The following is a 56,448-nucleotide window of genomic DNA, read 5'->3' on the forward strand; positions in this document are numbered from 1 at the left end:
GGTGCGCAGCGATTTTTTCTTTTAAGGATAAAAAGTGTTGGAGCTCCTGAAGGGAAAAGCCAAGCACTTCGCGAGCGGCGATAATTTGTTTCAGCTGTTCGATCTCCTCCTCGGTATAAAGGCGCGTACCGCCGTCGCTCCGCGCTGGCGGTTTGATCAAACCAATTTCTTCGTAATAGCGAATCGTGCGTTTCGTCAAGCCGGTTGCTTTGGCGACGTCGTCAATTTTCAATCGTTTCATGATGGGGCCCTCGCTTTCGTTGCATCATGACCAACCGCGTTTTTCACAAATATAACATTAACGTGAACGTTATATTTTTGTCAATAGGACTTTGGAATGGGAGGGAAAAACCGTGGTTTTCGCGGCTGTACAAATCAATAAGAGGGTGTCGCCGAAAGAACGGGACACCCTCTTTTAACCGATATGCGATGATTGTACACGGAATGTATGAGGTTGGAGATTGACTCGGGCAACCGCTTCCCGGAATCATTTCTCAAGTAGAAAAACTTGTTGCATCGGACTCTATAAGGTTGGTGATTTCGTGCAAAATACTGCTCATTCCATTCGTTTCTCAATTTGAGAAACCTTGCAGAACCAGTTTTCTTTTCTGAATGAACATGCCGCTGATTCGTGTGTGACAGCGGTTTTTCACCGGCCTTTATGTTCGCGCGTTCCATCGGTAAACAGCGATTTTTTACCGGCCTTCTATCAAGGCAAACGACTTTCGGGGCCAGCCTCCGCCGATAACCGCTTCTACGATGGCTGAGCGTTCTTGGCCGACTCTTTGTGCCGCCGGCTGCTTGGGGCGATGTCAGCTGGAAATGGCGCTAGCGCGTCACGCTCGTTTTGCTGGCTTTGAGCACTTCTTTGACCGCCGCTTCAATTTCTTGATAGCTCGTGCAGCGGCAAATGTTCGACTCGAGCCATTCTTGAATCATCGCGTCATCGGCGTCCGGATGCCGGTCGATGAGCGCTTGAGCGTTCATGATGAAACCCGGCGTGCAGTAGCCGCACTGAAAAGCGAAGTGGCGGACGAAAGCGTGCTGTATAGGAGCATCATCGAGCCCTTCGATCGTCGTGATCGGTTTGCCGACCGTTTCGATCGCCAGCATCATGCATGATTTGATCGGCGTGCCGTTGACGAGGACGGTGCAGGCGCCGCAGTCCCCGTTTAGACACCCCGGTTTGGCGCCGGTCAGCCCGAGGTGATCGCGCAAAACAAACAGCAGCGTCTCCGCTTGGCGGACGACGACGGTTCGTTGCTCGCCGTTAATGTGCAACACAAGCTCCCGTTTTGTCAGTTCTTCCATCGTGCATGTGCACCTCCCGCCTAAGAGGCTGGTGATTTCATCGGAAATACGGCTTTAGACTGTCATTTTTCAATGAGAAACCCCTTGTTGCATCGCCTCTGCTTTTCGCCCCCGCATTGAGCAAGGGAATCAGCCGTTTTTCACCGCCCTCCTAGGGGGCCGGTGATTTACTCGCACAAACGCTTCTCAGAATCCAAGTAGAAAAACTGGTTGCATCAGATTCTATGTTCAAGCATTCCATCATCGATCAAGGCAAACAACGATTTTTCACCGCTCTCCTCGGAGACCGGTGATTATATCGTGTATACCGCTTCCTGGCATCGTTTCTCAAATAGAAAAGCCTTGCAACACTGCACACTTTTATTCATCGACCAAAGGAAACCAATGTTTTTCACCGCCCTCCTAGATGGATTTCCCTAACTCGCGAAGCGCATCTTCCAACAGTTGGGCGGCGACAAACAGACGGTAGTCTGCCGATCCTTCAATATCATGCAAAATCGGGCGCGGGAAGGCGGCGATTGCCGCTTGGATCCGTTCGCCAATCGGGCGGTTCCGGTCGTTGAGGTGCGCCTCGACGTCAGCCGAGCGAAACGGAAACGGGCAGATGCCGCTCAAAGCGACACGAACGGCCTCGTCTTGTTTCAGCGCTGCAATCGTCACCAGCGGGTAGCCGACTTCACCTTGTTTGCGGCGCTTGCGATGGAAATGGGGCAGGGTGGCGGTGGCGCGGTCAACCTTGAACTGGACGACAAACTCACCGCGGCCCAGCTGCAGCTGTTGATGAAATAAATCATTGATGCGGGCTTGACGGACGCCGGCTGGCCCGGCGATGACGATGTCTGCTTCTGCAACGAGCAGCGCAGTCGCTGCTTCACGATAAAAAATTTGCCCACATAAGTTGCCGCCGAGTGTAATTTGGTTGCGCGCCGTCCGATCGGCGATTTCTTTGGCCACCTTTGTCAACAAAGGGAACGGATTCGTTTCTTCGAGCACGGTGAGCGCCAGCGCCGCCCCGAGCACGAGAGGATCCCCGTCGGCGTCAAGCACCCGGCATTCGGGAATCTCCTTAATATCAATGACAGCGGCGGTAGAAACGAAGCCGAGGCGCGATAGGGTGAGGATCTCGGTGCCCCCGCTGTAATAGAGCGGCTGTTTTCCTTGTTGTTCCAGTTCGAGAAACAGCGCCGTCGCTTCAGCGATCGACTGTGGCCGATAGTAGGCAAAATCAAAGGGAACCATAGCCGTCTCCTTTCTGTTTCCGCCAAATGAGTTCGGGAACGAGCGGCAGTTCGTTAAGCGGCACACCAGCGGCAAGCGATAAGGCGTTTGCCAAAGCGGCGGGCATGCCGATCAAGCCGTGTTCGCCGATGCCGCGCGCACCGTACGGAGCATCGATTTGCGGCGTTTCGACAAACTCAACGATGTATTCTGGATGTTCGCCAAAGCGGATCAGCCGGTACGTGCGCAGCTGCGGGTTTAAGACACGTTGGGCTTGATCAAAAAGAAACCCTTCACGGCTGGCCAAACTCAGCCCCATGCTCATCGCCCCCATCGCCTGGCCAAGCGCCGCTTTCGGGTTGAGCACCTTGCCGGCATCGATGACCGCGTACGCTTTTACAACGCGGTACGTGTAGTCGCGGCGGTTGAACTCCACTTCGACTCCTTCGGCGCATACACCCCATTCCGGCCCCGGTTTTCCGGCGCCAGTTTCCGGATCAAGCGGGGTCAAGTGGCGCAAAATATAGTGGCCGCGCCCGATCACTTGTCCGCCGATGGCGTTGCCGTTGGGAAATTTGTAGCCGTAGGCAATGTCTTTTACTGGGATGAAAATGGCCGGGTCGTCGCGCAAAAAGACGCGCCCGAAGCCGACTTCCAAATCGGCGGGTGAGGCTCGCAGTACGCAGGCGGCGATCTCTTTCAGCTGGCGGATGGCGTCATCGGCGGCGGCCAAAGCCGCGCGCCCGGCCATAAACGTTCCGCGGCTGGCGACCGTTTTCCAATGTTCCGGCGTCGTTTGCGTATCGATGTCCATTTTGACATGAACATCGTCCACGTTCATGTTCAGCCGTTCGGCGACGATTTGCGCGAGCACCGTTTTCGTGCCTGTGCCGATTTCGACGACGCCGGAAATGAGGTTGACGCTGCCGTCTGAATTGAACGTTAAAATGACGCCGGAACTCGCGTCAGTGTCAATCGTGGACGTTTTCCAACCGCCGCTGATGCCTTTGGCCCGCACAGTATAGGCGTCAAGCTCGACGCGTTGCCACTCGTCCCAGCGCATCAGTTCGCGCAATCGGTCAAGGCAGGCCGCCATATCCCCGACATTGCTTTTCGTGAGCCGCACTTGCGTCGGGGTCGTATGCCCCGGGCGGATGACGTTTTTGCGCCGCACGTCCCACGGGTCAAGCCGCAGCGCTTTTGCCAATTCGTCAATAGCACGCTCCACAGCAAACGACTGCTCGCAATGGCCGAAACTGCGGAACGGCGTCGCATACGGCCGGTTCGTATAGACGCAGAGCGAGTCGCACCAGACGTGTTCGACATGGTACGGGCCGGTGCAATCGACGGCCGCGGCGCGGCTGACGTCAATTGCCTTATCGGAATAAGCGCCGCCGTCAAACAAAAAGAGAATTTCCATCGCTTTGAAAACGCCGTCGTTTGTCGCGCCGATTTTGACCGTTGCCTCCAATCCGATATGGACGGGCGAGGTGACCATGTCATGTTCGCGGCTGTTCCAAACGCTCACTTTCCGGCCGCCGACCGCCTTCGCGGCGAGGTAGGCGAGCAGTTCGAGCTGCACCGGAGCTTTGCCTCCGTAAGCGCCGCCGACAAGCGGCGTGTGGACGATGATCTTGCCTGTGTCTTCTCCAAAATAGGTGTGGAGCAGCTTTTTGATCATAAAGGGCGACTGTGACGAGGCGGTGATACGGATCGTGCCGTCCGGTCCAATTTCCGCTGTAGCGCAGCGCGTCTCCATCGCTACGTGGTCGGACGGGTTGAAAGAGACGCTCGTTTCGATGATGACATCGCTTTCGGCAAAGCCTTGTTCGATGTTGCCTTTTCGGATTTTCGTCCGGTGGGCGATGTTAGTTCCTGGTTCAGGATGAGTCGTTTTGTTTTTTTCGTAGCGGTCGAGATGTTCATGCAATAGCGGAGCCCCTTCTTTCAGCGCCTCGCGCGGCGAGCCGACCGCTGGCAGTGGTTCGTAAGCGACGCGGACGAGGCGGGCGGCTTGTTCGGCCTGGGCGAGCGTATCGGCGACGACGACGGCGACGACCTCGCCAAAGTAGCGCACTTTATCAGCAGCGATCGGCGGGCGGTCGCGCATGTCTTCACCGGTGAGCGGCAGCCCTTCGCCGGTCAGGACGGCGCGGACGCCGGGGGCGGCAAGCGCGGCGCTTGTCGCGATGGAGGTGATGCGCGCGTGGGCGTATGGGCTTGTCACCAAGGCGGCGTGCAGCATTCCCGGCTGTTTGAAATCGTTTGTGTACTTGGCGCGCCCGGTCACCTTATCCTGCGCCTCTTTACGGATCACACTTTTCCCAACAGCCATGGAAGGACTCCTCCTTTCGTTTTTGTTCCATGACCGCGCGTTCATAGTCGCTATAGGTGTCGATGTCCATGCCGATCCACTTGTCTCCTTCGCAGAAGAGACCGCGCCAATGCGGATCGTGAAACAGCTGCCGTCCGCCTGCATCCCCTTCAAGCGCCAGCAGGGAAGGAAACGTCCGTTTTCCCCAGATGACCGGGGGCATCGGCGTGCCCGAGCGGGAAAAGGCGAGGTAATCCGGGCGATGGCGACGATAAAGAGCGGCGAGAGCATCGATCGTTTCCGCTGTTACGAACGGCTGATCGGCCAATAATACGGCGGCGGCGTCCGCCTCTTCTGCCATCGCTGCTCGCAAGCCGCAGGCGAGAGAGTGCGCCTGTCCGCGGTGACAGGCGGCGCAGCAGACAAGGCGGCATTTGTCATGGCGAAGTAGCGCGTCAGGAAGCCAGGCGAGCGCGTCATTGGGCGGCACGACCACGATGACGGGCGAGAGGGAGGAACGAAGCGCCGCCTTGAGCCCGGCTGCCCCGAGCGTCCCGTCTCCCCAAGGTAAGGCGCGTTTATCGGTCCCCATCCGCCGGCTTTGCCCGGCCGCTAAATAAACGGCGGCGATGGCGCCCTTGTTCATCGGGAGGCCTCCAGCGGCGTCCGCCCGCGAAGAACGCTGATCAGCTCGGCAACTATGCTAATGGCGATTTCCTGTGAGCTGCGCGCACCGATCGGCAGTCCGACCGGTGAACGGACAAACGGCGGAGCCGAGCCGGAAGGAAAAAGGCGATCCGTGCGCCGCCGCGGTCCAAGCACGCCAAGATAAGCGAGCGGCTTGTCGGCTAACAAGGAAACGAGTTCCCGGTCGCGCTCGAACTGGTGGGTCATCATAATGACAAAGTCGCGTTCAGTAAGGTGCAGCATCGGCACCGTTTCATGCGGAAAGCCGAGAACCCAAGCATCGGCGTCCGGGATGTGCGATGGCTGACAAAACGCCGGGCGCCAGTCGCTGACGGTGACGGAAAACCCGGCGGCTTTGGCCGCCGACACGAGCGGCGGGGCGTCCGGGCCGGCACCGAAAATGACGAGGCGCGGTTTCGGCCAAAAATGTTGGATGTAAAACGCGCCGTCATCCGTTTCCTGCACCCCGTTTCGGCCGCGGAAAAACGGGGTGCTATGCAGCGTGTTGAGCCATTCCGGCCTCGGCGGCGACGCATAGCCGCCGAAGCGCTCCCCTGTTTCGCTTTGGAAAAACGGCGGTTCCTTAGGATGAGCGATGCTTCGCGCCATCAGCACATGTTCGCCGCGGTCAAGGCAGCGTTTGAGCGCCAGCCAGACCGATTTTGTGTCCTCTGTCACCGGCTCAAGCCAAACGCGGATGAGTCCGTTGCAGCCAGCGCCTTGCCCCCAAGACCAATCGTCCTCGGTCCGCAAATCGAACGAAACAGCAGCTGCTTGGCGGCTCGCCAATACGTCACGGGCGTGGGCCGCCACCGCTTCTTCAAGGCATCCGCCGCTCAGCAGCCCAACCGTTTCTCCATTTGCGTCAATCCACATGCACGTCCCTTCTTTTTGATAGGCCGAGCCTTCAACGTCCATGATGATGGCTACCACGCCATCGCTTGGAGCGCCGGCGATCGCTTCGAGCACAGTATAGTAGCTTTCCATGCTTATCCTCCTTCCGCGTGGCGAAAAAGGTGGCTCCGCTGTTGCAAGCGCGGCGGGACGATCAATAAACTTTCATAATGGCCGTAAGCGGCGGCAGCGGGTGCGGCATCGGGTCGTCCCTTTTTTTAAAAAGAGCTCTGCTATCATTATATTTCTGTAACAAATGCCCATGACTGAAAAACAAAGAAGCCAGCTGTTGCCAGCTAGCTTCTTTTTTGATCCGTTTTTCCTTTTCCGAGTCGTCCGGCCCGCTTGGCGGCTTCCCGCAGCAAATACTCGATATGGCTGTTGACGCTGCGGAATTCCTCTTGCGCCCACTGTTCCAAGACGGCATACAACTCATAGTCAATGCGCAAAGGGAATGGTTTTTTCTTTGTCATCGCACTCCACAACCGTTAATATAGACTGCCCGTGTTGATCACTGGCTGGGTGGCTCGTTCGGAGACGATCGCCACCATCAAGTTGTTGACCATCGCCGCTTTCCGTTCATCATCTAACTCTAAAATGTTTTCTTTGTCAAGCTGTTCAATTGCCATTTGCGCCATGGAAACCGCTCCTTGGACGATCTTTTTCCGCGCCGCCAAAATGGCGGCCGCTTGTTGGCGTTGGAGCATGGCGCCCGCAATTTCCGGCGAGTACGCCAAATGGGTGAGGCGCGCTTCGATCACTTCGACCCCGGCGACGCGCAGCCGCTCTTGCAGTTCCGCAGCAAGCACATCGGAAATAATATCGGCGTTGCCGCGCAACGTAATTTCGTTGTCGTCTTCAAACGTGTCGTATGGATATTTGGTCGCGACATGGCGGATCGCCGCTTCACTTTGAATCTCGACAAACTGTTCGTAATCATCGACGTCAAATACCGCTTTCGCGGAGTCAATCACCCGGAAGACAACTACAGCGGCGATTTCGATCGGGTTGCCTTGAGTGTCATTGACCTTTAGTTTGTTGCTCGTGAAGTTGCGCACGCGCAGTGACACGTTCGTCCGCAGTGTGAGCGGTACAGTGAGAAACAACCCGCTGTCGCGGATCGTACCGAAATAGCGGCCGAAAAAGGTGAGCACTTTTGCTTGATTCGGCTGGACGATCGTGATGCCGGTCGCGAGCAGCACAGCCATGACGAAAAACAAAAGGGCGGGCAAAAACAATTGCTGGGCGAGGAGGAGAACCCCGGCGATGAGAAGCATAGCGATGCCGCCGATACCGATGAATCCATCGAGATACCAAGCGTTCTGTTCCCTCATTGATTGTCCCCCTAATTCATATTAATTTGATATTCTTATGATATCATACATTCAATAAAATGTAAATCGAGTCTTATTGTGGTTTTCAGCCATTCGCTGCTTTCCTATGATCGGTTAGGAAACATCCATCAACCACCGGGGGGGGGGAAACAACCTCACTTGCCATCCCTTCTGATCATAGGCCTTTATTCCGATAACAAGTCATCGTGCTAAAATATGGAAGAAGTGGTTGACTCCATATTTCCCACTGTCATACAATAGAAAAAAAGACAAACGGGAGCATCGAGCATGGGAAACGAAAAATCGGCGCGCATCGGCCGCTTGGCGCTTTTGTTGGCGATGCTTGACGAAGGGGAGGAAGGCCCGGTCCTTCATCAGCTTGAGTCGCTCGCCTGGCGCTATTGCCAAGGGCGCGTCGGGGCGATGGAGCCGCAAAAAATCGTCGCGGCGATCGAGACGGCGGCGAAACGGCATGGAGTGGTTGACGGCGGCTTGTACCGCGATATGCACGCCTTGTATCATGCGATTTTAGAGGCGGTGCACGGTGTGACGAGGGGGCAGATGGAGCTAGGAGATTTGTTAAGAACGGCCGGCCTTCGTTTCGCCGTCGTGCGCGGCACACCGTATGAAGGGCCAAAAGAAGGAGAGTGGATCGCCGTCGCCTTGTACGGGACGATCGGGGCCCCGGTGCGCGGGCTCGAGCACGAGGCGGTTGGGCTCGGCATCAATCATATATAGGAACGATCAATGCCTAGAGCGATGAGTCATGAGGAGGCGAATCTTGCTGGAAACGGCAGGGGCGCCTCTTTTTGTGTTTGGACATGAACGAAAGGGGATGAAATGATGATCGTGTTGAACGGGCATTCGTTAACGCTTGACGAGGCAAGACGCGTCGTTTATGGGAGGGAACGAGTGGAGGCCGCTTTAGAGAGCATGGAAGCGGTTCGAAAAAGCCGCGCGGCAGTGGAACAAGCGATTGCGAGCGGACGAACGATCTATGGGGTGAATACGGGCTTTGGCAAACTCGCTGATGTGCGCATTGAAGGAAGCGACCTTGAGCAGCTGCAAATCAATCTTCTCCGCTCACACGCCTGTGCGGTCGGCGAGCCGTTTGCCGAGGAAGTGGTGCGGGCGCTGCTTCTGTTGCGGGCGAATGCTTTGTTAAAAGGGTATTCCGGCGTGCGGCCGGCGGTCATTGAGCAGCTGCTTACGTTTTTGAACGCCGGCATTCATCCGATCGTGCCCCAGCAAGGTTCCCTCGGCGCGAGCGGCGATTTGGCGCCGCTGGCTCACGTGGCGCTGGCGCTTGTCGGCGAAGGGGAAGTGATGTATCAAGGCCGGCGGATGCCTGCCGCCCAAGCGCTTTCGCAAGCCGGAATTCCGCCGCTCTCCCTGAAAGAGAAGGAAGGGTTGGCGCTCATTAACGGGACGCAGGCGATGACGGCCGTCGGAATTTTGGCTTGCTTAGCCGCGGAACAGCTCGCTTACGACAGCGAGCGGATCGCCGCATTGACGGTCGAGGCGCTTTATGGCGTGACCGATGCCTTTGACGCCCGCATCCACGAAGCCCGCGGATTTCCGGAACAGGCGGAGGTGGCGGAACGAATGCGCCGTTACCTCGCTGGAAGCCAGCTGACCACAAGGCAAGGGGAGCGGCGCGTGCAAGATGCGTACTCGATCCGCTGCATTCCGCAAGTGCACGGGGCGTCGCTCAGGGCGCTCCGCTATGTGAAAGAAACGCTCGAAATCGAAATGAACGCCGCCACCGACAATCCGCTCATCTTTGCGAACGGGGACGTTCTTTCCGGCGGCAACTTTCACGGCCAGCCGGTAGCGATCGCCATGGATTTGTTGAAAATCGCGGTGGCGGAGCTGGCCAACATGAGCGAGCGCCGCATCGAGCGGCTCGTCAACCCGCAGCTTAATGAAGGCTTGCCACCGTTTTTAAGCCCGCAGCCCGGTTTGCAGTCGGGGGCGATGATTATGCAATACGTCGCGGCTTCGCTCGTATCGGAAAACAAGACGCTCGCTCATCCCGCCAGCGTCGATTCCATTCCGTCATCGGCCAACCAAGAAGATCATGTCAGCATGGGGACGACCGCCGCCCGCCATGCGTACATGATCGTGCAAAACGCAAGAAAGGTGTTGGCGATTGAGCTCATTTGCGCGTTGCAGGCTGTCGAAGCGCGCGGCATCGAGCGACTGGCTGCGTCAACGAGGCAGTTTTACCACGAGGCGCGCCGCATCGTTCCTTCCATTGTGGCGGACCGCGTGTTTTCCCGCGATATTGAGGCCATGGATGCTTGGCTGAAGCGGCGGGCGGTCAGCAGCTGTTCGAACAGTGGAGCGAACGTGTGAACTACCTCCACTTCGCTTTGCTTGAAGTGGGAGACTTCTTTCGAAATTATGTTAAAAAATCATAGATAACATGTAACACTCGGTCAAACGCATCTATAAAGAATTTCCGCTCTCCATGTCCCATCTTTATCACTTGACAAGCTGGCAAGGTGACAAGAAGAGCGAGCAATGCCATGGAAAACAAAATTGCCACTTATATAGATCGATTTTGAACCGCCTTGTTCCGATAGAGATCGGGAAGAGGCCCTCGGTGAATATAGCTTGTCCCTTCATTCTTTTTGCAAAATTTGCCCGTCTTTCCTTTCAGTTGTTTTCTCGTTAGGCCGAGGGCATTGGTGAGCGGGTCGAAGAATGTCATGAAAAAGCGGTGAAAAGCGCCCCTTCTCAAGCTGAGAAACTTTGGCGCATCAGCGTCTCTTTTGTCAACTGAACGCATTCGGCGAGATCAGTCATTTTTCACCAGTCTCCCAAAGTTGTTCCCCTTGCAGATTTGCGGTAAGATGAGAAAGAGAGAAAAAGGGGAAAGGGTGGCTTCTGTTGACGATTTCGGCCGCGGCGTTGTTGGCCTTATGGAAAATTATCGCGATTGATATCATTTTGTCGGGGGATAATGCGGTCGTCATTGCGATGGCGACGCGGCGGCTGCCGAAAGACCAGCAAAACAAGGCGATTTTTTGGGGGACGGCCGGGGCGGTGTTGCTTCGCATCTTGTTTGCGGCCATCATCGTCTTTTTGCTGAACATTCCGTTCGTTCACTTTGTTGGCGGATTGCTGCTCGTATGGATCGCCTATAAAGTGCTTGTTGAACGGGAAGAGGAAGCGAACGTACAATCATCAGACCGGTTGCTGAAGGCGATTATGACGATTATCATTGCTGATGCGGTGATGAGCCTTGATAACGTTGTTGCTGTCGCTGGGGCGGCCGAAGGGCATCTTGGCATGCTGGCGCTCGGGGTAGCCATCAGCATCCCGATTATGATTTTCGGCTCCAAAGCGATCGTCCGGGTGATGGAACAACACCGATGGGTCGCGTACGTTGGGTCGGGCATTTTAGCGTGGACGGCCGGGAAGATGATCGTTGGCGATGAAGGGGTGCTCCATTTGCTTCATCTTTCGCGCGGCCCGTTCGTCTATGCCGTCGCGGCCGGTGTGACGATTTTTGTTTTGGCTGCCGGCTACATCACGAATAAAAAAGCAGAGCGTGAAGAAGGGACGTTGATTTGAGCGGCTGGAGGTGGTGTGCGTCCATGAACATTCAACGCATTCTCGTAACGGGAAGGCTTTATGCCGAGCTTGCCGCTCTTCTTCCGGACAAGCGGCCCGATAAAGCGTTTCGCTTTGTCGCTGAAGACGAATTGCAGGAGGCGGATTTTGCTTGGGCGGATGCGTACATCGGCTTTCGGCCGGCTGGGCCGTTTTCGCTTGCCCATTTGCGCTGGGTGCATTCGCTCGGAGCGGGGGTCGACGCGTTTTTGTGGAAGCGGAAATGGAAGCTGGACGTGCTGCTGACGCGGACGATCGGGTCATTTGGCGAGCAGATCGCTGAATATTGCCTCAGCTACTTGCTGCGCGACGCCCAATGCCATGACGTGTATGCTTGGTATCAAGAACAGCGGCAGTGGAAGCCGGTCGCTCCGAAGCGACTTAGCGAACAGCGGATGGTCATTTACGGGATGGGCGAGATCGGCCGGCGCATTGCCGAAACGCTTCGTCTGTTTGGGGTTTCTCCAGTCGGCGTCTCGCGAAGCGGCCGAGACACGCCGCCGTTTTCGGCTGTTTACCGCCATGACGAGGCGGGGGAGGCACTTGCTCGCGCCGATTGGGTGATCGCCGCGCTTCCGCTGACAGAAGAAACGCATCATCTCTTTGATGAGACGTTTTTTTCCTGCCTGCACAATGCGGGCTTTATCAATGTCGGCCGCGGCGCCACGGTCGAGGAGGCGGCGCTTGTCGGGGCGCTGGAAAACCGAAACGTGCGCCTCGCCGTGCTCGATGTGTTTGAAGAAGAACCGCTGCCGCCGCACTCGCCGCTATGGGGTCATCCGCATGTCATCATCACTCCGCATATCGCGGCGCTCACCGCGGCCGAGGACGCCGCCCGCTCTATATTGGACACGCTTGACCGCATCGAAGCCGGGGAGCCGCTTGCCAATGCGGTTGATGTGAGCCGGCAATATTGAACGGCATCCTACCTATTTCACAAAGGCTTTTTGAGTAACTTTTTGACCGGCACCACGAGCGACGGCCGCCTTTTTGGCCATCGCTCGTCCCTCTTTGAGACATTTGTTTTCATCCATGTCCAAACCTTTCACAATCCTTGGCTGATTAGGGCAGTGGGCGGTCCAATGCGTCCCGCGTATAGTTGGCTGCGATGGGGATTTGTCTCATAAAACAAGCCAATCGCTTGGCGGACGTTGGCGAAAGGGGAACGGTGAAAAAATTTGTCCAATCGTGGAAAATACCGTTGATTTGGTAAATTCAGTTTTGCTATGATAAAAATAGGTTCATCACCACAACGTGTACTTGACAATTGAGACTTCTTTTTGTGTCAATATGTATGAAAATTGTTAATTTTCTGTTTTTGTTTACAGGAGGAAGTATAGCATGTTTTTTGAAACAGTCAAGCACAACTTTTGGTGAAGAGCAATAGTGAAAGACCCCATGGGTTGGAAAGCGGAAAGACGAGAGCAAGGACGAGTGTCTAGCGTTGGCAATGTCCGCCTTTGCCAGTTCGAGTGTTTCCTTCTTCTTTGCAATCTGTCCAAGACCGGTGATCCACGGGGAACTACCGCTGTCCAACATTACTTCTCAAATTGAAAAACTTTGCAACGATGTCATTTCATTCCTTGGCACTTCTCATCAATCGAGCAAATCTGCGGTTTTTATCAGCCTTCTAAAAGGCCGTTCTAGGGCATACAAGTTTCCCTGTATCGCGTCTTTATGGCATCAGCCCTTCTTTTCACACGTATTCACCGTCGGAGGAACATTCCTGTTTTTCACCCTCTTTCTTTCGAAAGGGAGTTCACGACTGTATATTGCGTTGGAGTTCAATGTTCCCGTAATCATAATCAATTTTGATAATCTGCTAAAAACGCGACTCGTTTCCACATCGCTTTGTGACTCCACAATGACCACGGAATTCAACTTTCTGAACTAAGAATCCAGCCGGTTTGCCTCACTAGCTATACAACTGTCATGAAAAAAGGGGAGATCTACGAGATTAAAATGGCTTCGCGTTGTGTTTCTCAACTGCATTGGTGTTGATATGATTGATGGAAAAAGGGGAATAGCAAAGGAGAGTGAATGTTATGTTTCGCCCATTACAGTGGAAGCGATTGATCGCCTCGCTGATTGTCTTTGTGACAGGACTAGCGAGCCTATTTGTCTCAGGGGGGAGCACGGCTATAGCTTTCAGCTTAGTAGCAAGCCCTGCAAGTGACCGTGATCTTGTCGCTGTACAGCAGACCATTGTTCAAGCTTTAGAGGCACGATGGCGTCTAATGATCGATCCACAGGTGAACATAAAATCGTTTTATGATCCGGACACTTCCGAACAAGAGGAAAGCCGCGAGCGTGCCTATGTGAGAAGACATTACTTGGAACCGGCTGCTCGTGCTGGGTTTCGATATACGAGTGTAAATGTTCATCCTGTCTTCGAAAATGTTGAGATTAGCGGCAAAACAGCCAAGGTTCAGGTCTTCGTTTCAGTTGAGTACGAATCTATGTTTCCGGGATCAAATGAAGCCGTGATGACCAAGGAAGCGAACATTCCTTATTCCGCTACCTTGGCCAAACGGGATGGTCATTGGCTGATTGTCAAGGTGAGCGGTCAAGATACGTATTCGAAAAGATGATGCGTATCACCGTCATTGGGATTTGGGAGCGAAGACGACACGGTTCCTCCATGTGACGGATTATTATTGGGGGAACTAACCTAAAAGGCGGTTTTCCTAGCGTCTACAGTTTTCCAGTATCATTTCTCAAATAAAGAAACCTTGCAACCCCGATTATTCTTTTCACACTTTCGTTCATGGACTAGGGGCAACCGCTGTTAATCGCCTGCTGCGAAGTGTGATGCTAGACTTCCATAACGAAAAAATTTTGTCACCATTGAAAGAATGAAAATACCTTTCCACATGTTCGAATTTGGGTAGTTTCATGATAGATCGTCCAGCAAAAATTTCGTGTGCTATGGACGTATTCCAACGCTGAGAGTTTGCTTAAGCCTGTGGGAGCGGAGGAGGATGAAGTGCGCATAGGCATCCCGTTGGTTTTAATCCTTGTAATTGCTTTTTTTTCAGGATGTCAGCAGCAACAGACTGTGCCAGGGTATCAAGACATCCCGCTGCATCCACAAGCGAGTGACATTCGTTCGGTGGATGAACGGGTGGAGTTTGTTGTTGCGTCTTCTTCGGCGGAGGAAGTGGCTGACTATTATCTTGACGAATTGGAGAAACGTCAATGGACTCAAGTTGACAGGTGGGGATCAGCTTTCGTTTATGAGAAGAATGGGAGACAAATTTTGCTGGTCGTTACGGATGTGAAAAATCACGCGAAAGTGTCTGTCAGTCCGTTCCACCCGAATTGATCAAGACGTCCAACCGTTGCGAACAACCACTTTTGCCGCATCGAAGTCGGGAAGCCGCTTGCCAATGCGATCGATGTGAGCCGACAATATTGAACGAAAAAAACGGTGCCCGATGAACAAGGGGCACCGTTTCGCGTTGCTTACCGGTCGGTGACAATGATATACGCCGCTTTCATTGGCCCGTGGACGCCGACGACCAAGTTCATTTCAATGTCGGCGGAGTTGCTCGGGCCGGTGATGAAGTTGATGCATGACGGAACGAGGACGCCTTGTTCGATTTGCTCGTGAATGAGCGCCGCCGCTTGCGTCATGCGCGGCACGATGGTGCTTTTCGGAACGATGGCGATATACGTCTTCGGCAGAAAGTGAATGGCCCGCCCTTGCCCGTTGCGGGAAAACAGCACGACCGTTCCCGATTCCGCGAGGGTGATGTCGCTAAAGGCGATGCCGACGTTCGCCTGTTCGGCGGCGTCAATGTTTTGGCGGCCGAGCGCCGGGTTCCACACGTGAACGTCCGTTTGTGCCGCCGGCCATTCCTCCTGAAGCAAGAGGGACAGGCCATACTCGGCAAAGCGCGGATCGTTTGGCACGATGACCGGTCCGCCGCCGTAGGCCGACACTTGTCGCTTCAGCACGTCCGCCAGTTCGGCGCTTGTTGTCTCGATGTAGTCCGTATGAATGAGTGTGCACTGTTGGCGAAGCGCCGCCAGCAAGTCGTCTTGGCTATAGCCGGCAAACACCGTCCATTGCGGCGCATTATCCCATTGCGGCCGGGAGATGCCGGACAGGCGGGGGCTTCTTCCGAGACGCTCGGCGATCGTTTGTAAAAACGCGTCACGGTTTTGAATCGTACCACGCGTCATGATGGATTCCCTCCTTTTTGCCGATCGCGAAACCAGTCACGGAACCGCTCTTTGCTTGGCGCCGGAAACTCGCGGCTTTCTGTCCACGCTTTCAGTGGGCCGGGGCCTTTTCTGATGCGCCCGTCTTCGGCAAACGGGGCGAAGGCGCTTGGCGCCAACTTCGTGCCGAACCGGTACAATGACGGTGAGGCGGTCCCGAGACGAAACGCCTTCATCGCCAGTTTTTCCGCGACCGGTGTTTTTCCTTCCTGCTCGACGATGATTTGGCGATGTTTGATGAGCAGCTCATGAAGCGGAATTTTCACCGGACATGCCTCCGTACAGGCCGCGCAAAGGGAGGACGCGTACGGAAGCTCCTTGTAGTCGTCATAGCTGCCTAAAAGCGGCGACAAGACCGCACCGATCGGGCCGGAGTAAATCGAGCCGTACGAATGGCCGCCGATATGGCGGTACACGGGGCAGACGTTGACACAGGCCGCGCAGCGAATGCATTGCAGCACCGGCTGAAACTCTGTGCCTAAAATCGATGAGCGCCCGTTGTCGACGATGACGAGATGGAACTCTTCCGGTCCGTCAGCGTCCCCTTCGTCGCGCGGACCGGTGAGGACGGTGATGTAGCTCGTCAATTTTTGCCCGACGGCGCTGCGCGTCAACATGCTCACAAGCACTTCCATTTCTTCAAATGTCGGAACGATCCGCTCCATGCCCATGACCGTAATTTGGGTTTTCGGCAGCGCGGTCACTAAGTCGGCGTTGCCCTCGTTCGTAACGAGCGTGATCGAGCCCGATTCGGCGATGGCGAAGTTGCAGCCGGTGATGCCGATGTCAGCCGTCAAATAGTCGCGCCGCAGCGTTTCGCGGGCATGGCGGGCAAGTTCAACGGGATCCGACGATTTATCATAGCCAAGCTTGCGGCGGAAGACATCGCGAATTTGCTCTTTGTTTTTATGGAGCGCCGGGCCGACGATATGCGACGGCGGGTCATGATCGTCAATCTGCAAAATGTACTCGCCGAGGTCGGTTTCGACAACGTCACAGCCGATGGCCTCAAGCACCGGGTTTAAATTGATTTCCTCGGTCACCATTGATTTGGATTTGACGATTTTTTTCGCTTGTTTTTCCAAAGCGATGCGGCGGATGTAGTCGTTCGCTTCTTCGGCCGTCCGGGCGAAAAAGACGTGGCCGCCCCGGTTGGCAACGTTTTCACTAAGCTGCATTAAATAATAGTCCAAGTTTTCGAGCGTATGTTTTCGGATTTGTTCAGCGAGCGAGCGCCACTCCTCCCAATGGCCGAGCTCTTCAATGACGCCAAGCCGGCGCACATAGCCGCGGTCTTGCATGCCGGCGACCGCCCCGCGCATAAAATTATTTTGCAAGTTTTCCTCGACCCGTTTCCAAAACGGTCCGTTTTCGATTTTCATCGGCATTGTCGTTCCCCTCCTTTTCGCTATGCTGATTTAACACTTCGGCGATATGCATGACGCGAATCGGTTTGCCGAGCCGCTCGATGCGTCCGCCAATGTTTAGTAAACAGCCGCAATCGGCGCCGATCACGTAGTCGGCGTCCACTTCGTCGATATGGGCGATTTTTTCATCTACCATTTGTTCGGAAATCGGGCCCATTTTGACGGAAAACGTGCCGCCAAATCCGCAACATTGATGAGCGTTCGGCAGCGGAACAAGCTCAAGCCCGTTGACATGTTCTAATAAGCGGAGCGGCGCTTCTTTGACGCCAAGGAGCCTTGTCATGTGACAGGACGTATGGTACGTCGCCCGTCCGGGGAGCGAGGCGCCGACATCCTCGACGTTCAGCACGTCAACGAGAAATTGCGTCAGCTCGTACGTTTTCGCCGCTAGGCGCTTCGCTTCGTCTTCCCATTCCGGATCGCCGCGGAAGAGGTGCGGGTATTCTTTTACCATGGCCGCGCACGAGCCGGATGGGGTGACGACATAGTCGGCATCGGCGAACGCGCGCATCATTTGTTTCATCGCCTCTTTCGCTTCTTGGACATAGCCGCTGTTATACGCCGGCTGTCCGCAGCACGTTTGCGCCTCGGGAAAATCAATCTCACAGCCGAGCCGCTCGAGCAGTTCGACGGTCGCTTTGCCGGCCTCCGTATAAAAGAGATCGATCAGGCAGGTGACGAATAACGAGACTTTCATCGGTTCTCCCTCCCGTGTACCGAGTTTAATGAACAGGTCATCTGATGACTATATGTCTATTATAAAATGTTTTTTTCCGATTCGTAGCCCTTTTTTGAAAAAAAAAACACTCATGAATAAGTCTTGTTTCCCCCTAGCATGAAATGATGAATTCAGACGACACATTTTCACAGAAAGTCCCATGAGCAGCGCAATCTGCCCTTCACTTCGGGATGCAAACGCGCGCCGATGCAGCATGTTCACGGAAAGTTCCGTGGGCAGCGTTTTGCCCTCCACCCGTGGATGGAAAATCTGCGCCAGTCCTGCATTTTCAAGGAAAGCAATAACCCATTTACGTCAACTTATCAACGGAAGAAGTCTCCCGCTTCTAAGCAAAATGAAAAGGGGGAGGTGAATTGCGGCTAGCGTAGCTGAAAGTTGTCTTTTTTTGCTATTAATCAGTCTGAGCCCAACAATCGTCGTTGTTCTTTATCGATTGACTAGAAAGGAAAGAGGGTGTCCAAAAGCAATGATACACCCTTTTTTCTACTATATATGCTCATTAATCGAATCTGCAATTCTATATCTAGTGTTTAGCTAGAGAACAGCTAGCCTTGTGAGCTTTCTACCCAATCAATCCCAGCTTTATTGCCTTCACAACCGCTCCGACCCGCGAATCAGCATCGAGCTTTCGCAAAATGGAAGACACATGATGTTCTACTGTTCTGCGGCTGATATGCAGCAATTCGCTAATTTCCACATTTGTCTTATCTTCGGAAATGAGTTGGAGAATGTCCAATTCAGTTTTTGTAAGAGGAGAGTTGCAGTGGTCCAATCGATTAATTGGGAACGATTTAACCCCTAGATAAGTTTGCCGAATGGCATTGGCTAATTCAAAGACCGAACTTTCCTTAGTGACGAAGGCATAAGCGCCAGCTTCATAGGCGGCTTGAATGTATTCGTCATAATTATATCCGGATAAAATCACAACTTTGCAGGTAGGGTATGTTTGGGCAATTTTTCTCGTCCATTCAATCCCATTATCATTTTTCATCCTTATATCCATGACAACGACATTAGGATTATGTTTTTTGATTTCTGTCTCTAAAAGTGCGGGATCGCAAACGGTATTGACGACTTCCAAATCAATTTCATTTTCTAACAATTGTTGGATGCCATGCATGACCAATAAATGGTCATCTACTAATAATACTTTGATTTTCATTGCCCCCACCTTCTTCAACTGTAATTGGCAAAGAAATGGAAATGCAAGTTCCAACCCCCAGCTCTGAATGTATTGTCAGTGTCCCATTTAACTGATGAACCCGTTTTTGAATTGTAATTAAACCTAAGTGATTTGTCTGTGATAATTCTAATAAATGATCCGGCACCTTAAATCCGACGCCGTAATCCTTGACTTGTATATTTAGAAACTGTTGTGTTTCTTCAACAGTTACAACAATCTTTCTTGACGAAGAATGTTTGATGGCGTTATAAACTAATTCTTTAATGATCCGAAATGCTTGTATTGAGAGAAACGGCGGAATGATTTTTAGGTTCGCAATATAATTGACTTCAACAATCACGTTATAGTTCGTTTCGCATTTTCTCTTTAATGAAGAGAGACCTTGTTTGAGTCCTAAATCTTCCACCATAACAGGATATAGTTCATGGCACATCTCTCTGATTTCAAAAATATCGCGTTGAAGCAACCCTTTCATGTCCTCGAATAGTTTTTTATCTATATTTTTCTTTTGAATAAGCCACTCAAGCTTATTCAAAAGAAGAATTAAATGTTGTAATACCTCATCATGGAGGAAAGTTGATACCTTCCTTTTTTCTTCTTCATGTTCATGAAGAAGGAGCCAGTGGGATTGCTCAGACATCCGTGATTCTTCTGTTGTTTTCTTTAGTTGGTTCTCAATCTGTTGTAACGTTTTTGAGCTGGTGAATAATTCTATGGCATCCATTTGGATTTTTTTCATTAGTTTTTGTTCTTCGTTGTCAAAAACCGTCGCGTTTGTTTTTTCTCCAATCATCATCCAGCCGATTAATGCATCGTCTATATTCATAGGATAGAAAAAGACGCTCTTTTCATTCATAGTCATTTTGGAAAAATAGCTGCTTTGACAAGCATAAGATAATAATTCACTATCGTGAAAATGATGGAACATTCCTGTTTTATGCAATACAGTAGGGCTGTGATCATGTTTCCACACGATGCATACTCCACTCACATCGATCGTTTTGTGTATTAAATCAGCAATGAGCTTAGCACAATATTGTAAATGTTTACCATTTAGCAACTCTTGAAGAATGGCGAGTTTTTCTTTTTGAATCTCCTCTTGTTTTCCATGCCATTTCCTCATTTGCAGCGGTTCGAGCCCTTTGTCGATTAGATCATAGACAATAAAAAGGCAAATGAGCAATGTGTTGATTAAGATGCCGAGCTTAAAGTGTATATCGTAAAATAGCGACAATAATAGATTAAATATTGCTAAACAACAACCAATCATGAATAGACGGACCATCATTTTCTCTAATATTTCGCGAAAATCGATAATTTCCTGTCGGGTTAACAAATATGACAACGTCAGTGGAAACATGACTATACTGCCAAGGCTATAATGAAAAGGAGCGCCGGGCAGGAAAAAAAACGCATTTGGAATCAAGTTAAGAATAACAACGGGCGCAAACGATATCATGATGCTGCCAATTAAAAGATATATTTGACTTTTTATCTTATTCGAATTGGAACGAAGGTGTAAATAAAATAGGACTACGCAACCTAGCAGTGCTAGAATAATATTGGCTACAATACATGGACGAATGATTGTGCTAATGATGACATGATGATGAATACCAATGAATAGATAACTGATCGTTATAAAGATGGCCATATATAACGTGAGAATGCGCACTTGGCGAAAAAAGTTCGGTTTTGCAGACGAAGGAAAATGTTCAAAAAATTTTAAAAGGATGTAAGGAGCAAATGAAATAAAAACGACCTCCAATTCTCTTGCTGGCTTTATATTTTCGCTGGAAGGGCCTGACAGAGCGATGGCCATTCCGCTAATAAACATAAGAGCTAAAAAATACTGAACGACAATCGAATTCGGTTTTTGCACATAACTGTAAATGCCAGACAATAAAAAGATCATTCCTATGAATATTGGAAAATAACGTTGCGGCGAAACATGTTCATTGTACATTTTTAGTAAAAAATAACAAATAATAAAAATAGAAATAAGGATTAGGCTAAAAGGAAGAACTTTTTTATTCATTCTATCCCTAACTTTCTAAATATCTTTTTAAGCGGGCTATTTGCACCTGCTTTTCGGGAAAATGAGCAGCTATTTGACGAAACGCCTTATCCATATAAATTTTCGAGAGAATCAAGCAGTAGTCGATCGCCCCTGTTTTTTGAATGTAGTTTCTAATCTCCTTAATTAATGGAGAATTATTATTAGCTTCTTTTAGCTGGCGAAGCTTCCTTACTAACCATCCATTATCTTTTTTAGAGCTATATTCGATGGCTTTAATGAACGGGAGTGTCGCTTTTTTATGAATGAGATCGCTTTTGTCGTCTGACATAATATCCCGAGCATCATTTTTCAATTGGCCAGCAATACCGATATCAGCTGCGATGGTTTCCCATATAGGTCTATTGGGCATATCACTGAGTTCAAAAACTAGTTTTACCAGTGCTGATGATTTTTGCTTAACAACCGTAAAATATTCTTCTTCTGTTGGAATACATTCAGAAATAATAAAATGTAAGTCTTTCCATTGCCCATTACAAGTATTTTGTAATTCAGAAATAATAATAGAAAGTTTTTCTTGTATATCATCTTCTTTAGAGTTATGAAGAATAAGCCGAAATGCTTCCATCGTAAGTGCATTCGCGATCAAGATGGCTTCTCCGATCGATAGTTGACTTACAATTAGATCACTTTGATCACAATCGGAAATCTCATCAAAAATGTCAGTTGCTAGAATGAGAAGTTCAATAGCAGCAGCATGACTAATAATAGATTGTATGCAAGTGTCATCTTTCAAATGGAAGGAGGATACTTGCGCATAAAATCCCCCCCAGGAAAAATGTGTTTCATCAGTGCTAAATATTTTTCCCTTGCCGTGTAGCAGATGAAAAATATATTGAATGATTTCTTTTTCTAACATACAGTTAGTCAACAAGTGATTTTGCAAAAAAGTTTTGATGGCGCTTTTTTCAATCCTGTTCATCTAATCTTACACCCAAAGATTTCCTTCTTTTTTTGAACTGTCCTGAAGATATGCTGCGAGTGCTGAAAATTCTTGTGGACTTAAGCGTTCCTTTGCAAGCGCAAGTTCCGCTGTTCCAATGACATCTTTCTCAAGAAGTTCTTGAAGGACATCCCATAAATTTTGATTCATAAACAAAGCCCCCTCAATAAATGATTATGGTTCATCTAAATTTTACACTATATTACAACTTATGTCATCATCTTCTCTAAAAATAGGTATTTTCCGCAATCAAAATTGCGGAAAATACGGATGTTTGTTATTTCAAGTTGTCTTAAAATGTAGAACGTAGGCTAGAACGCATCCTTGATACATCAATATTTATAGAGGGAGGATGAAAATATGGCAACTCTAATTAGAAAAATTGCCGAATATTTAATTCGAAATTGGCCTAAGCTCAGCGATTGGATCAAAAAGGCGATTATCGCTGTTGCGGGTAGCGCGATTGTAAATGCAATTGCCAAAGGTCTTAGTGCGCTTATTGATTACCTTTCAGGGTTATCGTCTACTGTTATTGAGGCTATCGCAAAATTATTAGGTTTCTAATTAGCACGGTAGCCTGTGGCTATAAAAATAAAAATGGTTACAAAGGGGACCCTCTAAATCCCTTTGCAACCATTCGAGCTGATTTTGATTTGTCTAGAACACATTATTAACAATAAAAAGATGCGTTCTAGCCTATTTTCATTAAATAAATTATAACGAGGTTTTAGTGATATGTCAATGGGTTCCAATGTATTATATGTAAGGGATTTTACAAAGATGATAAATCACAAAGTTATTTTAAAGGATTGCAATATGGCGATCGCAAGAGGAGAAATATGCTGTCTGTTCGGAAAGAACGGAACAGGAAAAAGTTTATTTTTACATTGCATATTAGGGTACACAAATTTTGACTCGGGATTAGTTAAGATTAACGGATATGATATAACGAAAAGAATCCAAATTAGAAGGCACAGTGGATTTGTGCCAACGGATGACTATTCTTTTTGTGAGCTTTTAACCCCTAATGAGTATTTCTCATTTATAAAAGGTGTTTTTTCTTTATCTGAAAAAGAGACGAGCAGAAAAATTGAACATCTATCAGAGAAATTATCTGTAAAGATTTACTTAGATGAACTAATCGGAAATTTATCTTTTGGGACAAGAAAAAAAATTGTACTTATAGGTATTTTATTATATGATCCGATTCTGTTAGTTTGTGACGAGATTTTTGAGGGATTAGATGCATCTTCAGTCCAAGCGGTTAGGGAGATATTTTTAGAGAAGAAAAAGAGGGGTCACTCTATTTTGTTTACAAGCCATTTATACCAAGAGGCTATTGCGGTATCGGATAGGTGCTATCAAATCATTAATAGAACAATTAAAGAGGACGATTATTTATAAAAGGGAGTCTAGAATAACATGCTCATTAAACAATATTTTATGATTTATACAAAGCTAGTAGAAGGGCATGTTAACAAATTGCTATCTTGGGGAACTGCTGCTTTTTTTGGAGGAGTATTGGCTGTTTTGCTGCATATGTTTCAAGTTGATATTGTACTGAAGGTAGTCCCATTAGCCATTTTCCTTCTACACACAATTTCCATATTTATGAACGGAAATCAAAGAGAAAGTATTGAAGCATTATTTGCTTTTTTAAAAAAAACACCTATACACCCATTTAAAATAGTTATCTTAAATGGATTATGCAAACTATTTAACCGAGATAAAATGAGATTCTATTTTTTAAATTTTATTGTCCTAGTTATAATTCAAACTCCATTGTTGCTTATAACCCTTTATTTTTTTCGGATTCTTTCTCTACTATTCGTGTCTCAAGTGATAGAGTATATATTCTATTTAGTTAAAAGAAAGTATTTTTGGCGTTTTTTAATCCCGATAATTTTTCTGTCTATTTTGTTTTTCACGGAAAATGAGAAGCCATATTTTTTTAATTTCCATTATTATGCAGTTTGCTTTTCTCAAACAAGACTATATGATTCTATAATCTTATTAAGTGTTGCTATATCATTGGTGGCAGCACCTGTCTTTGTGAATAAATTATTAATCGTCAAGAAGCCAGACCTTCCTATAGGCATTAGGAGATTGAGCAATGTTATCTCTCAACTGAGTTATATAGCAGTATTTAATCCGCAGTTGCAAAATATCATAAAAACGAGCATAAAGATATATATAAGGGATCAATCTGTATTATTAAAATATTGGACTATTACGGTTTTATCAATTGTATATTCTTGGGGGAGCTATGTTGTACAAGGAGCCAATGACGAAATTTCTAGCTTTTACTTAGTATTTATGATGAGTTGTTATTTTTTTTATGAGGTTAGAATGTTAGGATTGTTCCGTTCCAACAGCATTGTTGATCGTTTTCCTGTACCAAATCAGCGGAAGATAATGTCCGATGATTTTGTGGCAGGATGTTTCAATATTTTGTTTAGCTGGTTTGCATTAGTTGTCTACTGTATTTTTTTTGAAGTCCATCTTTCGCTTATGTTCACTAATATGATAATATCTATTTTTTTGTATAGTATCAGCCTTTATTTTAAAGCACAAAAATCTCCGACGAAGAAATATGTAATATTTTCCTCTGTAAAGTATATCATTTTGAGCCTATTTGTAGGGCTTATATTGTTGCGCGCGGGAACATTGCTGAGCATTTTAGCGTTGGTAGTCTTCGGTATTTTTACGTATTACAAAATATACAGGGGAGGAATGGAGTAACATGAGATATCTGCTATTGGCTGTCGCCGCTGTTGCCTATTTTATTTATCGCAATCAATCGCCGTACAATTTTATATTGATCGCTATTGTTGCAGTACTTTTCGTTTCTGTGCTTAGTTCGAAAAAGAGAACAAAGTAGGTGATGATTCATGCGAGCCATTATTGAAAAAGAATTTAAAAGCTTATTTAAAAGCTTTAAGTCGATTGCTGTGATTTTGTTCTTTCTGATTGTGAGTTTTGCCGCGTCTAAATTTTTCAGCAATAACTTAGAATTATTGCAACAAGATCAAGGCGAATCCGTGTATGTCTCCAGCATTCGTGCACTTGTGATGTTTTTTGGGTCTCTCTTTGTCTTATCGTTATCTCATGATGTGATAAATCGGGAAGTGGAAAATCAGACAATCCGTTTTTTAGTTACAAAGTCTTCAAGAAATGCCATTGTAATTGGAAAGTTTCTAGGGATTTTTTTGTTTTGGTTCGTCTGTGTGCTAAGTTCATTTACTGTCATTGCTTTGTTTGCGGGACAACTATTTGTTTTTGATTTTCTGAAAATGATCTCTTTTCTTGCCTACGCTATCGGTGTGACGATATTGCTTTCATTGGTGTTAAAAAAGCCATCCCATACTACATTCATTGCTATTTTATTAGGGATTGCTATACCGGTGTTAGGGATATGGTCTATCGCATCTAAGCAATTTGTTTTAAAAATTGTTAAATATGTGTTGCCTTATTACTACATTATGAAAGGAAGCTATTATACTTTTGTCCCTGCTTGTTTCGCGGCGCTTATGCTGCTAATCGCCTTGGCGGTATTTAAAAGGAGAGATTTGTAATGAAAATGATACAAGTTCATAACCTAAAAAAGAAATTTAAAGATCATTATGTAGTTAAAGGGGTTACTTTTGATGTGGAAAAGGGCGAAATTTTCGGCTTTTTAGGCAAAAACGGCGCAGGAAAAACAACGACCATTAACATGCTCACGGGAATTACGCTTCCTAGCGAAGGGAGTTTTGTGATTGGCGGGAAAACGAACAAAGAAATGAACGAGATTAAGAAGATGATCGGTGTTATGCCTGATGCGGCAAACTATTATTATGATTTCACAGCTTTAGAACATCTAACATTCTTTGCGAAATTGAAAAACGTGAAACTAAAAAAGGTTGATGCGTTGACTATATTAGATAGTGTAGGATTGAAAGGGCATGAGAAGAAAAAGGTCGGCAGTTACTCATTTGGAATGAAAAAGAAGCTTGGGATTGCCCAGGCGATCATAGGAACACCGTCAGTTGTATTTCTCGATGAGCCGACTTCCGGTCTGGACCCGGAATCGGCTGCCGAAATTCAGCAACTTATTCAGCAACTTGCTTCTAATGATATGACGATTTTTCTAACATCACATAATCTTTCTGAAGTAGAAAAAATATGCGATACGATTGCGATTATGGAAGACGGGGTCATTTCGAAAATTGGGACGATGGAACAGTTAAGAGGGATGTATAAACGAGCGATTCAGTTATTGGTAAAAATAAAGAAAGAAGAGCAGCATTCTATTGTGCACTTGTTAAAACGCGATGTCGGCGATTTTATTTCCAATGTGCAAATATCGGGTGACTATTTATGTTGTGAGCTTTGGCGGGAATCAGACATTCCCAAGCTGATTCATTATTTGTCGGGTCAAAATATTGATATATATGAAGCAAGAGTAGAAAAAGCGACGTTGGAGGATATTTTCTTTGATCGTGCTGCGGATCGCTAGCCATGGTCAATAAGTTAATGTCAACATCGATATAAGTTGACTGTAGATGAGCAAATTAGCTAACTGTAGATGAGTATTTTTTCATTACAGTAATTTCCATACCCTAAGAGACAAACAGGATGCCCCTTAGGCGACATGGAGCTTTTTTTTGATCACATCAATGTCCCGAGTTCGACAGTGACTAGGCAAACAAAATGCCTCTCATCCCTTGATACCAAAGGGACGAGAGGCATTTGGGCATACGTTGGGCGTGTATCTAGGCGCGAGGATGAATACCTAGAATCTTCGGAGGAGGCTCCAGCCCTAGAGCCGCAAAGAATTGAGCCTGTTTAGTCGTCAGTTCGGTTCGTTGATAAAGGTCACCGTTTTTTGAAGAAAAATGTCCAAGCATGAGACGTTCGCATTCGTCCCTTACGTTCGGCCACGATTCATGGGTTCGAATCTGAACCAAGTCTGGGCGTTTGTCTTTCGAAAATCCTTGTTTTCGAAGCGATTCTCCTTCCGGTGTTTCAAAAGGATCCACTTCGAAGTACGAGGAAGTCGTATCAAAGTAAATCAAGTCGACTTCCAGATTCAATAAGTCAGCTACAGCATGGAACACTTGACGTTCCAAGTCCGATTGCACGATCAGCAGTTCATCCATCGCCCGGTACAGCTGATGGCTGGCGACCTCGGGAAGGAGATAAAAAACTTATAAGGAATTGTTTAAGGAATATAAACTAAAGGACATTAAACAGTCAGATATACCTGCTAATGCTAAAGTAATTAAAGTTAATAGTGAAGCAGAACTTCAAACAATTTTAGATGATATTCAGGGTGTTAACAATCAATGCACGCAAACTGAAATTTCTACTGATAACAATTTATCATCTTCTAATCTTGTTACCACATTAGCTGAGTCTTCTGTTACTGTAGATGAGCAAATTTGCTAACATAAATTGACAACCAAACAAAAAAGGAGACATGAACCCAGCCCCTTGAGTAAAATAGATGTGCTCAAACCTATTCACACAAGGAGGTTCATGTCTTAGGAATCGATGAGCACATCATTAAGGAATCCACAAGTTTTTCATGATGCTGGGATTGGCGCTTGATTTCTCGAAGCCGGTCATCAAGCCTCTCGTTCATCTTGTCGACGCTTTAACTACCAAAAACAGCTCGATGTCTCCTAAGGGGTACGTGTTTGTTTTTTAGGGTGTGGAAATTATTGTAATAAAAATGCTCATTAGTTCAAAACTTTAATAGAGGGGAGAAATGCATCTTGAATAATTTTATTGAAAAAGGTTTTATGTACGGTTTTGTCATAGGAATCACTTTAGCATTGATATTTGTCCCCTATAAAACAGTAACCTATATGACAGGAGGGGTGACGGCAACAGAGTATAAAGAAATACCTGAATATATTATAAATGTACTTAGAGTGAGTTTTAGCAGCGGAGTGGTTGCCTCTATAATTGGTCTGGCTTTATATAAAAAACGAAGAACGAAAGATTAGCACGGTTGTTGAGTATTCCTGACATTTCGGCCCCTTCCGATGAAAAGCGGGAGGATTTTTTGTTTGTACTGTCGAATGAATCCTTTACACCCAAGGGAACCCAAGTCAAGTAATTCTTCCATTAAGGGTACAGGTAAAGCGAAATTTTCTACAAATCACTTGCCAAAGGATCCTGAGGAATTAATCAATAAAGGATGGAAAGATGTTACACCAGAAGGAATGGCGACTAGTTCACGAGAGTTTATCGATTCTGAAATTGGAATGAAGGTTAGATTTGATCCCGGAAAACTATATACATGCTCATTGAAAAACGAACATTTGGCTTCTCCTGCAACGAGCTTCCTCTCCCGTGGCCTAGGGGGCCGGTGATTTACTCACGCAACCGCTTCTCAGAATCGTTTCTCAAGTAGAAAAACTGGTTGCATCAGCTTCTATGTTCACGCGTTCCATCATCGATCAAGGCAAACAGCGGTTTTTTACCAACCTTCTAGGATCTTTGGAAGAAATGATACAGCGCTTAGGGTGTACAGGATAACGGAGAGGTGAACTCTTCATGTTGCATGTATATACAAATATATGGTGAGGAGAGTGAATTAGTAATGAAAGCGGTTGTGATTGAGGAATTTGGTGGAGTAGAAGTATTAAAATTAAAAGACATAGAAGAACCGAAACCCAAACCAAATGAAGTTATTATTGCTGTTAGCAAAACAAGTTTAAATTTCGCTGATATCAAAAATAGGACAGGGAAAAAAGCTAAAGGAGAATTTCCGTTAATTCTCGGTCTAGATGCTGCAGGTATTGTTGTTGAAGTAGGGGAACAAGTGAAAAGTATATCTGTCGGTCAAAGAGTTATAGCTTTTCCATCAAATGGTTCTTATACGGAGTATGTTGTTGCTGATGAAAAACTTGTATTTCCTATTCCAGATAATATGGATATGTTGACAGCGGCAGCATGTCCGATTGTCAGTTTTTTATCCTATGCGTTGCTGAAATACTTGGCACGTATCCAAGAAGGAGAAAGCGTACTTATTCATTCTGCATCTGGGGGTGTTGGCACTACAGCTATTCAGTTGGCAAGAATATTCGGTGCTAAACAAATATTTGGGAGTGTTGGAAATATAGAAAAAGAATTTATTGCAATAGATGCAGGAGCAGATGAAGTATTTACGTATGAAAATTTTGTTAGGGAAGTAAAAGAACGAACAGATGGCCAAGGAGTAAATGTTATCTTAGATTCGGTTGGCGGTACTGTTTCTGAACAGAGTATGAACTGTTTAGCTAATTATGGGCGTCTTATTCATTTTGGTAATTCTAGTGGGAAGCCGGGAACATTTCTAACAAATCAGGTTCATGCAAGTTGTCGTTCTGTTCTCGGCTTCAGCTTGGGAACAACCAGAAAAGAGCGGCCAGAATACTTAAAACATATTGCAGATTCTGTTATTCCACTTATCTCGAAGGGGGATTTAAGAATAAAAATAGGTCATGTATTTGAGTTAAGCGAAATTTCTAATGCTCATGCACTAATGGAGAATCGTATGCACTCGGGAAAAATTATAATAAATGTAAATGATAGTATTAAATAAACTGTAGATGAGCATTTTTTATTACAGTAATTTCCATGCCCTAAGAGACAAACAGGGTGCCCCTATCCCCATCAAGTTAAGAATTTTGGTCTTTGTGTATCACTAAAAACGCGGTATCCTTTCTAACGGACACTCTACGTTAGAAAGGATTTTTTTCATGGAAACGTTCCATGGGCAGCGGCCTGCCCTCCACCCAAGCATGAAAATCTCGCGTCAGTCCTGCATTTTTACGGAAAGATCCATGGGCAACCTTTTGCCCTCCACCCGGGGATGAAAATGACTGCTTGCCGGCGGGATTTTCACAGCAAACGCACTCAGTCCGGTTGCTGAGTGCGAATGTAGCGGCGCAGTACGTTTTCGACATTGGTCAAATGCTCCAGCATGCGCGCTCGGGCGGCGTCCGGATTTTGGTCGCGGATGGCTTCGAAAATGGCTTGGTGTTCGGCAAGCAGTTTTTCGGTCGTCGTTTGTTTCGAAAACAGCCATATGCGGCGCGTCTCCCGCATCGTTTCGACGATCATACCGGAAACGCTGTTCATAATACTCATCAACATCGGATTTTGCGATGCCGCGGCAATCGCCATATGGAAGGCCAGATCCGCTTTTTCGCCAAGCTCATCGCTGCCAATCCCTTCTTTCATTTGGCGAAGCGCTTCGGTCATCGCATCGAGGTCGCGGTCTGTCCGCTTGGCGGCGGCGAGCGAGGCCGCGCCTGCCTCGAGCAGTTTGCGCACTTCAAGCAAATGCCAAATATCTTCCTTGTTCATTAGGACGGCAATCGATAAAGGAAACGTCATCACCGTTGGGTCAAACTCGCGCACATACGTTCCTTCTCCTTGTTTGAGCTCGATCAGTCCCATCGCTTTCAAGGCGGTGAGCGCCTCGCGAATGGCGGCCCGTCCGACTTGAAACTGCTCGGCCAGCTGCTGCACGGAATCGAGTTTATCACCAGGTTTTAGCTCTCCGTTTTTAATCATATCAAAAATAGCTTCGGCCACTTCTTCGTAAATTTTTTTTGTTTTAATCCGTTTAAATGCCAATGGATCCACCTCAAATACGATGAAAGTAGCTTTCCGATTGTGAGGAAGGAAAGCTCCTGCACTGTCTATTATGATACAGCATCATCGCTCGAGACAAGCGCTTTTTGTTGCCGGCAGACGAGGGCGTCAGCAGCTCGTGGAAAACCAGTCATTCCATCATCGCGCATGGTGAAGTGTGAAGGCGACGGGCTGGGTTGTCGTCAACATCGTCAAGAAACTTCGACCGTATCGACAAGCAGAATGGTTCTCTCCGTTGTCTGTCAACGTCGGTGTGGGGAAAAACAATGGATCGAAAGTTCAAAAAAATACAAAAACACCTATTGTCTTTTGTTGAAAACGCTTTTATAATTTGAGACAGACGGCGTTCTTATCCGGTCATCTGATGACTGGAGGAGATGAGAAAGGGGACGGATGATCGTTCGTGAACGCCGCCAAGTCGGGCACAAAGGGGAGGAGAAAACCGCATGTGGAAGCAAGATTTTACGCCAATTGCTGATCAGCTTTGGTTATCGGCGATTGTCGCACTCATTCCGATTTTGTATTTCTTTTGGGCGTTGGCCGTCAAGCGGATGAAAGGGCATGTTGCGGGGCTGACGACGTTGCTGTTTGCTGTTGTATTGGCTGTGATCGCTTACAGGATGCCGGCTGGAAAAGCGGTCATGTCGGTGACGCAAGGCGCGGTGTACGGATTGCTCCCGATCGGCTGGATCATCATTACGTCTGTCTTTTTATATAAGCTGACGGTGAAGACCGGCCATTTTGACATCATTCGCAACTCGGTCATTTCGCTCACCGAAGACCGGCGGCTGCAGGCGCTGCTCATTGCCTTTTCGTTCGGGGCGTTTTTGGAAGGGGCGGCCGGGTTTGGCGCACCGGTGGCGATTTCGGCCGCATTGCTTGCTGGATTAGGGTTCAACCCGCTTTACGCTGCGGGCCTCTGTTTGATCGCCAATACGGCTCCGGTGGCGTTCGGGGCAGTCGGGATTCCGATCATCTCGATGGAAGGGCCGACCGGCGTACCGGCGATGGAAATTTCGAAAATGGTCGGGCGGCAGCTGCCGTTTTTATCGATCTTTATCCCGTTTTATCTTGTTCTCATTATGGCGGGCTGGAAAAAGACCGTGGAAGTATTGCCGGCCATCATCGTCTCCGGCGTTTCGTTCGCGCTGACGCAATACTTGTCATCGAACTTTTTAGGACCGGAGCTGCCGGACATTTTGTCCTCGCTCGTGTCGATCGTCGCGTTGGCTGTCTTTTTGAACTATTGGAAGCCGAAAAGCACCTTCCGCTTTGCGACCGAGTCGGAGGTGGCGGCGGCCGGGCAAGCGGTTCGTGCAACGCACAGCAGCGGGGAAGTGTTTCGGGCGTGGTCGCCATTCCTCGTGCTGACAGCTTTGATCTCGCTTTGGGGCATCCCGCAAGTGAAGGCGGCGCTCACCGGCCACTATGAAGGAACGAACGGGTTGCTGAAGGCCGTCAATGCGATTGGCTCGCATTTGACGTTTATGCCGCCGGTGCCGGGGTTGAACAACCAAATTTTGAACGCGAGCGGCCAACCGATTGCGGCGGTGTATAAGCTTGAGCTGCTTGGGGCGGCCGGCACGGCCATCTTGCTCGCCGCGGTCGTGAGCAAGTTCATTGTCGGCATTTCATGGAAAGAGTGGGTGCGGACGTTTGCGGAAACGTTGAATGAGTTGAAATACCCGCTTATCACCATCGCTTCGGTCGTCGGCTTTGCCTATATCGCCAACTCATCGGGCATGAGCACGACGCTCGGGATGGCGCTGGCGAAAACAGGGTCGTTTTTCCCATTCTTCTCGCCGATTTTAGGCTGGCTTGGCGTGTTTATCACCGGCTCCGATACATCGTCGAATTTGTTGTTTGGCAACTTGCAAAAAGTGACGGCGACATCGATCGGCATGGATCCAGTGCTGGCGTTGGCGGCCAACTCCTCCGGCGGCGTCGTCGGGAAAATGATTTCGCCGCAGTCGATCGCCGTCGCCTGCGCGGCTGTCGGCTTGACGGGCAGAGAATCCGACTTGTTCCGCTTTACGGTCAAACATAGCGTATTTTTAATCATTTTGATCGGTATTCTTGTATACTTGCAATCGACGGTATTGTCGTGGATGATTCCATAGACGGGAACAAAGGGGGATGAGGCTTGGCCCGGAAGTGAGGCACCAAGCCCGGCCCCTTTTCCGCTATCAACAAGTCCGATGTTCAACGAAAAGCCCCGCCATGGAAGCGGGGTTTTTCGTGATGGTGGCGAAGCTTTCCGTTGCGCTCATGGGCGGTGTGGCCAAACGGTGACACACGGTTTTCATGATGAAAGGCGAAGACCAGCTGCATCAGGCGGCGGCTCGCTCGTTTTTGGGAGAAAGGAGCGCGCTACAGCGCCGCGCCGAGCTGTTTCGGCATCGCCCGCAGCGCTTTGCCGGTGCCGATGGCGACCGCCTCGGCCGGGTTGGGGGCCACATACACCGGCACATGCAGCATGGCGCCAAGCCATTGTTCCATGCCGCGAAGCAAGGCCCCGCCCCCGGTGAGAACGATGCCGCGGTCGATAATATCGCCGCTCAGTTCGGCCGGGCATTCCTCAAGGACGGCGCGAATGGCTTCGGCGATTTGCAGAAGCGATTCTTTCAAGGCATGCTGCACTTCGGCGGGATCAAGAGAAATGGCTTTAAGAAATCCGGTGACCACATCGCGGCCATGAATCGTCATTCCTTGTGTCAAAGACGTCCCGGGAGCGCTGCCGATTTCGATTTTCACTTGTTCAGCGGTTTGTTCACCGATTAGCAAATTGTAGCGCTGGCGAACATATTGCATAATGTCTTCATCAAGCTGGTTGCCGCCGATGCGGAGCGAGCGGCAGGCAACGACGCCGCCAAACGAAATAATCGCGGCTTCCGTTTTTCCAGCTCCCAAGTGGACGATGACATTGGCGACGGGCTCACCGACCGGCAAGTCCGCGCCAATGGCTGCGGCCACCGGCTCTTCGATCAGGTGAATATGTTTGGCTCCACAATGTTTGGCGATTTCGTAAAAAGAACGGCGCTCGACGGAGGTGGCGTGAAACGGGACACTCATGGCGACGTTCGGTTTTTTGAAGGAGAGGCCAAGCTGTCTGCTGGACTGTTTAAACACTTCCTGCAACAACGTTTTGGCGCGCTCAAAATCGGCGATCACGCCATGTTGCAATGGATAGGTGACCTCGACATGGGCCGGGGCTTTGCCGATCATCGTTTTTGCTCGTTGGCCGATAGCGATGAGCTTGTCCGCTTGGCGATGATAGGCGACCGCCGCTGGTTCGTCAAAAATGAGCCCTTTCGTTTGGCTAAACAGCCGGACATTCATCGTGCCTAAGTCAATGCCGAGCTCTGAAGAAACAAACAACCAAAACACCTCTCTTTTGCCAAGTTCGATGAACAGACAGCCCATCATCTATAACATTCGACACGAAACAGTTGTTTATGACGGTGAGGCGGAAGACACGAGGGGGGGATCGGCGGCGTAGTTGATGAAAGAAAAAAATTTTTTTGTTTTCGTGTATAAAAAATGAAAAAAGGGGAAAGGAATAATAGCGTAACGTTTTCCAAGTATTCCCCCGATCCCCTATGAATAAATATGGGCTCTCCGATTGCGGAGAGCCGCTTTTTTTGAAATCACTCTATGAGGCTGGTGATGTGATCGTGGATCTGGCTTTGCCATGTTATGTCTCAATTTAGAAAAATCTCGTTGTATCGGTCCTGCTTTCCGTTCATTTGCCGATTGACTAAGGAGGATCGGCCGATTTCCACCAGCCTTCTATGCTGTTATAAGACAACCGTTACAGCCGCTTGGCTCCTACATACTTCGGCTTCCAATACGGGTTGTTCAAATTGTCGATTTTCACACCGCGCGACACAGCGTGGATGACTTGATTGTTGCCGATATAAATCGCTACATGGGAGACGCCTTTTGTCCCCTTTGATGTGTTGAAAAACACCAAATCGCCTGGTTGCAATTTCGACCTATGTACGTATGTCCCTTTTTGATACATTGCTTTTGAAGAGCGCGGCAAGGTAACACCGACTTTTTTATGGGTGTAGTAGACAAACCCAGAACAATCGAATCCTTTAGGTGTTGTGCCGCCATAGCGGTAAGGGGTGCCAAGCAGTTTTTTCGCTTCAGCGATGAGCCGTGTTTTATTGGCGGCAGCATCTGTGTTGGAAGTGTTTACAAAGAAGGAGGAAAAAAGAACGATGATCGATACCGACAAAAACGTGAGCCATTTTTTCATCATTTCCTAACCCCCGACAAACTCCGTTTCGTTTCGACGTTTCTAGTATAGCAGAGGAAAGCTGTGTTGTTTTTTACAGTTGAATTAAATAATGTTACAATACAGTTACAGATATAGTACTTCGTCCTAATGATTCATCCTACCGACGTGCTTCTTTGTGCTCCATTGAACGTCTGTTTTCCTGTAGCAACGCCTCGCTTGTTTGACACTATTGTCCTATGACCCGTGTATGAATGTCGCAAGCTGTCGAATGAATAGGAATGGGGGAGGGGGGCGAAAACGGGGAATGCCGCCGTATAATTGAAAAAAGAGGAGAGTCGAAAAATAGGTGGCGGTGATGGATCATGTCGAATCATATAGAATATGTGTTCTATGTCTTCGGATGGTTGTTGATAACGGGTGTTGTCTATATATATGGGCATTGGATGGCGAAACGGCATTGGAAGCGTACGCCGTGGCGAGCCGCGCCGAAGTTGACGGCAGGTTTTGCGATGGTTTCTCTTTTGCTTCTCGGAGTTGGAGAGGGCTATATTCATTATATGGAACAGCATGAGCATCGCGAATACGAGGAAAACGCGAAGCAAGTGGCGGCTATGGTCGCCGGCGATTTGGCCGCTATGGGGCATGAGCGCTTGGATGAGCACGCAGACCGTCTGCCTGCGTATGACGAGATCATCGCCGCGCTGGAACGCTGGCAATCCCGCGGCCGCGTGCTGAGCATGTACACGATGAAAAAGAACAAAAACGGCCAACTGTATTTTGTCGTCGCTCCGCCGACAGATTACAATCGAAACGGGCGCATTGACGGCGAAAAAGAACAAGCGGTTCCGCCCGGAACGATTTATCGCCATGATGTTCCCGAAATCGACAAGGCATTTCGCGGCCACTTTGCGATGCAGCCGCGCCCAACGACCGATGAATGGGGAAGGAGCATCAGCGCGTTTATGCCGGTGCGCCGCGCGGATGGAACTGTCGACGCCGTCGTTGGCATCGATTATGATGCCACGATATACGAACATCGGCTGCAAAAAGAGCGGCAAAAAGCGATCGGCATGATGATGGCCGTTTATTTCATCACCGCTGCCATTTATTTGCTTGCTTTGCATCAACAAATGGAGCGGAAGGCGTTCGCCGCTTACAAAAAGAGGCTGGCGGCCAACGAGCATCGGTTGCGGCGCTTGGCGGAAATGACGATGGAAGGCATTATTGTTTACGCAAACGGGAGGATTATTGAAGTCAACGAAGCGGCCTGCCGTCTGCTCGGTTATGCAGAAAGCGAGCTCATTCATTTGCCGATCGACGAATTGATCGTTCACGGCTCTATCAAGTTCAGCCAGCCGCATGAGGAGCGCGAACGTCTGGAGATGGACCTGCGTCGGAAAGACGGAACGGTGTTTCCAGCGGAAATCGTGCGCCGCCGCTATGACTACGAAGGGGAAAACGTGACGGTGGCCGCCGTCCGTGATTTGACGGAGCAAAAACAGAAGGAACAGCGGATTCGATACATTGCCAATCATGATGAGCTGACAGGCCTGCCGAATAAAGAAGCGATGTACAAGACCGTCGAACGCTGCTTGGCGGAGGCGAAACGAAACGGACAGGAAGCAGCGATTATTTTTTTTGAAGTGTCTGGGATTAAGACGATCAACGATTTTTACGGCTATGCCGTCGGCGATGAAGTATTGCTTTACTTGGCGAGGGTGTGGAAAGAAAAGGCAGGGATGATCATCGGCCGCTGGAGCGGAAATGAATTCCTCGCTGTCGTTCCAGACAGCACGCTGGAAAAGGCGGAGGAAATGGCAAAGCAACTCGTCGAAGAAGCCGATGAGCCGATTACAGTCAACGGAATCGAATTGTACATCACGGTGAACGCTGGCATCAGCATATATCCGAAAGATGGGGAAGAAGCGAAAACGTTGATCCGCAAAGCGGACATCGCCCGCTATGAAGTACGGAAAAAAGCAGTCAGTGATTTTGTGTTTTTTACCGAGCCGATGGCCAATCGGCTGCATGAAAACATGGCGATGGAACGCGATTTGCGGCGGGCGCTTGAGAGGGACGAGTTTGAATTGTACTACCAGCCGCAAATTCGACTGCACGACCGAAGCGTGATCGGCATGGAGGCGCTCATTCGCTGGCGTCATCCGGAAAAAGGGATGATTCCGCCGTCATTGTTTATCCCTTTGGCAGAGCAGACCGGCATGATCATTCCGATCAATGAGTGGGTTATGCGTACGGCATGCCGGCAGACGAAGCAGCTGCTCAGCCAGTTTCCCCACTTGTCTGTCTCCGTCAACTTATCGCCGTACGAATTTGAAAGCCGCCGTTTTGTGGACAAATTGGCTCGCCTGCTCGATGAGATCGGATTGCCACCGCATCATTTAGATTTGGAAATTACAGAGCGAATGACGATGGATACTGAGCGCGCGCTCGATATCCTGCCGAAGCTAAAAGCGCTCGGGGTAACGATCAGCATGGACGACTTCGGCACCGGCTACAGCTCGCTCAGCTACCTGACCGATTTGCCGATCGACCGGTTGAAAATTGACCGCTCGTTCGTCCAGCATATTCAAGGAAAAAAAGATGTCATCTTGCCCGCCATTATCCGCCTCGGGCATAATATAGGTGTAAAAGTGCTGGCTGAAGGGGTAGAAACAGAGACTGAAGCGGCTTACTTGCAAGGAAAACGGTGCGATGAGGCGCAAGGGTATTATTTTTCCCCGCCGCTTCCGTATGAGGAATTGGTCCGTTTTTTAACCGAGCAGCATGCGAGGCGGCAGGCACAGGAGCTGACGTGAAATGGATGGATTTTGGCGCATTGCTGAGGAGAAAATTCGCGAGGCGATGAACAACGGCGAGTTTGATCATTTGCCCGGTTTTGGAAAGCCGCTCGAGCTTGAGGATATTTCCCATATTCCCGAAGAGTTGCGGCTCGGGTATTTGTTGCTGAAAAATGCCGGGTATGTGACGGAAGAGACAAAATTGCGAAAAGAACTGATGACGCTTGAAGATTTGCTTCGCTGTTGCGAGGACGACGAGAAAAAACAAGAACTGACGAAAAAATGGACGGAAAAACAACTCCGCTTTGCGGAACTGATGAAAAAGCGGCAGCCGACGAACGCCAAGGCGCTGCGCGATTACGGGCGGCGCATCGAGGAAAAATTCCGCTGAACGAGTTTTCTCAATAAACATGGGGAGGTTCGATTTTTGACGAACCTCCTTAACTTTTTTATGGCTCCTCACCACAACATGTACTTGACAGACGATTCACTTCTCTGAACACGTGTATGCAAAACATGATTCGTTTCCTGTTCTTTCTTGGTTGCATAAGTAAGGTACGTGATAAAAAAATCAAGTACAACTTTTGGTGAAGAGCCTTTTTTATGCAATGATGCCCAAAAAACGGGGAAAATAGGAAGGAATGATCATTGGAAAGGGGAGATCGCCATAGACGTGAATGAACGGTGAATGGAGCGGGTCGAAGTTGCCATGGAGAAGAACCGAAAAGAAAAGGAGTGAAAAAGCATGAAAAACGTATGGTTGGCGTTTTTGGCTTCCCTCATGCTGGCGATGCCGTCAAGGGTGGCGGCCGGCCATCATCATGAAATCGGCCATCTTCCTTTGCCGGTCGGACACATGTGGAAGCACGGGGCGCTCGATGAGCAAAAGTGGATGGAAATGGTTCAAACGTATACGCCAGAGCAGGCTGGCGAGTGGAAAAAGGTGCTCGATGAACGGAACGCGCTGCGCGAGCAGTTCAAGGATGAAAAAGTAAACCGGGCGATGAAAGAGAAGTACAAGCAGATGAAAAAAGAACGGGAGGCAAAGCTGGACCGGCTCATCGATCAGCTCGCGGACAAAAAAATTACGAAAGAGCAGTTTAAGCAAGAGTTAAAACAGTTACGGAAAAAGAAACATGGGATGACAAAAGAAGAAAAAAAGCGGCTCCATATGCTTCATGAGCAAACAAGGCAGGCCATGGAAAACAATGAACAAGAGGCGATGAAAAAACTGCTTCCGCAATGGCTCGACTATATGAGAAAAGACAACGAGCGGTTGGCGAAATGCCTCCAAGAAGTCAAACAGGGATGACATACTAAGGGAAAAACAAGCAGATGGGAGTACATCGGTTGGTATTGGAAGGGTCGCACAAGGGTGATATAATATAGGGAAAACGCCGTGTTTCGTGCACGGCTTCTTTTTTTCCCCGTTTGCCTATAAGGCTGGTGAAAAACTGCTGATTCCCTTCATCAATGGAAGAATGAGTGAAAAGCAGGACCGCCACAACAAGGTTTTTCTAAATTGAAAATGACAAAATCCGTATCCACGATGAAATGACCAGCCTCCTATGAAAAAAAGAAAGTTGATCGCGAGAGGAGCAGTGGGCCATGGGATATCCGGTTATGCTTCAAGTGTGCGGCCGGCGGGCCGTCGTTGTTGGCGGAGGGAAGGTGGCGGCGCGGAAGATTCGCGGGCTGCTTGCGGCAGGGGCGGATGTGGTGATGATCGCTCCCAAAGCCGAACCGGAGCTGCAAGCGTTAGCGGTGGCGGGAATGATTGGCTGGCGCGTCAAGACGTTTGCGCCGCATGACTTGGACGGGGCGTTTCTTGTTATCGCAGCGACGAACGACCGCGAAGTGAACGAAGCCGTGGCGCGGGCGACAGCGCCGGGACAATTGCTCAATGTTGTTGACGCTCCGGAACGATGCGATTTTCATGTTCCTGCTGTCATCCGCCGCGGCCCGCTGACGATCGCCGTCTCCACTGAAGGGGCAAGCCCGGCGGTCGCTCGCCGCATTCGCCGCGAGCTTGAAGAGCGGTATGGGGAAGAGTACGGAGCGTATTTGGAGTTTTTGCAGCGAGCCCGCGCCATCGTGCTGCGCGAGGTGGCGGACCCTGAGGGGCGAAAGCGGCTATTTCGGGCGCTCGCTGCGGATTCGTTTCGGCAAAACGGCCGCTGGGATGAGGAGTTGGCCGGCTTGTTGGCGAAGGAAAAAGAACGAAGCGGAGAAAGAGGGGACAGGAACGATGAAGATCCCGATGTACATTGTTGATGCGTTCACCGCTCGGCCGTTCGCCGGCAATCCGGCCGCGGCCTGTCTGCTGCCGCAGCCGGCTCGGGACGAATAGATGCAGCGTGTTGCCGCAGTGATGAACTGATCTGAGACCGCCTTTTTCATTCCGCACGAAGATGGCTAGCGCCTGGCTAGTTCACGCCCAAAGCGGAAGTCGATCCGTGCGGGCATGCGACCTTAGCGGGCGCCCATGTGTTATGGGAGCGGGGTGAACGTTGCTGTGAAGAGACCATTTCTTTTTTGACAACTAGCGGCGGCGTTGTGCGGGTGACGGTAGCGGGGGAGCGGGGGCAACTCGAAGGCGAAGCGGTCACCGTGTTGAAAGGAGCGCTGGCTGCAGCGGCTAGTTTCTAAGCTTCAGCCAAGACAGCGGCTAGATGGGCATCGTTCCACGGGGGCGCGAAACGAAAAGGGGATCCGTCGCGTTGGGATCCCCTTTTTAGACTGTATAGATCCGCTCCTTCTGTCAATCATCCCATCGGTACGTCCAAAACCGCTCCGTCTTCAGCCACGCGAGCGCGTCGCCGCGCTTCGCGGCCGCCTGCATCAGCCCTTCGGTTTGCGAGCGGTGGGCGCGTATGGCGGCGAGTTTGGTGTCGATGACCGAGCTGACATCGCGGATGATGTCCGGTTGGCCGAGCTCCTGCTCGCAGTTTTTGGCAAAAGCGACGCAATACACGGTCGGCCGCTGTTCTTTGGGCCATCGCTTCAACGCGCGAATGACGGCTTCTCCGCATGCATCGTGATCGGGATGGACGCTGTAGCCGGGATAAAACGTAATGACAAGCGATGGGTTCGTTTCCGTCACGATGGCAGCGATTCGGTCCGCCAGCTCTTCTTCATCCTCAAACTCGATCGTCTTATCACGATAGCCGAGCAAGCGCAAATCATGAATGCCGAGAACGCGGCACGCTTCTTCGAGTTCTTGTCTACGAATGAACGGCAGCGTTTCGCGGTTGGCAAACGGGGGCACGCCCATATTCCGCCCCATTTCGCCAAGCGTCAAGCAGGCGTATGTGACCGGTGTGCCGCTTTGCGCATGCTGGGCGATCGTTCCCGAGACACCGAACGCCTCATCGTCCGGATGGGGAAAGACAACGAGTACATGTCGTTCGTTCATCGGAAGCCCTCCTTAGGCAAACGGCTTGCCGCTCAGTTCAAGGGCGACAGCCAGTTTTCCTTCATAGTCATGTCCCGCTAACAGCAATTGTTCTTCTTTCGTCCATTCCCAATGGGTTAACCCTTCGGCGTACACCCAGCCGATGTCTAGCTTCAGCCCGATGCGGTACGGTCCTAATCCGGTGATCTTGCCGCGGGTGAAGCGGATGCGGGCGTTGCGGATGAAAGCGCCGGCAGAAAAAAACCCTTCATTATGGTGAGCAGCGTACGCCCCGTTCGTCGTCTCCAAATGAATGTACACGTCGCGGTTGGCCAAGCGGTTCAGCGCCTCTTGCACAGCGGCGGCATCGATCGGTTGCACGCGAAGTCCCTCCTTTTGCTGTTTTCTATCTGTTTTCTATATTGTACATGACCGAAGCATCAGAACGGAACTATTTCGCTTTTTTTTGTATAATAGAAACGGACACATCTTGGACTCATCCGCACCTAGAAGCGTTGACGGACCGTTCAACGAAAGGAAAGGTGAAGGGAAATGGGGTTTCAAGGAAATGGTGTCGCTTTGTTGCATCTCGATGGCACGTATCGGCCGCAAACGCGGCTGCTTCGTTTTCCGCACGAGTGGGTGGACCTCGCTGACGTGCCGGAAACGAATTTGTATTGCAGCCAGACTGCGCTCGCTGAAATCGAACGCCGGCTGCGCCGACGGCGAACCCGCGGGGCGGTGCTGATCGGGAGCGGCAACTATCATTATGTCACGTATTTGTTGTTGCAAGAAATACAGGAACCGTTCACTCTTGTGTTGTTTGACCACCATACCGATGCGGATCCGGACGACGGCTTTCTCATGTCGTGCGGATCATGGGTGGCCCGCGCGCTTGACCATCCGCAGCTGCGGAAGGTGGTGATCGCTGGTCCGACGTTTTCTCCGAACCATCTCCAGTTATCCCCGAACATCACTGTTCTTTCGTTTGCTGACGATGACGAATGGCCGAGGGCGCTGCTAGAAGTGGTCCCGACAAGAAGCGTCTATATTAGCATTGACAAAGATGCGCTAAGCCGCGAAGATGCCGTCACGAACTGGGATCACGGAACGATGCCGCTTTCGATGCTGCTTGCTTGCCTGCGGTGGCTGCTGCTTCAGAAAAACGTATTGGGCGTCGATGTATGCGGGGAGTATCCACGGTCCGCTGTCGATGCGTTTGATCCGCTTTGTCGTGAAGCGCAGAGGAAAAACGAGCAGGCGAATATGGCCATTTTGGAGACGTGCTTCCGCTATGCAACACCCCATTTGCGGCCCGCTTGAATTCTGCCGAGTTGCCCCGGAGCTGGCGAGCGGCTTTGTGCGCAAGCGAAAAACACGTTCGTTCGCCAGCGTCGCGCGCCGGACGGGCATCTTGCGCCCGCAACACACATTGGGCAAATGATGGAACGCGTGAACATAGCGGCTGATGCAACAAGTTTTTTCTACTTGAGAAACGAGGTTGGTAAGCGACCTGCTCCCTTAAATCATCGGCCTTCTAGAGGCGGCATTTCATTGGCCGAGCGGTCAGCATCCGCTCCCGTACATAATGCGGAACGGTTTTTCATCAGGCCGAACATCGCGCGGCTCGATGTGCAGGCGTGTCACTTTGGCAAACATCGTTCCCGCTTCAATCGTTTCCAAAAAGAGTTGAAGAGCGCTTTCGTTCCCTTGCACTTCCATTTCCACTGTTCCGTCATCATTGTTTTTCACCCAACCGGTCAGCTGCCGCTTCAACGCCTCGTGCTGGACGAAATAGCGAAAACCGACCCCTTGCACGCGTCCTTCGGCAATGACATGCACCCGTTTCATATCGCGACCTCCTTAGTTGCCTCACGCTCCGGCGATTTCCCCCCTTTGACGCGGGGCCAAAGGCGGACAGCTATGAACGTTGCTTCAGTGCCTAACGGAATGGTCTGTGCGGAGCGTTCAGCCAATGGTTGCCGCTGCTCTTTGCGGTCCCGCTTTCATCATATAATAGACGGGAATGAATGTACATACAAAAAAGGAGCTTGGACGGTCAAGCTCCTTTTTTCGCCAGCGCCAGCGACGCTACTTGTTGCCGAATGAGCGTCACTAGCCGCGGATGGTAGCCTAAGTAAGGACACAAATGCCATTGTTTGTCAGAAGTAGGGAACCCGCGCAGCTTCCGTTCGATCGTTTTCATTAAGACCCCGGTGAACAATAAATATGGAACGACAAACACGCGCCGGCAAGGTGAGGCGTTCGCCTGCTCAAGCCCTTCGTCAAGCGTCGGGCCGATGGCGGCAAGAAAGCAGACGCTAACGTGCGGGACGTGTGTTTTTTCTTGCAAACGCCGGGCGATGGCGGTGATGTCGCGCTTCGTATCGGGATCGCTGCTACCGCGGCCGATGAGCAAAATCATCGATTCGCCATCGAGGGAAGACGCGCATTCACTGATGCGGTCAATGATGATGTCAATCATCGCATCATGAACGCCAAACGGGGAACCGCAGACGATTTCGACTGCTGGATGGCGCTGTTTCGCCAGCTCGAGCGCCGCCGGAATGTCGCGTTTGGCGTGTCCGGCCGATAGGAGCAAAAGCGGAATGACAATGATGCGCGTCGCTCCTTGGGCGACGCAACGGTCAACCCCGGTGATGATATCCGGTTCCGCCAGTTCGATAAAGCAAAGTTCTTGAATCGGGATGTCGACGGCTGCTTTGCATTGCTCAACGAAACGGGCCGCTTCCAAGCGCGCGGCAGCGACGCGGCTGCCGTGGCTGACGTATAAAACAGCTTCCATGGCGAACCGCCTCACGATGTGGCGCCAGCAGCTGCAGAGGACCACAACAGCCGCTCATACCATTGAATGTTCGCGCGCAGCCGCACGACCTCCCCGATGATGACCATGCTCGGATTTCGCATTTGCTCGTTGGCGGCGATTTCGGCGATCGTCGCTAACGTGCCAGTGACCGTGCGTTGGGCGGAGGTCGTTCCCCATTCGATGACCGCCGCCGGTGTTTCGGGCGACTTCCCATATTTCATCAGTTGGCCGCAGATGGAGGATAAGCGCTGAATCCCCATATAAATGGCAATGGTGTCGATGCCTTTGGCTAGGCTTTCCCATTGAATTTCGTCGCCGCTTCCTTCGCGCCGGTGCCCGGTGACAAAGGCGACGCTTGAGCTGAACTCGCGATGGGTGACCGGGATGCCGGCATACGCCGCTGCGGCGATGGCAGAGGTGACACCGGGAACGATCTCAAACTCAATCCCATGCTTGACGAGCGCTTCCGCCTCTTCGCCGCCGCGCCCGAACACGAATGGATCGCCGCCTTTTAAGCGGACGACAGTTTTCCCCTTTTTGGCATGCAGGACGAGCGCGCGGTTGATCGTTTCCTGCTGCATGGCGTGGCAGCCGGGCAGCTTCCCGCAAAAGATCAATTCAGCGTCCGGCTTGGCGTATGACAACAACTCTTCGTTAATGAGACGGTCGTACAAAATGACATCCGCCCGTTGAATGCATGTTAGTCCTTTGACGGTGATCAGTTCCGGATCGCCAGGGCCGGCGCCGACAAGGTAGACTTTTCCCATCGTTGTTTCAGCCCCTTCGTGCATGATTCAGCCAACCGCCGGAGAGCGGCGTGAATGCCTAGCTGTGCTTTTTATTGTACATCGTTTGCTTTTGTGCGCAAACGACTTTGGCAAATGTTCTTCCGTTCTTTTGAGCAAAGGAGGAACAATCAGTCCGCCTTCGCTGCCGGGATCATTCTCCGTTCGCGCAAATAAGCGAGCACTTGCTCGACGCATTCTTCGACCGAATAGCGGTCGGTTTCGATCGTCAGCTCCGGCGCTGTCGGCGCTTCGTACGGCGAGTCGATGCCGGTAAATTCGCGAATTTCCCCGCGGCGCGCTTTTTCGTACAGCCCTTTTGGGTCGCGTTTTTCACATTCTTCAAGCGGACAGCTAACATAAATTTCGATAAACTCGTCCTCGTCGACGAGACGGCGGACGAGCGCCCGGTCTTCGGCAAACGGGGAAATAAACGCCGTTAACACAAACTGTCCGCTGTCGACAAACAGTTTGGCCACTTCGCCGATGCGGCGGATGTTTTCCGTCCGGTCGGCGGCGGAAAAGCCGAGGTCTTTGTTGAGCCCGTGGCGGATGTTGTCGCCATCTAATACGTAGTTTTGAATGCCGAGCTCAAACAGCCGTCTAGAGACGGCGTTCGCCACCGTTGATTTGCCGGAGCCGGACAGCCCGGTGAACCAAAGGATGGCGCTATGATGGCCGTTGCGCTCGCGCCGGTCTTGTTTCGTGACCGATGTTTGATGCCAAACGATGTTCGTGCTCATGACGCTCCTCCTTTACCGCGTTGACGGGGTGACCGCTTCGCGCTGTTGCAATCCTTTGATCAAGACGGCGGCGACTTCCGGGCGGCTGAACGTGCTTGGCGGCACTTGGCCGTTGCGAAGCATTTCACGAACTTTCGTGCCGGAAAGGACGACATGATACTCAGCATCATGCGGGCACGTTTTCGTTGACGCCATGCCTTCGCATTTCGTGCAATAAAAGCTATGTTCGAAAAAGAGCGGCGTGATCCCGAGCTCTTCAGCCGTAAAGTTCGAGAAGATTTTTTGTGCGTCATACGTGCCGTAGTAATTGCCGACACCGGCGTGGTCGCGGCCGACGATGAAGTGCGTGCAGCCGAAGTTTTTGCGCACCATGGCATGGAAAATGGCCTCGCGCGGTCCGGCATAGCGCATGGCCGCTTGGAAGACGCCAAGGAAGACGCGGTCTTTCGGATAATAGTTTTCCAGCAGCACTTGGTAGCTTTCCATCCGGATGTCAGCCGGAATGTCATCCGCTTTCGTTTCACCGACGAGCGGGTTTAAAAACAAACCGTCGACGATCTCAAGCGCGCATTTTTGAATGTATTCGTGAGCGCGGTGAACCGGGTTGCGCGTTTGGAAGCCGACAACGGTGTTCCAGCCGAGTTCGGCAAACCGCTTCCGCGTTTCGGCCGGATCGAAATAAAACGCGGCGAACGGTCCTTTATCGGTCCGTTTGACAAGCGTGACTTCCCCGCCGACGTACACATCCGGTTTTTCAAACAGTTTGCGCACGCCAGGGTGGGCGAGTTCATCCGTTTTGTAAACGAACGTAGCTTCTTTTGTTTTGTCTGGGCGGTACATATCGGCGATTTCGATGACGCCGTACACGTCGCCGTTATAAACGAGCTTCGCTTTATCGCCGACAGCAAGTTCTTTCGCTTTCTCCTCCGTCACCGCGAGCGTGATCGGAATGCTCCAGACGGTGCCGTCAGCGAGGCGCATCGTTTCCACAACCGCGTCGTAGTCCGCTTTCGTTAAAAAGCCGGTGAGCGGACTGTACGCCCCCGTGCCGATCAATTCCAAATCGCTTAATTCCGCTTTCGACAGTTCGATCGTTTTGGATGCTTCGTCAAGCGGATAATCGGGATTCCAACGGTTGATTAATGTGCCGCCATGCGGGATGCTTACGCTCATGTTCACAACCTCCTAGATTGATAGACTGAAAAATCGCTTACATGCCGCCATGTTCATGGCGAAGAAAAAGGAAATGAGAAACCGCAATCGCAAGGAGCATACGATGGGTTCCTCCTATGTGAGATGGAGCCCGCACTCGGTCTTCCCTTGGCCGGCCCAGCGCCCGGAGCGCAAATCGTTCGGATCGACTGCCGGCGCTGTACACGGAGCGCAGCCGATGCTCGGGTAGCCGCGGTCATGAAGCACGTTGTACGGAAGATCGTGCTTATACACGTAGTTCCATACGTCTTTCCATGTCCAATGAATGAGCGGACAGACTTTGACCGAACGGAATTTGTCATCCTTATTGATGTATTCGACATGGCGCCGCGTCGGCGATTGTTCGCGGCGCAAGCCGGAAATCCAGGCGGTCACCCCGGTCAGCGCTTCACGCAGCGGAATGACTTTGCGCAGCTCGCAACATTTGTTCGGATCGCGCTTCCATAGTTCATCACCAAACTGGGCGGCTTGTTGTTCCAACGTCAGTGACGGGCGTTTCATCACGATGCGGAGCGAAGGATATTTTTCTTTCACTTTTTCGATCGTGTCATACGTTTCTTGAAAATGCAGCCCCGTGTCGAGAAAGACGATTTCCGCATCCGGCTTCACTTGGGAAATCAGATCGATCAGCACGATGCCTTCGATGCCAAAGCTACAGGCGTACACCATTTCATCACCGTACTCGCGGTACGCCCAAGCGAGAACGTCAAGCGCTCCTTTTGTTTCATTGTCAGACGGAAAAGACGGTTTTTCTGCCGTTTCCCACTGATCGTACGTGAGCATCGTTTTTCCCTCCTTATAAAACCAAAGAAAATCAACGTGATTAGTTGGATATTTACTCAGCAAGCGGCAGCTCGGCGACAAAAATGCCCTTCCCATTTTGATTTTGGAAAGAGCGGAAGAATTAGCGCCGCCTTATCTTTCAAAATGGACCCCATTTTTGCTGGAATTGGCACCTTGCTAGCCAGAGCAGGTTGCCGGAGTTCATCGGGCCAGTCCCTCCCTCGCTCTTGATAAGCGTATGCAATGATGTAATTGATTAAAATTTTAGCACAATTGCTGCCAATGTCAATCCTAGCTTTTCGATGGGAATTATGTTTATCTTGGCGGGCAAGCGCCTTTGGATCATGGCTGGCCGGTGCGGCATGTCAGCGAACCCCGCGGTTCGGCGGAAAGACGCCCCGTTTTCCGCCCTTCAAAACCGCGCGCCCTTACGACCGGCAAGCCTTTACTTTTTGCGCAGATTCCCGAGTTCTTCCACAATGGCTTGCATTTCACTCGGACTGAACGTCTCGCGTTTCATCACCATCTCGAAAATCTCTTTCAATTCATCGTACCATTCCTCGGAAAAATGTGATGGCTTCATCGCTTCCCAATTGAGCATTTTTAATTTTTGTTTCAATTGTTCAATCATGTATTCGACGTTTTCCGCCGACGGTTTGGATAAGTCCATGATTCGCGCTCCTTTCATAGCGGTTATCATGTATTGTACCACATCGGCGCTGAAAAGCGGGAGAGGAGATCGTCTGTTGCCCAGCCGAGAAACAGACGGTATGGTAAAATGGAGAGGCGGGCCTGTGCGGTGAAAGAGAGGCTAGGCCGGCGAGAAAAAAGAAACAATACCGAATGAAACGATGTTCATCACGATGGCGAAAGGGAGGCCGTTTCGGATGGTGAAAGTGCTGTTCGTTTGTCTTGGAAACATCTGCCGTTCGCCGATGGCGGAAGCTGTTTTTCGCCATTTGGTGAAAGAGCGGGGACTAGAGCATGTCATCACCGTTGATTCGGCGGGAACGGGCAGCTGGCATGTGGGGGAACCGCCGCATGCGGGAACGCGGCGAATTTTAAGCGAGAACAAGATCGATTATTCCGGCATCCGCGCCCGGCAAGTCGTCCGCCGCGACTTGGAGGAGTTCGATTATATCATCGCCATGGATGCCACCAATTTGAACGATTTGCGGCGGTTGGCCGGCCCCCGGTCGAGAGCGGTGATCGCTCGGCTGCTCGATTTCGTGCCGGAACGGGAAACGGACGACGTGCCAGACCCGTACTATACGGGCAATTTTGCCGAAGTGTACCGCCTGATCCGAGCGGGATGCGAGCATTTGCTGGAAACGATCATGCGCGATCATCGGCTGACGGAGGAGCATTGAGCCGCTTCCGCTTCGCCTGGCGCGGGAGCTCTCTTTCACGGCGCTGATGAAAAAAGCGGTCAACGATGCAGTCGTTCGAAAAGCAAGGGAAGGGAGGACGGCCGATGTTGGTGAATGCGACATTCATCCGCGAGTTGGCCCGGCGTTTTCAGGAAGATGAAATCCCAAGATTATCGGCGGAGCTGGCGTATTATTTTCTCCTGTCGTTGTTTCCGTTTTTGCTGTTTTTAATGACGCTGTTAGCCTATTTGCCGATTCCGCATGAGGATGTGCTCGCGCTCGTGCGGCAATACGCTCCGAAAGAGGCGCTTCGTCTCATCGAGACGAACGTTCATCGCCTCATGGATGAACAAAACGGTGGCTTGCTGTCGTTTAGCATCATTGCTGCTGTTTGGTCTGCTTCGAATGGGATGAGCGCGATTATGCGGGCGTTCAACCGCGCTTATGACGTGCAAGAAGATCGACCGTTTTGGGTAGTAAGGGGGTTGTCGATCGTATTGACGCTCGGCATGATCGCTGTCATTATCGTCGCTCTCGTGCTCCCTGTTTTTGGAAGGATGATCGGGCTGTTTTTGTTTTCGGCGCTCGGGTTGTCACGGCCGTTTTTAGATGTTTGGAACACATTGCGCTGGGTGACGAGCTCCTTGCTCTTGTTTACGGTGTTTACTGCGCTTTACTATTTTGCCCCGAATAAGCGGTTGCGCTGCGTCAATGTGGTGCGCGGCGCTGTGTTTGCCACGGCCGGCTGGATTGCCACCTCGTCGGCGTTTTCCTATTACGTCAACAACTTCGCCAATTATACGGCGATGTATGGCAGCCTTGGCGGGATGATCGTGCTGATGGTGTGGTTTTATTTGTCTGGCATGATCCTGATCTTGGGAGGAGAGCTGAACGCTCTGTTCGATTGCGAACGGGAAGGGAGAAAGCGGGTCCGTTAAACGTGCATAAAACGAGTGCCGACCGGACAATGTAATGGTGTGGGGATTTTCATACAGGGGGGATGACGATGGCGAAGCATACGAAAAAAGACGGGGGAACGAAGCAAAAAGGGAAAAATCGGCCGAAGCATAAAACGAGCGGGAGTGCCAACGGCCAAAACGGTTACCATTGAAAATCAAGCCGACCCAAAACGTGTCTGTTTTGGGTCGGCTCCGTTTTGTGCCCATTCTAGCGATCGCTATTACTCCACAATTTCTTCGTGATGATGATACGAGCGTTCATACAGGTATTCAATCTCGGCGTCGGTCATGCAAGCAAGTTGTTCCCGCGACAAGCCCCGCACTTTTTCAATAAATTCGATCATGTTTTTCCGTTCCGTCCGGCTCATCATCGCCACATCCTTTCATATACTGTTTTAAAACACATCGTGATTATCTTGTTTTTATTATATAACAGAAAAGAGAAAACGGTCAATGATTTTTTTTTAAAAAAAACAGAAAATGAAAGGAAGCGGTTAGGCCGTTTTTTCCTGCTTTCGTCGCTTCACAAGGCCGAGAACCGGGAGCAGGAGAACGGCGCTGACCGCTAGGAAAAAGGCGTCCGCTGCAACATCGACAGCGCTGCCGGAAAGCGGCGGGCCGATCATGCTACCGAGGCTGTACAACATTCCGCACAACAAATTCCCGGCCGGGAGGAGCGCTTTTGGCAGCAGATCGGTCATGTAGGCGATGCCGAGCGAGAACAGCGACCCTGTAAACATCCCGGCGGCAAATAAGCAGATCGCTAGGCTGACGGGAGAAGGACCGGCAGCAAACGCCGCCAAAAAACAGCCGGCGCCCGCCAACAGCGCCCCAGTGATGGTAATGCGGCGCCCGAGCCAGTCGCTCAATGCTCCAAGCGGCAGCTGAAACAGGATGCCCCCCAATGAGAAGCAAGGCAGTAAAAACGCGATTTGTTCTGTGCTCAACCGCTGATCCAAGGCGTACAGCGGGAACACCGAGTGAATGGACGCTTCCAAAAAGCCGTAAGCAAACGGCAACAAGAGCGCGGGCCATGCCCCCTTCCACGCCCCTAGCCACCGCCCGGCCGCCGTGGACGTTCGTTCCAACGGCCGCGGTTTTTCATTCGGCAGCGAAAACACGGCCACCCAGCCGATCAGACTGAGCAGAGCGCCGATGAAAAAAGGCAACGCTTCATTGACCGAAGCGAGCGAAGCGAGCAGCGGCCCGGCGGTAAAGCCAAGCCCAAACGCTAAACCGTACAGCGACAGCCGTCGTCCGCGCTTCTCCGGCGGCGAAAAGTCAGTGATCCACGTTTGAGTCGCAAAATGAAGCATATGATCGCCTACCCCAATGAGAAAGCGCAGAACAAACCAAATGAAAAAGGAAGGGAACAGTGGAAAAAGGGTAAGCGAACATATTACAATAGAACTGCCAAGGAGAATCATGGGCTTGTACCCATATTTGCCCAAGGGCTGCTCCAAAAAAGGGGAAATGAGCAATACACCAGCATACAGCGCGGCCGCATGCCCTCCGTTCACCGAAGAAGAAATCCCCTGTTTATCAAGCAAAAGAGCCAGCAATGGAAGCAGCATTCCTTGAGACAAGCCTGAAATGGCGACGATTCCGGTTAAAACAGCGAAACGCATTGGCAAGCCCCCGTTTCTGTGGATTGTTCGCGTTGCCGCTGCCGAACGACAGAGGCAAGGCAGCGGTATGCCCGTTTTCCGTGAAAAGGCCGCACTGGCGCGTGATGTTCAGCCCTGGATGGAGGGAAAACGCTACCCGTCGAATTTTCTGTGGAAATCTCGTCGGCAAGCGGTCGCTTTCATCCCCTGGGCAGAGGGCAAAGCGTCGCCCGTGGGCCCTCCGCAAAAATCCCGTTACCAAGCGGTAAGGTTCCCCCGCGGCCGATCACGCTGCCCTTCAAATGTTTCGGTGTAGATGCGCCACTCTTCATCGTAGTAGATGCGCCACTCTTCATCGTACAGGCGAATGCCGGATTGTGCAACGAAAATGAATGGAAAGGTGGAAGAAGCGAAAATGAACAAAGTATTCGCTTGGCTGACATGGATCGGCGTGCCGGTGTCCGTCATCGGCGGACTTCTTCACTGGCCGACCGTTTTGCTGTTTGGGCTATACTGTTTGACGATCATTGCGCTCGCCAGCTATATGGGGCGGGCGACGGAAAGTTTGGCGATTGTCGCCGGACCGCGCATCGGCGGGTTGTTGAATGCGACATTCGGGAACGCCGTCGAGCTGATTATTTCCATTTTTGCCTTGAAGGCTGGGCTCGTTGACGTTGTGCTCGCTTCCTTGACCGGTTCGGTGCTTGGCAACTTATTGCTCGTTGCCGGGCTGTCATTTTTTGTAGGTGGGCTCAAATACAAACGGCAAGGATTTAACATTTATGATGCCCGCCATAACGCGGGGTTGTTGACGTTTGCCATTTTTGTCGCCTTTGTCATCCCTGAGGTGTTTACGATGCAGATGGACCGCGGAGAGCAGCTGGCGCTCAGCGTCGGCATCGCCATCATCATGATTTTGCTTTATATCGCGGCCCTGTATTTTCGGCTTGTCACTCACCGCGGCGTTTATCAGCATCAATCCGATAAAACGGAAGAACACGAAGAGCCGGAATGGGGAAAAGGAAAAGCGACGACCATTTTGGCGCTGGCCACGGTGGCGGTGGCTTACTTATCGGAACGGCTTGTCCATACGTTTGAAACGGTCGCCGAATCGTTCGGCTGGAGCGAACTGTTTATCGGGATCATCATCGTCGCCATTGTCGGCAATGCGGCCGAGCACGCTTCGGCCGTCATTATGGCGTATAAAAACAAAATGAACGTCGCCGTCGAAATCGCTATCGGCTCGACATTGCAAATCGCCATGTTCGTCGCGCCGGTACTTGTGCTCGTTTCGCTTCTGTTTCCGGAAAAAATGCCGCTCGTCTTTTCGCTTCCTGAGCTGGTCGCGATGGCCGCTTCCGTGCTGCTCATCATCGTCCTTTCCAATGACGGGGATACAAATTGGTTTGAAGGGGCGACGCTGCTGGCGGCGTATACGATTATGGGAATCGGCTTTTACTTGCTGTGACGGGGCTTCCGTTAAAAACGGCCTCCTAGTGGTTTGGACAGACGAAGAAAACGAAACGCCGAAGCAGGACAAAATTTTCATCGCCGCGGATAAAGAGCAGGTTTTGAAAGAAACTAACCATGAATACCTAGGAGCGAAAGGAGTGAACATGCGGGATGAAAAAATGGTCCGTTTCGTTGCTCGTGAGCGCGCTGCTTCTATATGCGGCCGCAGCGCCGACGTTGGCGTCCTCCGGCAAACCGGCGCCCACCGCGGTGATCGATATATCGAAAGAAAATACGTACCCAAATCCAACGCAAGACTTGCCGCATTTAGAGCCAAGCTCGTTTGCGAAACAGCTGTTGAAATCGGCCAACGTGAAAATCGAAAATCCTGAATTGATTCATCTTTTAAACGAATCATCGGCGACGGACACGCCATGGGCCATCGGCTATCGAGCGACGATTTATTTAGGTCAATGGCCGCTCAATTACCAGTCGCTGGAGACATCAACGAATTGGGAATACCAAAAAGTCAACACGAATTTCCTCGATAATCGCGGCGGCGATGCCGCACAAAAATTGTATTATAAACAAGAAATGCAAAAACACGTCCGCGGCGGGTTGACATCCAAAGTGCCGAATGAGGATGCTGTCAAGCGGATGATGCTGAACAAAGCGATGGAAAAAACGAATTTGCCGCTTGCGTTCAGCACGGTCGTCGGCCTTGGCACGAAAAAAGACCAGCCGTACCAAGTGCCGGCGAAAAAGATGGGGTATTTGTACGCCTATGTTCCAGCGGTCAATGAAAAAGGAAAAGTGACTTACGGCGAAGTGTATGTCGTTTTGCGCGGAAACAAAAAGAACATTGTCGTCAAAAACGTCACGACAAGAGGAGTCGGGGCGTGGATCCCGGTGCAGGACCGGCTGTATATGTCTTACGTTGTCAGCGAGCAACCGAGGTAAAAGGTGCCCAAAAGACGGGCACCTTTTCCATTTGCTAGTCATACCGCTTATCGGGCCACTCGCGCGGATCGCTTCGTAAAATCGATGTCGCGATAATACGTCTGCTTCACAAGAACGTTCGGCCCGAGGCAGCGCGCCGCCGGACAATGGCAAAGCAGCTCATTGGCCAGTTTCGAGCGGCGCCATTGGTCATACACGTCAGGCAGCGAATCGCGGATGATGTTGCCAAGCGGCGGTTCATCGCCGAAATCGGTGACGATGACATCGCCGGTGAAAATGTTGACATTGAGCCGCGAGCGGCCGTCCGGATCGTTGCGCACGGTGACGTTTTTGCTTTCGTACAGCCGCTTCAATAGGGCCACATCTTCTTCGTTGTCGCTGCACGGGTAAAACGGCAGCGTGCCAAACAGCATCCAGACGTCCTCGTTGCGAATGTCAAGCAAATGGTGGATCGCTTCGCGCAATTCGTCCAAGCTCAACGTCTCAAGTGCACTGGCAAAATCGCTCGGATACATCGGGTGGATTTCATGCCGCCGGCAGCCCATTTCCTCGACCACTTGGCGGTGGATCGTTTCCAAATGGCGAACCGTCCGCTTGTTGAGCATCGTTTCCGCCGACACTAAGACCCCCGCTTTCGCCAACGCGTTCGCATTGTCGAGCATGCGCTGAAAATACTTTTCGCGCTGGGCGCGCGTCGGCTTCCGCTCCATCATGGCGAATCCGCCGTCGATAAAGTCATCGATCGTTCCCCAGTTATGGGAGATGTGCAGCACATCCAAATACGGAATGATTCGTTCATAGCGCGCCAAGTCAAGGGTCAAATTTGAATTCAGCTGCGTCCGCACCCCGCGCTCGTGCGCATAGCGGAGAAGGGGAACGACGTATTGGTCGACGGATTTTAATGACAGCATCGGCTCGCCGCCGGTGATGCTTAATGATCGCAAATGCGGGATTTCTTCCAAGCGGCGGAGCAACAAATCAAGCGGCAGCGCCTCGGGGTCTTTTGCCGACAGCGTATAGCCAACGGCGCAATGCTCACAGCGCATATTGCAAAGCGTCGTGGTCGTGAACTCGATGTTGGTCAGTTCAAGTTGTCCGTATTCTTCAATATCGACATACGCCTCCCACGGGTCATACATCGGTGTAATCGCTGGCATGGTCGATGCACGCATGTCTTTCTCCTCTTTCCATTCAAAGTCTCAACGTTCATTATCGGCAACAGTCACTCCGCTTGTCAATCGTTTTACCGAACCTCTATCCCATTCCTATGAGGCGGGCGTGGAGCTGATGAGACAGAAAAGATCCATGGGCAACCTTTTGCCCTCCACCCGGGGATGAAAATCCCCCTTTTCTTCCCATAATGAAGAATAGGCGCAAACAGTTCAACAGGACGTTATGCTTAATGGTGGCTTAGACCCTGTACAGAAAAGTGTTTGAATCCACTGGGTGCACCACCCATTGTCCGCCCTTTCCTGTGACAGAGAAAGGTGACGACGAACAGAAAACTGCCGCATGTCTCCCGTGGATTCGCTGTTTGCGCACTCCATCATCGAAACGGAGGCGTTTCATCATGGATGTCATCTATCCTCGCTGCGCAGGATTGGATGTTCATACCGAAACCATCGTCGCTTGTGCCCTATGGGAAGAAGAGGGGGAGATCCAAAAGGAGATCCAAACGTTCTCAACGTTCTCGAAAGGGCTTGGCGACCTGCTCGAGTGGCTCGAAGACCATGGGGTCACCCATGTCGCCATGGAATCCACCGGCGTGTATTGGAAACCGGTCTTTGCTTTCCTCGAGGGCTATGTCGACTTGACGTTGGCCAATCCGCAGCGGATCAAAAATGTCCCGGGAAGAAAAACCGATGTCTCTGACGCCGAGTGGATGGCGAAGCTGCTCCGCCATGGACTCATTGAAAAAAGTTTCGTCCCCCCAGCGCCCATTCGTGAACTGCGGGATTTTACCCGCCTGCGCAAAAAGTGGGTCGGACAGTTGAGTTCAGAGAAAAACCGGATTCAAAAAGTGCTGGAGTCTTCCAATGTCAAACTAGGCTCCGTCCTCTCGGATCTCTTCGGCGTTTCCGGACGAAACATCCTTGCCCGGCTGCTCGAGAAGGGATACGTGGACAAGGACGAGCTGGATCAATGCCTGCGCGGCAGGCTCAAAACGAAAAAGCAGGCGGTGTACGATTCGCTGCTGGGCACCTTGACCGAACATGAGCTCTGTCTCCTTCGCCTCTTGTGGAAACACGTGGAGGAATGCGAGCGGCTCATCGAAGAAGTCGACCAGCACATCGACCGCCTGCTCGAGCCGTATCGGGAGGAAGTGGACTTACTGATGACCATGCCTGGAATCAAAAAACAAACCGCCGCCGTCATCATCGCCGAGATGGGAACCGACATGAGCGTCTTTGAAACGCCGGAACGGGCGGCGTCATGGACGGGGTTGTCCCCCGGCAACCATGAAAGCGCCGGAAAGCGAAAGAGCACGCGCACCACCAAAGGCAATCCCCATCTTCGATCAGCGTTATGCGAGGCGGCATGGTCAGCATCTCGATCCAAGACACATCCCTTGTCCCGAAAATTTTGGTCGTTGGCGGCCCGATGCGGGAAGAAAAAAGCCCTCATCGCCACGGCTCGACGAATGTTGGTGATCATCTTTTGCATGATCTCCCGCAAAGAGCCGTTCCGCCAACCACAACTTAT

At 50.5% G+C, this 56,448-nt stretch carries 56 protein-coding genes, 1 pseudogene and 1 riboswitch (2 of these 58 running past the window's edge); of the genes and pseudogenes, 26 read left to right on the forward strand and 31 right to left on the reverse strand.

Annotated elements, in window-relative coordinates; genetic code table 11:
• From ACTVIM_RS02130 to ACTVIM_RS02165, 8 genes are all read right to left on the reverse strand, one after another.
• On the reverse strand, positions 1 to 241 hold the 5' portion of the coding sequence (locus ACTVIM_RS02130) for a MerR family transcriptional regulator (RefSeq protein WP_033018488.1). 185 nt of this gene lie to the left of the window's left edge; only the first 241 of its 426 coding nucleotides appear in the window; it begins with the start codon at positions 239 to 241; the stop codon falls past the left edge of the window.
• A 587-nt stretch (positions 242 to 828) separates the two neighbouring features.
• The gene (locus tag ACTVIM_RS02135) at positions 829 to 1,311 is read right to left on the reverse strand and encodes a (2Fe-2S)-binding protein (protein WP_445613497.1); all 483 of its coding nucleotides are present in this window, start codon (positions 1,309 to 1,311) and stop codon (positions 829 to 831) included.
• 402 nt (positions 1,312 to 1,713) lie between these two features.
• Positions 1,714 to 2,550: an FAD binding domain-containing protein gene (locus ACTVIM_RS02140; RefSeq protein ID WP_445613498.1), complete on the reverse strand. Its 837-nt coding sequence runs from the start codon at positions 2,548 to 2,550 to the stop codon at positions 1,714 to 1,716.
• Positions 2,537 to 4,864: a xanthine dehydrogenase family protein molybdopterin-binding subunit gene (locus ACTVIM_RS02145; protein WP_445613499.1), complete on the reverse strand. Its 2,328-nt coding sequence runs from the start codon at positions 4,862 to 4,864 to the stop codon at positions 2,537 to 2,539. The genes ACTVIM_RS02140 and ACTVIM_RS02145 overlap by 14 nt, the downstream gene beginning before the upstream one ends.
• Positions 4,836 to 5,489 carry a xanthine dehydrogenase accessory protein PucB gene (gene pucB / locus ACTVIM_RS02150; RefSeq protein ID WP_445613500.1) on the reverse strand — a complete coding sequence of 218 codons (654 nt, stop codon included), beginning with the start codon at positions 5,487 to 5,489 and terminating at the stop codon, positions 4,836 to 4,838. Before pucB ends, ACTVIM_RS02145 begins: the two co-directional genes overlap by 29 nt.
• Positions 5,486 to 6,517 (reverse strand): XdhC family protein, encoded by a 1,032-nt coding sequence (locus tag ACTVIM_RS02155; protein WP_445613501.1) that lies wholly within the window; start codon positions 6,515 to 6,517, stop codon positions 5,486 to 5,488. Before ACTVIM_RS02155 ends, pucB begins: the two co-directional genes overlap by 4 nt.
• A gap of 203 nt (positions 6,518 to 6,720) precedes the next feature.
• Entirely contained in the window at positions 6,721 to 6,897 is a 177-nt protein-coding gene (locus ACTVIM_RS02160; protein WP_033018480.1) for a hypothetical protein, read from the reverse strand.
• A 15-nt stretch (positions 6,898 to 6,912) separates the two neighbouring features.
• Entirely contained in the window at positions 6,913 to 7,758 is an 846-nt protein-coding gene (locus ACTVIM_RS02165) for an SPFH domain-containing protein (RefSeq protein ID WP_445613502.1), read from the reverse strand.
• Between the two features lie 288 nt (positions 7,759 to 8,046).
• On the opposite strand from ACTVIM_RS02165, the gene hutP reads away from it, so the two are divergent.
• The 6 genes from hutP to ACTVIM_RS02195 all read left to right on the forward strand — a co-directional run bounded on the left by hutP (position 8,047) and on the right by ACTVIM_RS02195 (position 14,704).
• Positions 8,047 to 8,496, forward strand: a complete 450-nt coding sequence (hutP, locus tag ACTVIM_RS02170; RefSeq protein ID WP_445613503.1) for a hut operon transcriptional regulator HutP — start codon at positions 8,047 to 8,049, stop codon at positions 8,494 to 8,496.
• A 105-nt stretch (positions 8,497 to 8,601) separates the two neighbouring features.
• Complete coding sequence (gene hutH / locus ACTVIM_RS02175; RefSeq protein ID WP_445613504.1) at positions 8,602 to 10,116, forward strand: histidine ammonia-lyase; 1,515 nt, start codon at positions 8,602 to 8,604, stop codon at positions 10,114 to 10,116.
• Between the two features lie 537 nt (positions 10,117 to 10,653).
• Positions 10,654 to 11,340, forward strand: a complete 687-nt coding sequence (locus ACTVIM_RS02180) for a TerC family protein (protein WP_445613505.1) — start codon at positions 10,654 to 10,656, stop codon at positions 11,338 to 11,340.
• 23 nt (positions 11,341 to 11,363) lie between these two features.
• A complete protein-coding gene (locus ACTVIM_RS02185) occupies positions 11,364 to 12,296 on the forward strand; it encodes a D-2-hydroxyacid dehydrogenase (RefSeq protein ID WP_445613506.1) in 933 nt (310 codons plus the stop codon).
• A gap of 1,128 nt (positions 12,297 to 13,424) precedes the next feature.
• Positions 13,425 to 13,970 (forward strand): hypothetical protein, encoded by a 546-nt coding sequence (locus tag ACTVIM_RS02190; RefSeq protein WP_445613507.1) that lies wholly within the window; start codon positions 13,425 to 13,427, stop codon positions 13,968 to 13,970.
• A gap of 395 nt (positions 13,971 to 14,365) precedes the next feature.
• On the forward strand, positions 14,366 to 14,704 hold the full coding sequence (locus tag ACTVIM_RS02195) for a hypothetical protein (RefSeq protein WP_445613508.1): 339 nt from the start codon (positions 14,366 to 14,368) through the stop codon (positions 14,702 to 14,704).
• 140 nt (positions 14,705 to 14,844) lie between these two features.
• On the opposite strand, the gene ACTVIM_RS02200 is transcribed toward ACTVIM_RS02195, so the two are convergent.
• The 7 genes from ACTVIM_RS02200 to ACTVIM_RS02230 all read right to left on the reverse strand — a co-directional run bounded on the left by ACTVIM_RS02200 (position 14,845) and on the right by ACTVIM_RS02230 (position 22,125).
• Positions 14,845 to 15,567, reverse strand: a complete 723-nt coding sequence (locus ACTVIM_RS02200) for a LutC/YkgG family protein (RefSeq protein ID WP_445613509.1) — start codon at positions 15,565 to 15,567, stop codon at positions 14,845 to 14,847.
• On the reverse strand, positions 15,564 to 16,994 hold the full coding sequence (locus ACTVIM_RS02205; RefSeq protein ID WP_445613510.1) for a LutB/LldF family L-lactate oxidation iron-sulfur protein: 1,431 nt from the start codon (positions 16,992 to 16,994) through the stop codon (positions 15,564 to 15,566). The genes ACTVIM_RS02200 and ACTVIM_RS02205 overlap by 4 nt, the downstream gene beginning before the upstream one ends.
• Positions 16,933 to 17,730, reverse strand: a complete 798-nt coding sequence (locus tag ACTVIM_RS02210; RefSeq protein WP_445613511.1) for a (Fe-S)-binding protein — start codon at positions 17,728 to 17,730, stop codon at positions 16,933 to 16,935. The genes ACTVIM_RS02205 and ACTVIM_RS02210 overlap by 62 nt, the downstream gene beginning before the upstream one ends.
• A 604-nt stretch (positions 17,731 to 18,334) precedes the next feature.
• Positions 18,335 to 18,934 carry a response regulator transcription factor gene (locus ACTVIM_RS02215; RefSeq protein WP_445613512.1) on the reverse strand — a complete coding sequence of 200 codons (600 nt, stop codon included), beginning with the start codon at positions 18,932 to 18,934 and terminating at the stop codon, positions 18,335 to 18,337.
• The gene (locus tag ACTVIM_RS02220) at positions 18,906 to 20,858 is read right to left on the reverse strand and encodes a sensor histidine kinase (RefSeq protein ID WP_445613513.1); all 1,953 of its coding nucleotides are present in this window, start codon (positions 20,856 to 20,858) and stop codon (positions 18,906 to 18,908) included. The genes ACTVIM_RS02215 and ACTVIM_RS02220 overlap by 29 nt, the downstream gene beginning before the upstream one ends.
• 142 nt (positions 20,859 to 21,000) lie before the next feature.
• Positions 21,001 to 21,954, reverse strand: coding sequence for a polyprenyl synthetase family protein (locus tag ACTVIM_RS02225; RefSeq protein ID WP_033844622.1), 954 nt, complete (start codon positions 21,952 to 21,954; stop codon positions 21,001 to 21,003).
• A 6-nt stretch (positions 21,955 to 21,960) separates the two neighbouring features.
• Positions 21,961 to 22,125, reverse strand: a complete 165-nt coding sequence (locus tag ACTVIM_RS02230; protein WP_197055033.1) for a hypothetical protein — start codon at positions 22,123 to 22,125, stop codon at positions 21,961 to 21,963.
• Positions 22,126 to 22,335: 210 nt separating this feature from the next.
• Here ACTVIM_RS02230 and ACTVIM_RS02235 point away from each other — a divergent pair, with 210 nt between their 5' ends.
• The 5 genes from ACTVIM_RS02235 to ACTVIM_RS02255 all read left to right on the forward strand — a co-directional run bounded on the left by ACTVIM_RS02235 (position 22,336) and on the right by ACTVIM_RS02255 (position 26,473).
• Complete coding sequence (locus tag ACTVIM_RS02235) at positions 22,336 to 22,539, forward strand: hypothetical protein (RefSeq protein WP_445613514.1); 204 nt, start codon at positions 22,336 to 22,338, stop codon at positions 22,537 to 22,539.
• Positions 22,540 to 22,710: 171 nt separating this feature from the next.
• Entirely contained in the window at positions 22,711 to 23,379 is a 669-nt protein-coding gene (locus ACTVIM_RS02240; protein ID WP_445613515.1) for an ATP-binding cassette domain-containing protein, read from the forward strand.
• Between the two features lie 18 nt (positions 23,380 to 23,397).
• Positions 23,398 to 24,717 carry a hypothetical protein gene (locus ACTVIM_RS02245; protein WP_445613516.1) on the forward strand — a complete coding sequence of 440 codons (1,320 nt, stop codon included), beginning with the start codon at positions 23,398 to 23,400 and terminating at the stop codon, positions 24,715 to 24,717.
• A 149-nt stretch (positions 24,718 to 24,866) separates the two neighbouring features.
• On the forward strand, positions 24,867 to 25,550 hold the full coding sequence (locus ACTVIM_RS02250) for an ABC transporter permease (RefSeq protein ID WP_445613517.1): 684 nt from the start codon (positions 24,867 to 24,869) through the stop codon (positions 25,548 to 25,550).
• Positions 25,550 to 26,473: an ABC transporter ATP-binding protein gene (locus ACTVIM_RS02255; RefSeq protein ID WP_033020621.1), complete on the forward strand. Its 924-nt coding sequence runs from the start codon at positions 25,550 to 25,552 to the stop codon at positions 26,471 to 26,473. The genes ACTVIM_RS02250 and ACTVIM_RS02255 overlap by 1 nt, the downstream gene beginning before the upstream one ends.
• 439 nt (positions 26,474 to 26,912) lie before the next feature.
• On the opposite strand, the pseudogene ACTVIM_RS02260 reads toward ACTVIM_RS02255, so the two are convergent.
• Positions 26,913 to 27,152, reverse strand: a pseudogene (locus ACTVIM_RS02260) (IS1634 family transposase); the annotation flags it as partial.
• A gap of 582 nt (positions 27,153 to 27,734) precedes the next feature.
• On the opposite strand from ACTVIM_RS02260, the gene ACTVIM_RS02265 reads away from it, so the two are divergent.
• The gene (locus ACTVIM_RS02265) at positions 27,735 to 27,968 is read left to right on the forward strand and encodes a hypothetical protein (RefSeq protein WP_051962763.1); all 234 of its coding nucleotides are present in this window, start codon (positions 27,735 to 27,737) and stop codon (positions 27,966 to 27,968) included.
• A gap of 599 nt (positions 27,969 to 28,567) precedes the next feature.
• On the forward strand, positions 28,568 to 29,551 hold the full coding sequence (locus ACTVIM_RS02270; protein ID WP_445613518.1) for a quinone oxidoreductase family protein: 984 nt from the start codon (positions 28,568 to 28,570) through the stop codon (positions 29,549 to 29,551).
• Positions 29,552 to 29,865: 314 nt separating this feature from the next.
• On the opposite strand, the gene ACTVIM_RS02275 is transcribed toward ACTVIM_RS02270, so the two are convergent.
• Positions 29,866 to 30,591: a FadR/GntR family transcriptional regulator gene (locus ACTVIM_RS02275; protein ID WP_144972719.1), complete on the reverse strand. Its 726-nt coding sequence runs from the start codon at positions 30,589 to 30,591 to the stop codon at positions 29,866 to 29,868.
• A gap of 464 nt (positions 30,592 to 31,055) precedes the next feature.
• Between ACTVIM_RS02275 and ACTVIM_RS02280 the strand changes: the two genes are divergently transcribed.
• Entirely contained in the window at positions 31,056 to 32,729 is a 1,674-nt protein-coding gene (locus tag ACTVIM_RS02280; protein WP_445613519.1) for an L-lactate permease, read from the forward strand.
• A gap of 250 nt (positions 32,730 to 32,979) precedes the next feature.
• On the opposite strand, the gene mreBH is transcribed toward ACTVIM_RS02280, so the two are convergent.
• Positions 32,980 to 33,987 (reverse strand): rod-share determining protein MreBH, encoded by a 1,008-nt coding sequence (gene mreBH, locus ACTVIM_RS02285; protein ID WP_445613520.1) that lies wholly within the window; start codon positions 33,985 to 33,987, stop codon positions 32,980 to 32,982.
• Positions 33,988 to 34,420: 433 nt separating this feature from the next.
• Positions 34,421 to 34,873: a C40 family peptidase gene (locus ACTVIM_RS02290; RefSeq protein WP_445613521.1), complete on the reverse strand. Its 453-nt coding sequence runs from the start codon at positions 34,871 to 34,873 to the stop codon at positions 34,421 to 34,423.
• Between the two features lie 344 nt (positions 34,874 to 35,217).
• On the opposite strand from ACTVIM_RS02290, the gene ACTVIM_RS02295 reads away from it, so the two are divergent.
• The 6 genes from ACTVIM_RS02295 (at position 35,218) to ACTVIM_RS02320 (ending at position 40,302) form a co-directional block, all read left to right on the forward strand.
• Positions 35,218 to 37,671, forward strand: coding sequence for a putative bifunctional diguanylate cyclase/phosphodiesterase (locus ACTVIM_RS02295; RefSeq protein ID WP_445613522.1), 2,454 nt, complete (start codon positions 35,218 to 35,220; stop codon positions 37,669 to 37,671).
• A 1-nt stretch (position 37,672) separates the two neighbouring features.
• The gene (locus ACTVIM_RS02300; RefSeq protein WP_445613523.1) at positions 37,673 to 38,044 is read left to right on the forward strand and encodes a DnaJ family domain-containing protein; all 372 of its coding nucleotides are present in this window, start codon (positions 37,673 to 37,675) and stop codon (positions 38,042 to 38,044) included.
• A gap of 354 nt (positions 38,045 to 38,398) precedes the next feature.
• The gene (locus tag ACTVIM_RS02305; protein ID WP_445613524.1) at positions 38,399 to 38,965 is read left to right on the forward strand and encodes a hypothetical protein; all 567 of its coding nucleotides are present in this window, start codon (positions 38,399 to 38,401) and stop codon (positions 38,963 to 38,965) included.
• A gap of 296 nt (positions 38,966 to 39,261) precedes the next feature.
• A complete protein-coding gene (locus tag ACTVIM_RS02310) occupies positions 39,262 to 39,927 on the forward strand; it encodes a precorrin-2 dehydrogenase/sirohydrochlorin ferrochelatase family protein (protein ID WP_445613525.1) in 666 nt (221 codons plus the stop codon).
• Positions 39,902 to 40,003 (forward strand): PhzF family phenazine biosynthesis protein, encoded by a 102-nt coding sequence (locus tag ACTVIM_RS02315; protein WP_235598022.1) that lies wholly within the window; start codon positions 39,902 to 39,904, stop codon positions 40,001 to 40,003. Before ACTVIM_RS02310 ends, ACTVIM_RS02315 begins: the two co-directional genes overlap by 26 nt.
• Before the next feature lie 137 nt (positions 40,004 to 40,140).
• Positions 40,141 to 40,302: a hypothetical protein gene (locus tag ACTVIM_RS02320; protein ID WP_445613526.1), complete on the forward strand. Its 162-nt coding sequence runs from the start codon at positions 40,141 to 40,143 to the stop codon at positions 40,300 to 40,302.
• Positions 40,303 to 40,414: 112 nt separating this feature from the next.
• Here ACTVIM_RS02320 and bshB2 read toward each other — a convergent pair whose 3' ends face one another.
• Both bshB2 and ACTVIM_RS02330 read right to left on the reverse strand, forming a co-directional pair.
• Positions 40,415 to 41,068, reverse strand: coding sequence for a bacillithiol biosynthesis deacetylase BshB2 (gene bshB2 / locus ACTVIM_RS02325; protein ID WP_445613527.1), 654 nt, complete (start codon positions 41,066 to 41,068; stop codon positions 40,415 to 40,417).
• Positions 41,069 to 41,080: 12 nt separating this feature from the next.
• Positions 41,081 to 41,428 carry a YojF family protein gene (locus ACTVIM_RS02330; RefSeq protein ID WP_033020599.1) on the reverse strand — a complete coding sequence of 116 codons (348 nt, stop codon included), beginning with the start codon at positions 41,426 to 41,428 and terminating at the stop codon, positions 41,081 to 41,083.
• Between the two features lie 171 nt (positions 41,429 to 41,599).
• Between ACTVIM_RS02330 and ACTVIM_RS02335 the strand changes: the two genes are divergently transcribed.
• Positions 41,600 to 42,370, forward strand: coding sequence for an arginase family protein (locus tag ACTVIM_RS02335; protein WP_445613528.1), 771 nt, complete (start codon positions 41,600 to 41,602; stop codon positions 42,368 to 42,370).
• 243 nt (positions 42,371 to 42,613) lie between these two features.
• On the opposite strand, the gene ACTVIM_RS02340 is transcribed toward ACTVIM_RS02335, so the two are convergent.
• From ACTVIM_RS02340 to ACTVIM_RS02370, 7 genes are all read right to left on the reverse strand, one after another.
• Positions 42,614 to 42,898: an acylphosphatase gene (locus tag ACTVIM_RS02340; RefSeq protein ID WP_033020594.1), complete on the reverse strand. Its 285-nt coding sequence runs from the start codon at positions 42,896 to 42,898 to the stop codon at positions 42,614 to 42,616.
• A gap of 208 nt (positions 42,899 to 43,106) precedes the next feature.
• Entirely contained in the window at positions 43,107 to 43,853 is a 747-nt protein-coding gene (locus ACTVIM_RS02345; protein WP_144972743.1) for a sirohydrochlorin chelatase, read from the reverse strand.
• 11 nt (positions 43,854 to 43,864) lie between these two features.
• The gene (gene cobA / locus ACTVIM_RS02350) at positions 43,865 to 44,641 is read right to left on the reverse strand and encodes a uroporphyrinogen-III C-methyltransferase (RefSeq protein ID WP_061912621.1); all 777 of its coding nucleotides are present in this window, start codon (positions 44,639 to 44,641) and stop codon (positions 43,865 to 43,867) included.
• Positions 44,642 to 44,790: 149 nt separating this feature from the next.
• The gene (gene cysC / locus ACTVIM_RS02355) at positions 44,791 to 45,402 is read right to left on the reverse strand and encodes an adenylyl-sulfate kinase (protein ID WP_033020590.1); all 612 of its coding nucleotides are present in this window, start codon (positions 45,400 to 45,402) and stop codon (positions 44,791 to 44,793) included.
• Positions 45,403 to 45,414: 12 nt separating this feature from the next.
• Positions 45,415 to 46,575: a sulfate adenylyltransferase gene (gene sat / locus ACTVIM_RS02360; RefSeq protein ID WP_033020588.1), complete on the reverse strand. Its 1,161-nt coding sequence runs from the start codon at positions 46,573 to 46,575 to the stop codon at positions 45,415 to 45,417.
• A 114-nt stretch (positions 46,576 to 46,689) separates the two neighbouring features.
• Positions 46,690 to 47,397, reverse strand: a complete 708-nt coding sequence (locus ACTVIM_RS02365; RefSeq protein WP_033020587.1) for a phosphoadenylyl-sulfate reductase — start codon at positions 47,395 to 47,397, stop codon at positions 46,690 to 46,692.
• A gap of 129 nt (positions 47,398 to 47,526) precedes the next feature.
• A riboswitch (SAM riboswitch) is annotated at positions 47,527 to 47,634 on the reverse strand.
• A gap of 208 nt (positions 47,635 to 47,842) precedes the next feature.
• A complete protein-coding gene (locus ACTVIM_RS02370; RefSeq protein ID WP_033020586.1) occupies positions 47,843 to 48,067 on the reverse strand; it encodes a DUF1128 domain-containing protein in 225 nt (74 codons plus the stop codon).
• A gap of 217 nt (positions 48,068 to 48,284) precedes the next feature.
• On the opposite strand from ACTVIM_RS02370, the gene ACTVIM_RS02375 reads away from it, so the two are divergent.
• Positions 48,285 to 48,767 carry a low molecular weight protein-tyrosine-phosphatase gene (locus tag ACTVIM_RS02375; protein ID WP_445613529.1) on the forward strand — a complete coding sequence of 161 codons (483 nt, stop codon included), beginning with the start codon at positions 48,285 to 48,287 and terminating at the stop codon, positions 48,765 to 48,767.
• A gap of 104 nt (positions 48,768 to 48,871) precedes the next feature.
• Complete coding sequence (locus ACTVIM_RS02380) at positions 48,872 to 49,705, forward strand: YihY/virulence factor BrkB family protein (protein ID WP_445613530.1); 834 nt, start codon at positions 48,872 to 48,874, stop codon at positions 49,703 to 49,705.
• 242 nt (positions 49,706 to 49,947) lie between these two features.
• Here the strand turns inward: ACTVIM_RS02380 and ACTVIM_RS02385 are convergent, their stop codons facing one another.
• Together ACTVIM_RS02385 and ACTVIM_RS02390 are read right to left on the reverse strand one after the other, a co-directional pair.
• A complete protein-coding gene (locus tag ACTVIM_RS02385; RefSeq protein ID WP_033020583.1) occupies positions 49,948 to 50,094 on the reverse strand; it encodes a BH0509 family protein in 147 nt (48 codons plus the stop codon).
• A 126-nt stretch (positions 50,095 to 50,220) separates the two neighbouring features.
• Positions 50,221 to 51,354 (reverse strand): MFS transporter, encoded by a 1,134-nt coding sequence (locus tag ACTVIM_RS02390; protein WP_445613531.1) that lies wholly within the window; start codon positions 51,352 to 51,354, stop codon positions 50,221 to 50,223.
• Positions 51,355 to 51,748: 394 nt separating this feature from the next.
• Between ACTVIM_RS02390 and cax the strand changes: the two genes are divergently transcribed.
• Both cax and ACTVIM_RS02400 read left to right on the forward strand, forming a co-directional pair.
• Positions 51,749 to 52,801, forward strand: coding sequence for a calcium/proton exchanger (gene cax / locus ACTVIM_RS02395; RefSeq protein ID WP_033023405.1), 1,053 nt, complete (start codon positions 51,749 to 51,751; stop codon positions 52,799 to 52,801).
• 155 nt (positions 52,802 to 52,956) lie between these two features.
• A complete protein-coding gene (locus ACTVIM_RS02400) occupies positions 52,957 to 53,745 on the forward strand; it encodes a YfkD famly protein (RefSeq protein ID WP_033023398.1) in 789 nt (262 codons plus the stop codon).
• A gap of 47 nt (positions 53,746 to 53,792) precedes the next feature.
• On the opposite strand, the gene yfkAB is transcribed toward ACTVIM_RS02400, so the two are convergent.
• Positions 53,793 to 54,917, reverse strand: coding sequence for a radical SAM/CxCxxxxC motif protein YfkAB (gene yfkAB / locus ACTVIM_RS02405; RefSeq protein WP_445613532.1), 1,125 nt, complete (start codon positions 54,915 to 54,917; stop codon positions 53,793 to 53,795).
• 398 nt (positions 54,918 to 55,315) lie between these two features.
• Here yfkAB and ACTVIM_RS02410 point away from each other — a divergent pair, with 398 nt between their 5' ends.
• A protein-coding gene (locus ACTVIM_RS02410) for an IS110 family transposase (protein WP_445613533.1) crosses the window boundary here: on the forward strand, positions 55,316 to 56,448 show its 5' portion. 4 nt of this gene lie beyond the right edge of the window; the window shows 1,133 of its 1,137 coding nt (coding positions 1–1,133); its start codon is at positions 55,316 to 55,318; its stop codon lies off the right edge, out of view.

It is taken from the genome of Geobacillus sp. YF-1 (assembly GCF_052692335.1).

Excerpts from the sequence above, each read along its gene's own strand:
- hutH (WP_445613504.1), top strand. The coding sequence starts at position 8,602 with ATGATCGTGTTGAACGGGCATTCGTTAACGCTTGACGAGGCAAGACGC.
- ACTVIM_RS02190 (WP_445613507.1), top strand. The coding sequence starts at position 13,425 with ATGTTTCGCCCATTACAGTGGAAGCGATTGATCGCCTCGCTGATTGTC.
- ACTVIM_RS02225 (WP_033844622.1), bottom strand. The coding sequence starts at position 21,954 with ATGAACAGGATTGAAAAAAGCGCCATCAAAACTTTTTTGCAAAATCAC.
- ACTVIM_RS02140 (WP_445613498.1), bottom strand. The coding sequence starts at position 2,550 with ATGGTTCCCTTTGATTTTGCCTACTATCGGCCACAGTCGATCGCTGAA.
- ACTVIM_RS02370 (WP_033020586.1), bottom strand. The coding sequence starts at position 48,067 with ATGGACTTATCCAAACCGTCGGCGGAAAACGTCGAATACATGATTGAA.
- cobA (WP_061912621.1), bottom strand. The coding sequence starts at position 44,641 with ATGGGAAAAGTCTACCTTGTCGGCGCCGGCCCTGGCGATCCGGAACTG.
- ACTVIM_RS02310 (WP_445613525.1), top strand. The coding sequence starts at position 39,262 with ATGGGATATCCGGTTATGCTTCAAGTGTGCGGCCGGCGGGCCGTCGTT.
- ACTVIM_RS02240 (WP_445613515.1), top strand. The coding sequence starts at position 22,711 with ATGTCAATGGGTTCCAATGTATTATATGTAAGGGATTTTACAAAGATG.
- ACTVIM_RS02295 (WP_445613522.1), top strand. The coding sequence starts at position 35,218 with ATGTCGAATCATATAGAATATGTGTTCTATGTCTTCGGATGGTTGTTG.
- ACTVIM_RS02375 (WP_445613529.1), top strand. The coding sequence starts at position 48,285 with ATGGTGAAAGTGCTGTTCGTTTGTCTTGGAAACATCTGCCGTTCGCCG.
- ACTVIM_RS02245 (WP_445613516.1), top strand. The coding sequence starts at position 23,398 with ATGCTCATTAAACAATATTTTATGATTTATACAAAGCTAGTAGAAGGG.
- ACTVIM_RS02305 (WP_445613524.1), top strand. The coding sequence starts at position 38,399 with ATGAAAAACGTATGGTTGGCGTTTTTGGCTTCCCTCATGCTGGCGATG.
- ACTVIM_RS02135 (WP_445613497.1), bottom strand. The coding sequence starts at position 1,311 with ATGGAAGAACTGACAAAACGGGAGCTTGTGTTGCACATTAACGGCGAG.
- ACTVIM_RS02315 (WP_235598022.1), top strand. The coding sequence starts at position 39,902 with ATGAAGATCCCGATGTACATTGTTGATGCGTTCACCGCTCGGCCGTTC.
- ACTVIM_RS02390 (WP_445613531.1), bottom strand. The coding sequence starts at position 51,354 with ATGCGTTTCGCTGTTTTAACCGGAATCGTCGCCATTTCAGGCTTGTCT.
- yfkAB (WP_445613532.1), bottom strand. The coding sequence starts at position 54,917 with ATGCGTGCATCGACCATGCCAGCGATTACACCGATGTATGACCCGTGG.
- ACTVIM_RS02255 (WP_033020621.1), top strand. The coding sequence starts at position 25,550 with ATGAAAATGATACAAGTTCATAACCTAAAAAAGAAATTTAAAGATCAT.
- ACTVIM_RS02235 (WP_445613514.1), top strand. The coding sequence starts at position 22,336 with ATGGCAACTCTAATTAGAAAAATTGCCGAATATTTAATTCGAAATTGG.
- cysC (WP_033020590.1), bottom strand. The coding sequence starts at position 45,402 with ATGAGCACGAACATCGTTTGGCATCAAACATCGGTCACGAAACAAGAC.
- ACTVIM_RS02400 (WP_033023398.1), top strand. The coding sequence starts at position 52,957 with ATGAAAAAATGGTCCGTTTCGTTGCTCGTGAGCGCGCTGCTTCTATAT.
- ACTVIM_RS02160 (WP_033018480.1), bottom strand. The coding sequence starts at position 6,897 with ATGACAAAGAAAAAACCATTCCCTTTGCGCATTGACTATGAGTTGTAT.
- bshB2 (WP_445613527.1), bottom strand. The coding sequence starts at position 41,068 with ATGAACGAACGACATGTACTCGTTGTCTTTCCCCATCCGGACGATGAG.
- ACTVIM_RS02145 (WP_445613499.1), bottom strand. The coding sequence starts at position 4,864 with ATGGCTGTTGGGAAAAGTGTGATCCGTAAAGAGGCGCAGGATAAGGTG.
- ACTVIM_RS02210 (WP_445613511.1), bottom strand. The coding sequence starts at position 17,730 with ATGAAAGTCTCGTTATTCGTCACCTGCCTGATCGATCTCTTTTATACG.
- ACTVIM_RS02345 (WP_144972743.1), bottom strand. The coding sequence starts at position 43,853 with ATGGAAGCTGTTTTATACGTCAGCCACGGCAGCCGCGTCGCTGCCGCG.
- ACTVIM_RS02335 (WP_445613528.1), top strand. The coding sequence starts at position 41,600 with ATGGGGTTTCAAGGAAATGGTGTCGCTTTGTTGCATCTCGATGGCACG.
- ACTVIM_RS02280 (WP_445613519.1), top strand. The coding sequence starts at position 31,056 with ATGTGGAAGCAAGATTTTACGCCAATTGCTGATCAGCTTTGGTTATCG.
- ACTVIM_RS02230 (WP_197055033.1), bottom strand. The coding sequence starts at position 22,125 with ATGAATCAAAATTTATGGGATGTCCTTCAAGAACTTCTTGAGAAAGAT.
- ACTVIM_RS02165 (WP_445613502.1), bottom strand. The coding sequence starts at position 7,758 with ATGAGGGAACAGAACGCTTGGTATCTCGATGGATTCATCGGTATCGGC.
- ACTVIM_RS02270 (WP_445613518.1), top strand. The coding sequence starts at position 28,568 with ATGAAAGCGGTTGTGATTGAGGAATTTGGTGGAGTAGAAGTATTAAAA.
- ACTVIM_RS02340 (WP_033020594.1), bottom strand. The coding sequence starts at position 42,898 with ATGAAACGGGTGCATGTCATTGCCGAAGGACGCGTGCAAGGGGTCGGT.
- ACTVIM_RS02200 (WP_445613509.1), bottom strand. The coding sequence starts at position 15,567 with ATGACGCGTGGTACGATTCAAAACCGTGACGCGTTTTTACAAACGATC.
- ACTVIM_RS02205 (WP_445613510.1), bottom strand. The coding sequence starts at position 16,994 with ATGCCGATGAAAATCGAAAACGGACCGTTTTGGAAACGGGTCGAGGAA.
- ACTVIM_RS02290 (WP_445613521.1), bottom strand. The coding sequence starts at position 34,873 with ATGAAAAAATGGCTCACGTTTTTGTCGGTATCGATCATCGTTCTTTTT.
- ACTVIM_RS02380 (WP_445613530.1), top strand. The coding sequence starts at position 48,872 with ATGTTGGTGAATGCGACATTCATCCGCGAGTTGGCCCGGCGTTTTCAG.
- pucB (WP_445613500.1), bottom strand. The coding sequence starts at position 5,489 with ATGAACAAGGGCGCCATCGCCGCCGTTTATTTAGCGGCCGGGCAAAGC.
- ACTVIM_RS02185 (WP_445613506.1), top strand. The coding sequence starts at position 11,364 with ATGAACATTCAACGCATTCTCGTAACGGGAAGGCTTTATGCCGAGCTT.
- sat (WP_033020588.1), bottom strand. The coding sequence starts at position 46,575 with ATGAGCGTAAGCATCCCGCATGGCGGCACATTAATCAACCGTTGGAAT.
- hutP (WP_445613503.1), top strand. The coding sequence starts at position 8,047 with ATGGGAAACGAAAAATCGGCGCGCATCGGCCGCTTGGCGCTTTTGTTG.
- ACTVIM_RS02365 (WP_033020587.1), bottom strand. The coding sequence starts at position 47,397 with ATGCTCACGTACGATCAGTGGGAAACGGCAGAAAAACCGTCTTTTCCG.
- ACTVIM_RS02215 (WP_445613512.1), bottom strand. The coding sequence starts at position 18,934 with ATGAAAATCAAAGTATTATTAGTAGATGACCATTTATTGGTCATGCAT.
- ACTVIM_RS02385 (WP_033020583.1), bottom strand. The coding sequence starts at position 50,094 with ATGAGCCGGACGGAACGGAAAAACATGATCGAATTTATTGAAAAAGTG.
- cax (WP_033023405.1), top strand. The coding sequence starts at position 51,749 with ATGAACAAAGTATTCGCTTGGCTGACATGGATCGGCGTGCCGGTGTCC.
- ACTVIM_RS02250 (WP_445613517.1), top strand. The coding sequence starts at position 24,867 with ATGCGAGCCATTATTGAAAAAGAATTTAAAAGCTTATTTAAAAGCTTT.
- ACTVIM_RS02300 (WP_445613523.1), top strand. The coding sequence starts at position 37,673 with ATGGATGGATTTTGGCGCATTGCTGAGGAGAAAATTCGCGAGGCGATG.
- ACTVIM_RS02155 (WP_445613501.1), bottom strand. The coding sequence starts at position 6,517 with ATGGAAAGCTACTATACTGTGCTCGAAGCGATCGCCGGCGCTCCAAGC.